Genomic DNA, 57,671 nt, shown 5'->3' with positions numbered 1-57,671 from the left:
CCGGCTGGGGCTGGTAGGCAAACGTACCGCGCACGGGCGTGTCGGTGTACTCGGGCTTGTGTAGCAGGCGGGCCAGCTGCACCTGCTGGTTGCGCAACTGGTTCTGCAGGTCGATGCGGGTGTTTTCGGCCTGCGTGATGCGCACCTGCGTGGTTGTCACGTCGAAGCGGGTACTTACGCCGCCTTCCACGCGCTTCTCCATCTCGCGCTGGTGCTGCCGGAGCGAGGCAATCTGCGCGTCCTGCACCTTGATGCTTTCGCGCACGAACAGGATGTTGTAATAAGCCTGCACGGCCGAATACGCCAGGTCGCGGCGCGTCACGTTGATCTGGTCGGCGGCCGTCAGGCGGCGGCTTTCGGCCAGGTTGTAGCTGGCTTCCTTCTTGCCGAAGTCGAGCAGACCGTACTGCAGCGTAATGTGGGCGTCGTAGTTGTTGTTGGGCGCCAGCTGAAATACCGGCGCGTCGGGGCTCAGCTGCAGCTTCACCACCGGGTCGATGCGGGTGTAAGTAGCCTGGCCGCTCACCTGCGGCAGAAAGCCGCCGCGGCTTTGCTGCACGCGGCTGGTGGCGGCATTTACTTCTTCTTCCAGCGAGGTAAGCGCGGGGTTGGCATCAAGCACGGCCTGCACGGTGCCCACGAGCGTGAGCGAGTCGCCGGGCAGGGTTACGGTTTGCGCCTGCGCCGCGTGGCCCAGCAGCAATCCTAAGCTGGCCAGGGCCGACACGGTGAAAAATGGTCGAGAAATCATAGCGGGTGACAACGTATGGTCGCCCCGCTAATACCCAAGCTTGTGCCAAGGGGTTTTCCAGATTAAAAAATTCTTCCAAAACCGACTTCAGCAACTCAAAAAGGCAGATTATTTTTTAATCTCACCTTTATTTGCACCTGGTTACACAGTTCTATTTTCCTGATATTTCAGAATTTCCCAATTTTTGTTCCTGACATATCAGGAAGAATCATGCCCGATCAAGACGAGTCGCTGCTGCTGTACCTCAATGAAACCATTGCCACCACCCGCAACAAAGACGAGCTGTTTCGCATCGTGACGGAGAAGCTGCGGCTGATTTTTCCCTTCGACGCCATTACCATCCTCACCTTCGACGCCGAGCAGCAGTACCGCCGCGTGTTCCTGCGCGACTACCTCGGCGAGTTGCTGCCGCCGCTGCCGGGGCGTAAGCCCAGCAAGTTGTCCATTGAAAACTCGCCCATCGAGCAGTTCATCAAAGCGCCGCACCTGCAGCAGTACGATTTGGTGGAGGTGGCGGCCCAGTACCCCACCTTCGAGCCGTTTGCTCTGATGGTGGAGCGCGGCATGCGCTACCTCACCGTTGTGCCCTTGCGCACCGGCGGGCAGCTCATTGGCATGCTGTCGTTGCTGGCCCGCCGCGCCTCCGACTTCTCCCCTGCCGATGTGAGCCTGCTCGAGAAAATCGGCAGCCTGGTGGCTGTAGCCGTCAATAACACGCTGGCTTTCGACGAAATAGCCCGCCGCGAACGGCAGAAAACCACCCAGCTGGCCGTCAATAACGCCTTGCTCACCATCAAGGACCGCGAAACGCTGTTCCGCACTATTGCCACCGAAATCGACCGCGTGGTCCCCTGCGACTATTTTGGGGTGCGTGTGCGCATGCCGGGCACCGAAGTGCGGGCCTTCGCCGAATTTGCCAAACAGCCCGATGGACAGTTCGAGGCCCTGGGGGAAAACCGCTACGACGGCATTCCCGACCCCGAGGCCAGCAAGCAGGCCGTAGCGGCGTTGTTTTCGAGCCCCGGCGTGTACGTAGGCGCCGATTTTGAGGACTTGGCCCAGCGCTACGCCCTAATGCGTTACATCCGCGAGCAGCGCGGCACGCAGTCATTGCTGTGCGCGCCGCTGTGGGTGGGCGACGAACAGGCCGCCGCGCTCATCATGGCCAGTCGCCTGCCCAACGCTTTCAGCGACGAGACGCTGGAACTGATTCTGAGCCTGGTGCCGCAGGTGACGCTGGCCATCCAGAACGTGTTTGCCTTCGAGCAGATTGATGCGCTGCGGGCCCAGCTGGAGCGGGAGCGAACCTACCTCATCGACGAAATCAACGACGCGGCCGCGGCCCGGTTCGGCGACTTCGTGGGCACCAGCGCCGTGATGCAGCAGGTGTTTACGCGCATCTCGCAAGTGGCGCCCACCGACAGCACCGTGCTCATTACGGGCGAAACCGGAACCGGCAAAGAGCTGATTGCGCGGGCATTGCACAACCTCTCGCCGCGCAAGGAACGGGCGCTCATCAAAATCAACTGCGCCGCCCTGCCCGCGCAGCTCATCGAAAGCGAGCTGTTCGGCCACGAGAAAGGCGCGTTTACGGGCGCCGTCGAACGGCGCATCGGCAAGTTTGAGCTAGCCGACGGCGGCACCGTGTTCCTTGACGAAATCGGGGAGTTGCCGCTCGATTTGCAGGCCAAGCTGCTGCGCGTGCTGCAGGAAAAGGAGTTTGAGCGCATCGGCGGACGGCGCGTCATTCGCTCCGATGCCCGCGTGATTGCCGCCACCAACCGCGTGCTGGAGGAAGAGGTAGCCGCCGGCCGTTTCCGCGCCGATTTATATTACCGCCTCGACGTGTTTCCGATTCACTTGCCCGCCCTGCGCGAACGGGCCGAGGACATTGAGCCGCTGATCCGGCACTTTCTGGAGCGCTACACCAAGAAGCTGGGCAGGCCCGTGCGCGGCCTGCGGGCCCGCGACCTGCGGGCCCTGCAGCAGTACCCGTGGCCGGGCAACATCCGGGAGTTGGAGCACGTGATTGAGCGCGCCGTTATTGCCTCGCAGGGGCCGTTTTTGGAGTTTGCGGGCTTTTCGTCGGGCGCTACGCAGGCGGCGGTTTCGGCGGGTGCTGGCTCATCGGCGCCGCTGAAAACCCTGCAGGAGCAGGAGCGCGACCATATTCTAGAGGCCCTGCGGCGCACCGGTGGGCGCGTGAGCGGGGCCAACGGCGCAGCGGTGCTGCTCGATATCAACGCCAAAACGCTGGAGGCCCGCATGAAAAAGCTGGGCATTCGGCGCGAGCATCGGGCCACATAAGGGCTGACCATAACGGGCTGATCTGCGTACACTAAGACATGGTTTCACCTCATAACTGATTTCAGCCATGCCCGCCACGAACGTTCCCAAGACCCCGCAACACGACGACCCGGCCCGCAAAAAGCAGGAAGACCAGCGGCCGAACACCAACCAAGCCACCAACAAGGGCAAAACCATTACGCCCGACAAAGCCCACGACAAGCAACGCTAACTCCTTGCTGTAACCCTTCGACGCCCGTTGTTCAGCCCTGAGCAACGGGCTTTTGTTTTTGCCCTGCCCAGCCCGATAAAGCGAACTACCGCGCTGCTGTTGGCGTTTTGCCTGTACCTTACCGTCGCATGCCCTCCGCTCCCGCCTCGCCCCCCGATTCGTCCTTGCTCACCCGCGAGCATGTGCTGCGCGCCCTGCGCCAGATCGACCGCGAAGCCCGCGAGCTGACGCCAAGCACGGTGTACGATTTGCTGTTTCGAGGCCGGCGCTACCCGCCCCGGCCGGTGGCCGAGCTGGCCTTCCGGCTGGCTACCGGCGAAACGGAGGCCGCATGGCCCCTGCCCGCCGGTGCGCCTACCAACCAGGTGCTCGAAAAGCTGAGCTTTACGGTAACGACCAAGCGGCCGGTGCTGGCCAACTCGCCCCACGACGGCGACGTGGCCGCGCAGGAAGCCATGCAGGGCCTGTACACCGGCTTGGCGGCCGACGAAATTCCGCAGCCGTCCGCGCCGCGCAAATCGGCTGCGCCGGCGGCCGAGGCCCAGCTACAAGTTCAGGAACCCGAAACCGCCTACGGTGCCGCGCCAGCCGAACCATACAACCGTGCCGCGGCGCTGGCCGAGCTGTTTATTTCCGGCGACAAGCTCGACGACGCGCTGGCCGGGCTGGAACGCAAGCGCAACCTGATTCTGCAGGGTCCGCCGGGCACGGGCAAAACGTTTCTGGCCCGCCGCCTGGCGTGGCTGCTGCTCGGCGCCACCGACGAAACCCGCGTGGAGTTGGTGCAGTTTCACCCCAGCTACAGCTACGAGGACTTCGTGCAGGGTTTCCGGCCCGACGGCCACGGCGGTTTCCACCTCGCCGATGGCGTGCTGCCCGACGTGTGCCGCCGCGCCGCGCAGGACCCGCAACGGCCGTTTATCCTGCTCATCGACGAAATCAACCGCGGCCACCTGAACCGCATTTTCGGCGAGCTGCTGGTGCTGCTGGAGCCCGACAAACGCGGTGCGCGCCACGCTGTGCGCCTACCCTACTCGCCGGCTACTGCCCCACGCTTTTTCGTGCCCGACAACCTGTACCTCATCGGCACGATGAACACGGCCGACCGCTCTCTGGCCCCGCTGGATTACGCCCTGCGCCGCCGCTTCGCTTTCGTGAACATGGAGCCGGAGTTTGGCCAGCCGCTGCGGCAGTTGCTACTGAAGCAAGGCGTTTCCGCCGCCGTGACCGAGCGGCTGCTGAGCCGCATGATCGAGCTCAACCAAGCCATTGCCGCCGACCCCGAACTGGGCCCCGATTTTCAGATCGGCCACAGTTACTTCTGCCTGCCACCCGCGCGCCCCGCTGAGGCGCCCACGTGGCTGCACTTGATTTTGGAGCAGGAAATAGCGCCGCTGCTCGACGAGTATTGGTTCGATCAGCCCGCACAAGCTGAGGCACACAAGCAGCGGTTGCTTAGAACTTAGGAAGTACTGCGTCACCTGCATGGGGTTGCGCTGAGTCGTCCACAAAATCCGATTAATCCGAAAATAATCCGCGAGAATCCGTGGTCCCGATCCAGAATCTGTACTACCTGCTCTGCTATGCCTGGAACCGCCTGCCCGAGCACGGCGAGTGGCAGCGCGTGGACACAAGCACGTTCCACCGGCCGCTGGAATTGCTCACCCACATGCTGCTCATTGGCACGCGGCGGCTGGTGCAGCAGGGTTTGCCGCTGGGCTACGCCGAGCGTGAGGCGGAGCTGCCCGAGCTGCGCGGCCGCATCCTGCTCACGCCCACCATTTCCCGCGACTTGCTGCGTCAGGGCCGCGCCGTGTGCGCTTTCGACGAGTTGGGCCCAAACACGCCGTTCAACCAGCTGCTGGCCGGCACGCTTGAGGTGCTGAGCCGCACGCGCCACCTGCCCGCCAGCCTGCGCCAAGAAGTGCGCCGGGTGCGGGCCCGCTTGCCCGAGGAGCTGCAGGCGGCCCCGTTTACCCGCCACCAGCTGCGCACCGTGCGCCGCCTACGCTTGCCCGGCGCCGAGGGCTTCCTGCTTAACATCTGCGACCTGATTTACCGCACGGCTCTGCCCGAGCCCGACACCGAAGGCCGCACCCGATTCCACGATTTCCGGCGCGACGAAACCTTGATGGCGCAGCTGTTTGAGCGGTTCGTGCGCAACTTCTACCGGCTGGAGCAGCGGCGCTACCGCGTGCTAAGCGAAACCATCAGCTGGCAGGCCCAGGCCGAGCAAGCCGCCGACCTGGAGCTGCTGCCAAGCATGATTACCGACACCACCCTTGAGTCGCCGGCGCGCAAAATCATTCTCGATACCAAGTACTACACGGCCGCCTTCAAGCCGCACTACGACCGGCAGCGGCTGATTTCACCGCACCTCTACCAGCTCTACACCTATCTGCAAAACCAACCCGCGCCGGCCGGGCAGCAGCTCGAAGGCGTGTTGCTCTACCCCGCCGCTACCCACACCGCCGACTTGCGCTATACTCTTGGTGGCTTTCCGGTGCGCGTCGTCACCATCGACCTGAACCAGCCCTGGCCCGGCATTGCGGCCGATTTGCTGACCCTCGTGGCGTAGCTTCAGCGGGGTCCACGTTGCAAAGCCGCCCGACGTTTCGGGCGGCTTTTGCTTTTTTGATAGGATTAGCGGTTCTTTTCTGCGGTTTCCGCTGGTTTTGCGTGCATCCACGGCGGCAGCGCGTCGTCATTGCCTCCGAAACGAGCCCATTCCCCTCGTTGTCCTCTTCTATCACCAAACCATTACGCTTTTGAAACGACGTGATTTTGTGGGCTTAACCGGCCTTGCCGCCGGTGCCCTGTTTCTGCCGAGCTTCCCCGGCTTCGGCGGCACGCTGGTCGACCCGGCCCGCTTGCTGGAACCGGTGATGGACGCGGGCGTAAACAAACGCCTGGCCGACGCGGCCCTGAACGCGGCCAAGTCGGCTGGCGCCACTTACGCCGACGTGCGCATCGGGCGCTACTTGAACCAAAGTGTGTTCACCCGCGAAAAGCAGGTGCAGAACATTGCCAGCACCGAAAGCTTCGGAGCCGGCGTGCGGGTATTGGCGAATGGCACCTGGGGCTTTGCGGCCACGAATACCGTGACTGAAGCCGGTATGGCGAAGGCCGCGCAACTGGCCGTGCAGATTGCCAAGGCCAACGCGAAGGTGCAGAAGGAGCCCGTGAAGCTCGCGCCCCAGAAAGGCTACGGCGAAGTGAGCTGGAAGACGCCCATTCAGCAGAACGCTTTCGAGGTGCCCATCGCGCAGAAGGTGGAGCTGCTGCTGGCCGCCAACGCGAAAGCCCTCGACAACGGCGCCAACTACGTCAATTCGGCCTTGTTCCAGGTGAACGAGCAGAAGTATTTTGCCTCGACCGACGGCTCTTACATCGACCAGGACGTGCACCGCATCTGGCCCACGTTCGGCGTCACGGCCATCGACAAGCAGTCGGGCAAGTTCCGTAGCCGGGAGGCACTTAGCTCGCCCATGGGCATGGGCTACGAGTACATGGTGCCGAAAGCGGCCGACAAGATTGCCGGGCCGGCCGGCACGGGCCTTATCGGCTACAAAAACAGCTACGACATCTTGGAAGATGCCGCGCTGGCGGCTAAACAGGCCAAGGAAAAGCTCACGGCCAAGTCGGTGACGCCGGGCAAGTACGACCTCGTGCTCGACCCTAACCACCTGGGCCTGACCATCCACGAGTCGGTAGGTCACGCCACCGAGCTGGACCGCGTACTGGGCTACGAGGCCAACTACGCGGGCACTTCGTTTGCCACGCTGGAGTGGAAAAAGCAGGGCAAGCCCTACGGTTCGAAAGTAGTCAACATCGTGGCCGACAAGCTGCAGCCCAATACCCTGGGCGCGGTGGGCTACGACGATGAAGGCGTGAAAACCAAGCAGTGGGACATCATTCGGGAGGGCATGCTGGTGGACTACCAGAAAACCCGCGACCAAGCGCACATCGTGGGCCAAAACGAGTCAGATGGCTGCTGCTATGCCCAGTCGTGGCAGGACGTGCAGTTCCAGCGCATGGCCAACGTCAGCCTCAAGCCCGGTACGCAGAAGCTGAGCGTGGACGACATGATTAAGGGCGTCGACAAGGGCATTTACATTGCCGGGCGCGGCTCGTTCTCAATCGACCAGCAGCGCTACAACTTCCAGTTCGGCGGCACGGTGTTCTACGCCATCGAGAAAGGCAAGATTGCCGGCATGCTCGAAGACGTGGCCTACCAGGCCAACACCCAGGAATTCTGGAACTCCTGCGCTGCCACCTGCGACGAATCCGATTACCGCCTGATGGGTTCGTTCTTCGACGGCAAGGGCCAGCCCAGCCAGGTGTCGGCCGTGAGCCACGGCAGCAGCACCACGCGCTTCAACGGCGTCAACGTCATCAACACCGCCCGCAAAGTCGGGTAAGAAGGTGCTCATGCGGTAAAGCACATCAGCACATTTCCCACATCAGCACATTAGCCCCATGGCAATTCTTTCCAAAGACGACGCGAATACCATTCTCAAGAAGGTACTCAGCTTCAGCAAGGCCGACGAGTGCGAAGTGACGCTCAACGGCAGCAGCGGTGGCAACATCCGCACGGCCCGCAACATGGTGAGTACCAGCGGCGCGGTCGACAACGTATCGGTGGTGGTGGAGTCCCGCTTCGGCAAACGCTCGGGCATAGCCACCTGCAACGAGTTCGACGACAACACCTTGCGGCGCTGCGTGCAGCGGGCCGAGGAAATTGCGCGCCTCGCCCCGGAAAGCCCCGAGTACATGCCCATGCTTGGGCCGCAGACGTACCTGCAGCCCAACGCATTTGCCCAAAACACGGCCGGCATTACGCCCGACTACCGCGCCAAACAGGCCGGGGCCAGCATTGCGCTCTGCGACCAGAAAAAACTGTCGTCGGCGGCTTTTCTGGAAGACACGGCCGGCTTTGTGGCCAAGCGCAACTCGAAGGGCCTTGAAGCCTACCAGCAGTACACCAACCTCGATTTTTCGGTGACGGTGCGCACGCCCGACGGTACCGGCTCAGGCTACGCCATGGCCGACTACACCGACATCGGCAAGTTCGACGCCGGCCGGCTGACGCAGATTGCCGCCGACAAAGCCGCCGGTTCGGTGGGCGCCAAGGCCATTGAACCGGGCAAGTACACCGTCATTCTGGAGCCCGCCGCGCTGGTGTCCAACTCCGACGCCTCTTTGCTGGGCGCGTTGATGAACGCCTTCGACGCCCGCTCGGCCGACGAAGGCCGCTCGTTCCTGAGCAAAAAGGGCGGCGGCAACAAGAAGGGCGAGAAGCTCTTCGACCCGCGCGTAACCATTTACTCAGACCCCACGCACCCCGAAATTCCCGACTTGGCCTTTGCCGGCGACGGCCGCCCGCGCCAGAAAACCACCTGGATTGAGAAGGGCGTGGTGAAGAACATGTTCTCGTCGCGCTTCTGGGCCCAGAAATCGGGCATCGACGCCACGCCGCCGCCCGGCGCGTTCATCATGGAAGGCGGCACGCAGTCGACGCAGGACCTGATCAAGAGCACCGCCAAGGGCATCCTGGTGACGCGCCTCTGGTACATCCGCCCCGTCGATCCGCAAACGCTGCTTTACACTGGCCTGACGCGCGACGGCACGTTCTACATCGAGAACGGCAAGATCAAGCACCCGATCAAGAACTTCCGCTTCAACGAGTCGCCCATCATCATGCTGAATAACCTGGAAGCCATCGGCCGGCCGCAGCGCCTGGCGGGCAACCTGATTCCGCCGCTCAAAATCCGAGACTTCACCTTCACCAGCCTCTCCGACGCGGTGTAAATCGACGCATTGCAAACCCGCCCGGCGTTTTCGGGTGGGTTTGTTTTTGCTTTGCCAAGCCGCTGCATGATACTTCATCGGCGACTGATGCGGCCCCACTCTTCTCTCAACGCCAAAACCTATTCCCTTGAAACGACGCGACTTTCTTGAGCTGTCCAGCCTTGCTGCGGCCGGCGCTCTGCTGCTTCCCAGTTTCCCTAGTTTCGGCGGCTCCGTGGTCGACCCGGCCCGCTTGCTGGAACCGGTGATGGACGCCACGGTAAACAAACGCCTAGCCGACGCGGCGCTGAACGCCGCGAAATCGGCTGGCGCTTCTTACGCCGACGTGCGCATCGGGCGCTACCTGAACCAGAGCCTGTTCACCCGCGAAAAGCAGGTGCAAAACATCGTGAGCACCGAAAGCTTCGGGGCCGGCGTGCGCGTTATTGCCAACGGCACTTGGGGCTTTGCGGCCACCAACACGGTGACGGAGGCGGGCATTGCCAAAGCCGCCCAGCTAGCCGTGCAGATTGCCAAGGCCAACGCGAAGGTGCAGAAGGAGCCCGTGAGGCTAGCCCCCCAGAAAGGCTACGGCGAAGTTTCGTGGAAAGCTCCAATTCAGCAGAACGCCTTTGAGGTACCCATCGCGCAGAAAGTCGACGTGCTGCTGGCCGCCAACGCCAAGGCGTTGGAAAACGGGGCGAGCTACGTCAATTCGGCCTTGTTCCAGGTGAACGAGCAGAAGTACTTTGCCTCGACCGACGGCTCCTACATCGACCAGGACATTCACCGCATCTGGCCCACGTTCGGGGTGACGGTGGTCGACAAGCAGTCGGGCAAGTTCCGCAGCCGGCAGGCCCTGAGCGTACCGATGGGCCTGGGCTACGAGTACCTCACGCCCAAGGCAGCCGACAAAGTAATGGGCCCGGCCGGCTCCGATGTGGTGGGCTACAAAAACAGCTACGACATGCTGGAAGACGCCGGCCGCGCCGCCAAGCAAGCCAAGGAAAAGCTCACGGCCAAGTCGGTGACGCCGGGCAAGTACGACCTCGTGCTCGACCCGCACCATTTGGGTCTCACCATCCACGAATCGGTGGGGCACCCGCTGGAGCTGGACCGCGTGCTGGGCTACGAGGCCAACTTTGCCGGCACGAGCTTCGCCACTTTGGAGTGGAAAAAGCAGGGCAAGCCCTACGGCTCGAAGGTCGTCAACATCATGGCCGACAAGCTCCAGCCCGGCTCACTAGGCGCCGTGGGCTACGACGACGAGGGCGTGAAAACCAAGCAGTGGCCGCTGATTAAGGACGGCATTCTGGTTGATTACGAGAAGATTCGCGACCAGGCGCACATTGTGGGGCAGAACGAATCGGACGGTTGCTGCTACGCGCAGTCGTGGCAGGACGTGCAGTTCCAGCGCATGCCCAACGTGAGCCTGCAGCCGGGCAAAACCAAGCTCTCGGTGGATGAGTTGGTGAGCGGCGTCGACAAGGGCATCTACATTGCCGGCAACGGCTCGTTCTCTATCGACCAGCAGCGCTACAACTTCCAGTTCGGTGGGCAGGTGTTCTACGCCATCGAGAAGGGCAAAATCACTGGCATGCTCGAGGATGTGGCCTACCAGGCCAACACCCAGGAGTTCTGGAATTCCTGCGCTGCCACCTGCGACGAATCCGACTACCGTTTCGCCGGCTTCTTCAACGACGGCAAGGGCCAACCCTCGCAAAGCTCGGCTGTGAGCCACGGCAGCAGCACCACGCGCTTCAACGGCGTCAACGTCATCAACACCGCCCGCAAAGTCGGCTAACTGCTTCTTCCCCTATGGCACTTTTATCCCGCGACGAAGCGCAGGCCATTCTTAAGAAAGTTCTGAGCTTCAGCAAGGCCGACGAATGCGAGGCGGCGCTGAACGGGCGCACCCGCGGCAACGTGCGCTACGCCCGCAACGCCGTGAGCACCGCCGGCGGCTCCGACAACGTTTCCCTCGTGGTGCAGTCGCGCTTTGGCAAGCGCTCCGGCGTGGCCACCTGCAACCAGTTCGACGACGAAACGCTGCGCCGCTGCGTGCAGCGGGCCGAGGAAATTGCGCGCCTCGCCCCCGAAGACCCGGAGTACATGCCTTTGCTCGGCCCGCAGCAGTACCTCTCGCCGGCCACGTTTGCGCCGGCCACGGCCGCCATTTCGCCCGATTTGCGCGCCCGCATGGCTGCCGACAGCATTGCCCATTGTGAGGGGCGCAAGCTCACGGCTGCCGGCTACCTCGAAGACGGTACCCGCTTCACGGCCATGCGCAACTCGAAGGGCCTCGAAGCCTTTCAGCAATCCACCACCGTCGATTTTTCGGTGACGGTGCGCACGCCCGATGGGGCCGGCTCGGGCTACGCCGTGGCCGACTACACCGACGTGGCTCAGCTCGACGCCAAGGCGCTGACCAAGGTGGCGGCCGACAAAGCCGCCGGTTCGCTCGGCGCCAAGGCCATTGAGCCGGGCAAGTACACCGTCATTCTGGAGCCCGCCGCGCTGGTGTCCGACGAGGGCATGTTCAACCGCCTCATGTACGCCCTCGATGCCCGCGAAGCCGACGAGGGTCGCTCGTTCCTGAGCAAGAAAGGCGGCGGCAACCGCCTCGGCGAAAAGCTCTTCGACGAACGCGTAACCATCTACTCCGACCCGCTTAACACCCAGGCCCCCGGCGACGTGTTCGACGGCGACGGGCTGCCGGTGAAAAAGATGACCTGGATTGAGAAAGGCGTGGTGAAAAACGTGTACTACTCGCGTTTCTGGGCCGACAAAAACAAGCGCGCCCCCACGGCTTTCCCCAGCGGCTTCATCATGGAAGGCGGCACGCAGTCGGTGCAGGACATGATCAAGAGCACCAAAAAAGGTATTCTGGTGACGCGCCTGTGGTACATCCGCGACGTGGACCCGCAAAGCCTGCTGCTGACGGGCCTGACGCGCGACGGCACGTTCTACATCGAGAACGGCAAGATCAAGCACCCCATCAAAAACATGCGCTTCAACGAGTCGCCCATCATCATGCTCAACAACGTGGAGGCTATCGGCCGGCCGCAACGCCTCGGCGGCAACCTGATTCCGCCGCTCAAAATCCGCGACTTCACCTTCACCAGCCTCTCCGACGCGGTGTAATTTCCGTTCGAAACGCTGACTAATAAAGCCCAACGGCGAACCGTAGCTGCTACGGTTCGCCGTTGGGCTTTCTAGCTCAATTTACGCTGTTACCGCCCGCCGCCGAACTTAAGCGCGGCGTAGGCCTGAATCACGCGGTTTTTTAGCTGCGGGTCGTTGGCGCTGCGCACTTGGTCGAAGTCGCTGACGTCGCTCAGGCCCGCGTTGAAGCGGCCGCCCACGGCGAGGGTTTCGCCCAAATCCAGCTCCAGCCCCGCGCAGAGGCTGAAATCCTGCTTTTTGTATTGGTCGGTTACCTGCCGGTTCACGTTGCTGTACTGCGCCTGCCCGTTCACGGGGTTGTAGCCGGTGAGCAACGTGCCGGTTTCCTTGGCCGTGAGCAGCAGGCCAAACTGCGGCCCGGCTTGCAGGTGCACCGGGCCCACCTTTACATCGAGCAGCACCGGCAAATTGAGGTAGTGCAGCTTGGTTTCGAAGTCTTCCTGCGCCGATTTAAAGTCGCCGCCTTGCAGGGAGTACAGCAGTTCGGGCCGCACCGTGAGCGGCCCGATGATGTTGTAGTTGTAGAACACGCCCGCGTGGTAGCTGATGCGGTACTCGGTTTCGGTCGTGAGCTTGTCGCCGTCGAGCACGGCGGCGTTGGCCCCGCCTTTCAGGCCGAAATGCTGCGCATGAGAGGCCACAGGAATGGCCAGCGCCAGAACAAAGAGGAGCAACAAAAAGCGTTTCATCGGCAAGAGAGAAGAATTGCCCAAAGGTCGGCAAGCACGGGCCGGAGCACAATCACATCATTGGGGGTGCCGGCGGTTTCGCTTGCCTACTTGCCGCCTAGCTGAAACGCCAGATAGGCCTGAACGACGCGGTTTTTCAGGCGCGGGTCGTTGCCGGAACGGATGTCCTTGAAGTCGCTGATTTCGCTCAGGCCGGAGGTGAAGCGGCCGCCCACGCGCAGGCCGGCGGCTAGTTCCAGCTCGGCGCCGGCACACAAGCTGAAGTCGCTGCGCTTGTACTGGTCGGTTATCTGGTCGCTGACGGAGCCGTATTCTTCGGCCCCGTTCACGTCGTAGCCGGTGAGCTTGGTGCCGTCTTCCTCGGCCTGCACCAGCACGCCAAACTGCGGCCCGCCCTGCAGGTGCAGCCGGCTGATGCGCACATCGAGCAGCAGCGGAATGTTGACGTAGTGCAGCTTGGTGGTGAAATCCTGCTCGGCGTTCTTGAACTCGGAGCCCTGCAGCGAATACAGTACCTCGGGCCGCAGCGAAATGGGGCCGAATAGGTTGTAGGTGTAGAACACGCCGCCGTGGAAGGAATACTGGTAATCGGTGCGCAGGTCGATGCGCTGGGCGTCGAGCACGGCCGCGTTCAGGCCCGCTTTTACGCCGAATTGCGCCTGGGCGCGCTGCCCCAGCCCGAGGAGGCCCGTGAGCAGTAGAAGGCAAAAAACTCGTTTCATTGCGCGAAGGAAAGGCAGAATGGAGAAAGTAAAGCAAAGGATACTACGCGCCCGGCGGCGCCACGGCTGGACTGTTGGGGCGTTTCCGGTACCAGCCGAGCCTAGCAACGGTTTCTGGCTGGCCCGCGTCGCGTCGCCCTCGCCCAAACCTTATACGTCAGTGGCCGCGCCCGTATTGCGCTTGCCACCTTTGCCCGATTTGGTTGTCTCTTGCCCGTTATTTGCCTGCCGATGCCCTCCCCTTTCACCTTCGTGCGCCTCAGCTACCGGTCCGGCGACTGGGACGCCGTGGACGAACGCATGCCCGCCAACCTGCTTCATTCGCTCATCGAGTACACCACCGTGCGGGTGAATACCAAGGAAAAAGTGGTGGCCCTGGAGTCGCCCGAGCTGTTCAACTACCCGTTCTGCTACCTCTCCGGGCACCGGCTGGTGCAGTTTTCGGCCCAGGAAAAAAAGAACTTTACCCAGTACGTGCGCAACGGCGGCTTCGTGTTCGTCGACGACTGCAACCACGACATCGACGGCCTTTTTGCGCGCTCCTTCGAGGAGCAGATGCGCCAGTGCTTCGGCCCGAAAGCCTTGAAGAAGCTGCCCAACTCACACGCCATCTACACGCAGTTCTTTAAGTTCAAGGACGGCCCGCCCGCCACCGGCTTCGAACTCAACGGCTGGGGCGACGACCTGGTGCACGACTACCTGAAAGCCGTCGAAATCAACGGCCGCATTGGGGTGCTGTATTCCAATAAGGACTACGGCTGCGAGTGGGACTACGACTTCCGCAACAAGCGCTTTTTGGCCGAAGACAACACCAAGTTTGGGGTCAACATCCTGCTGTACGCCCTCACGGCCTGACGCGGCAACCTACAGTTCGGCCAGGGTTAGGGTGATGAGCAGCGCACCGGCCCCGGCTAGCACCGACGTAATGATGCCCATGCGCCTGGAGCGCAGCCAGCCGCTGAGGCCGATGCTAGCCATGAGGGCATAGATTCCCAGCATAAAGCACAGCAACCCCGTGGCCCGGGCGCCCAGCACGCCGCTCTTCGACACGTTGGCCGGTGCCTGCGGATGCAATACAACCACCAGCTTGGTCATGGCAATGACGGTGATGATGAAGCCCACTGATGCCACGGCCGCGCTGGCTACGGCCCAACTGACTACGCGACGCGGGGTGCTTTGCGTGAGCAGCGTACCCAGAAACGCAGCCGCGAAGCCGCCCAGAAACGCGCTGATAGCACTCATTTGCCGGGCTATTTCGGCCAGGTATTCGGGGGAAAGCTCTTGCATACTGCAATAGGAATTGGGCGGAAGGATGCGCCAATAAACACACTTCTCCAGTTGCGCCGTTGCACCGAGCGTCGCCAGTACGTTTCGGCGCGTAATGGCATGTTGCCGGCGGCCAAGCAACGGGCCGACGGCAGCACCGTCCTTGCCCAGTCCGTACCCAAAGCCGCTGGTTGCACCGCACGTAGTAGTTTGCGACACGACTGGCTGTTACTGCCTCCTGGCCGCCAGCTCGCTCAGCTCCATTCTCCCCCATGACCGAACCCGAACTCCACCGCCTGCTTTCCAAACTGCCCCTTCTCCGCCAGGAAATCGGCAAGGTCATCGTGGGCCAGGCCGAAGTGCTCGACGAAGTGCTGGTGGCCCTGCTCGCCGGCGGCCACGCCCTGCTCGAAGGCGTGCCCGGCCTGGCCAAAACCCTGCTCGTGCGCACCCTGGCCGCCGCCACCGACCTTTCGTTCCGCCGCATCCAGTTTACCCCCGACCTGATGCCCACCGACATTCTGGGCACCGAGGTGCTGGAAGAAGACCACGCCACCGGCAAGCGCAGCTTCGAGTTTGTGCGCGGCCCCATCTTCGCCAACCTCGTGCTGGCCGACGAAATCAACCGCACGCCGCCCAAAACCCAGGCTGCCCTGCTCGAAGTCATGCAGGAGTTTGAGGTGACCTACGCCGGCCAGACGCACCCGCTGCCCGACCCGTTCTTCCTGCTGGCCACCCAAAACCCCATCGAGCAGGCCGGCACCTACCCGCTGCCCGAAGCCCAGCTCGACCGGTTCCTGCTCTACGTGCGCATCGGCTACCCCTCCGAGGCCGAAGAACTGGCCATTCTGCAGAACACCACCGGCACCGCCCACGGCCAGCCCCAGCCCGTCATCGGGGCCGAAGAGCTGCGTGAGCTGCGCCAGCTGGTGCGCGAGGTCAACATCAGCCCCGAGCTGCTGGGCTACATCACCCGCTTGGTGCGCGCCACGCGGCCCCAGGGCAGCCCCGTGAAGTTTGTGCAGGACTACGGCCGCTGGGGTGCCGGCCCGCGCGCCGGGCAGGCCCTGGTGCTCTGCGCCAAAGCCCGCGCCCTGCTCCACGGCCGCTTCGCCGCCACCCTCGACGACGTGCGCACCCTCGCCGCCCCGGTATTGCGCCACCGCGTGCTGCTGAACTTCCAGGCCGAAGCCGACCAATTGACTACCGACGATGCGGTTCGGGCGCTGCTCCAGCATTTCCCTACTCCCTAAAGCCGCCTGCTGGCTTTCCAAAATCACAACAGTCAGCTCCTAATGCGGTTCAGCCGGTTCCTCATCGGTGGCAGCCGGTTCCTCATTAGATCCAGCCTGCAGCCAACCGACGTCGGCCCGTGCCGATTCCCCATTAGGCAGCTGGCGAATAGCTCCGCCACCGGCCGGCCCATGCCGCGCCACTTCACCGTTTCATTCCTTTCCCGTTGCTCTCCCCCGCCGACCTGCACGCGCTCAACGACCTTGCTCTAGTGGCCCGGCTCATTGCCGAGGGCGCGCAGGCGGGCCTGCACCCCAGCCGACGGCGCGGCGCAGGCCTGGAATTCAGTCAGTACCGTCCCTACCAGCCCGGCGACGACCTGCGCCGCCTCGACTGGCGCCTGGCTGCCCGCTCCGACCGCTACTACCTGCGCGAATCGGACGTGGACACGCGCCTCACCGTGCGCCTGCTGCTTGACGCCAGCGCCTCCATGAACCACCCCGACGCCGCCGGCCTTACCAAGCTTCAGTACGCCCGCCTGCTGCTGGCCAGCCTCGCCTACGTAGCCCACCGCCAGGGCGACGCCGTCGGCTTTTCGGCCCTGCATCAAGCGGGCCTGCAGTCGGTGCCACCCTCGGCCGATGCCAGCCAGCTGCCCCGCCTCTACCACGCCCTGCGGCAACTCTCGGCTACCGGCACCTTCCCGGCCGCAGGCACGGTAGCGCCCCTATTGGCCCGCCGCGGCGCCTCGGTTACGGTAGTAGTAGGCGACCTGTACGACCTGAGCACTGCCGACCAGCCCGTTACGCCCCTCACCCAGCTGCTGCGCCAGTTGCGGGCTGCCGGGGGCGAAGTGCTGGTGCTGCACCTGCTGGCCCGCAACGAATACGACCTCGATTACCCCACCACGGCCCAGCTCGAAGACCTCGAAACCGGCCAACGCCTGCAGTTCGATGCCACCCAGCGCGCCGCCTACCAAGCGCAGCTGCAGAGCTGGCTGCGCCAAACCGAGCAAACCGTGCGCGGCTTCGGCCTTTACTACCACCGCCTCTTCACCGACGAGCCGCCGGCCCAGGCTTTGCGGACCGTATTGCGCGGCCCAGCACGCGCATCGGCGTAGTACCTTTCCTGGCAGAGGCAGCCCCGGCCCCGGCGGCGCGTCTGTTCCCCGTTCGATTTCTACTGTTCCACCCATTGCTCGCCTTCGCCAACCCTGCCGCTTTGTGGGCCCTGCTGGGCTTGCTGGTGCCCGTGGCCATTCACCTCTGGAACCGGCGGCCCGGCCAGGTGGTGCCCGTCGGTGCGCTCCGCTGGCTGACGCCGGGCACGCAGCAACGGGTCAGTCGGCTGCAGCTGAGCCAGTTACCACTGCTACTCTTGCGCTTGGCCCTGCTGGCCCTGCTGGCGCTGGCTGTGGCGGGTCCGCACTGGCGCCAGCCGCCTCGGCCTGCCCGGCCGCAGGTGCTGCTGAGCCCCGAGGTGTTGCGCCCCGACCTGCTGCGCGCCCTCCAGCCCAGCCTCGATTCGCTACGCCGCGCCTCGGCCGAGTTTCGCTTGTTTCGCCCCGGCCTGCCCCTGCTGCCCGACTCCGCTTTTGCCAAGCCGGGGCCGACCCGCCTGCAACAAAGCTCCGGCGCCCACACGGCCTATTGGCCCCTTGCTATGCAGGCCGCTATGCAATTTCCGGCCAGCCCCTTGCGGATTATCAGCGACAACAGCCAGCAGCATTTTCGCGGCACCCGCCCCGCATTGCCTGCCCGGCTGCGCTGGCAACTGTTGCCCGCCGTGCCCGACTCGGCCGCGTGGCTGCACAGCGCCGTGCGCTCCACCGCCGATTCGCTGGTGCTGACGGTGGCGGCTATACGCGGCGGCAACACCGTGCTCCGGCGCTACCACCAACGCTGGCCCGCAGCCGACGCCGCTGCTAAGTCGGTACCCGGACTACCGTCCTTGCACTTGGTTACGGTCCCCAATGCCGGGTTTGCTGTACAGCTCGACTCTACTTCGACCAGTGCCCCCGATATGCCGCGTCTGGTGCCGGTGCAAGTACCGCTGCAAGTGCTGGTGTATTACGACGCCCGCAGCCGCGCCGCCGACGCCCGGTACGCGGCAGCGGCATTGCGCGCAGCGTCGGCGGCAGCGCCGGTACCCTTCCGAGTTCGGCTGGCTACGGCTCCTCCCGCTGCTGCCGACTCGCTGGATTGGTTGTTTTGGCTGGCCGATGGGTCGCCCTCCCCGGCTTGGAACGGCCGTCTTCGCCAGGGCTTACGCCTGTTAACGGATGCTCGTGGCCCCGGTACCCCCACCGAAACCAGCGCCCGCACCGAAACCGGATTCACGTTTCAGTTGCGACGCTCGGTGCCTGTGCCTACCGGCTTGGTACGCTGGGCTACGGGGACTGGCACGGCAGTCCTTAGTTATCAGCCGGTGGGCCAGGGCGGAAGGTACCGACTGGGCACCCGGTTTCACCCCGCCTGGAGCAGCCTTGCCACCGACGGGCAACTGCCTGCCGCCCTTCTCCAGCTGCTCTCCCCAGATACCACCACCGGACCCGATTTGCGCGCCCTCGACCCTGGTCAGCTGAAAGGCTTGGTAGCCACCGACGAGCTACGCCCCGCAGGTCGTAGCTGGGAATTGGGTCCTTGGTTAGCCCTGCTGACGGGCCTGTTATTCTGTATTGAACGTCTCGTAGCTCGCCGTCCTACCACGGCAGTACATCCATGATAACTACCAGCTCACCTGCAACTACTACCGACACAGCCGCACACCAGCGGCTGATGGCGGCACTGCGCCGGTACCGTTGGCAACAGCTGGCATCGGTGCTGCTGGTGGTAGTGGGCACCGTGGCCTTGCTGCTGGCAGTGGTGCAGCGCGGCCCGTTTCTGTGGAGCGCGGCCGGGCTGTTGGCGGCCGTGGCCTTGGTGGGCTTGGCGTGGTGGCTGCGGCAGCTTCGCCGGTTTGGGCCCGCCGCCGCCGCCCAACGCTTCGACCGGTACTTCCCGGCGCTGGAAGACAGCACGGGGCTGTTGCTAACGGCCACCCCGGGCCTGCTACCGGAGCTACAGCGGCAGCGCGTGGCCGAACGCCTGCTGACGTTGCCGGTCGAAGAAGCCTTGTCCGTGCCGTGGAAGCCGCGGATGCTGGCGGCGGCACTGCTGCTGGCTGCGGCCGTAGCAGTAGCGTACTGGCCCACTGCTCCCCAAAGGCGGCAAAACGCGCCCTTGGTGGCGCTGCGCTTTCCGGATGCCCCCAGCAACCCAGCGCCTGCCGCTCCCCGCATCGTCGAGACAACCGTACAAATTGTGCCGCCGGCCTATACCCGGTTGGCCGCCTATGCCGCCGCGTCGCCTTCGTTCCGGTGTCCGCAGGGGTCGGTGGTGCGCTGGCGGGTACGCACGAGCCGTTCGGCTAAAAAGGTGCCGGAGCTGCTGCTCGCCGGCGGACAGCGGCTGGCGTTTCGCCCGGTGCCGAACGTCCCGCTGGAGTATGCCGTGCAATACCGCTTTACGACTTCGGCCTTGTATAACATCCGCTTCGCCGGGCTGCTTTCCGACGACTATGCCGTGGAAGTAATGCCCGACCGCAGCCCCGAGCTTCGCCTGCTGGCGCCGGCGCCGTACACGCTTATCGGCGTCCGGCGGGTGCCCGAAGTGGCGGTGCGCCTGCAGTTGCGCGACGATTACGGCCTGGCCCGCGCCCGGCTGGTACTCACTACCGCGCAGGGCTCGGGCGAAGCCGTGAAGTTTGGCGAAACCACTACCGACCTGAGCGCCTTCGTGCGGCAGCGGCCTCGCACGGCCACCGCCACGGCTACCCTCCGCCTGCCCGCTCTCGGCCTCACCTTCGGCGACGAGCTGTATGTGTATGCCGAAGCCTGGGACAATGCTGGCCACCGCACCCGCACCGACGCGCACCTGGTGCAGTGGGAGGACACTGCTGCCACCGGTGACTTGGCCAGCATGGCCTTGGGTGTCAATCCGGTACCGGTGTATTTCCGCAGTCAGCGCCAGATTATCATCGATACCGAAAAGCTGCTGAAAGAGCGCGGCAAGCTTCCGGCCCTCGAGTTTCAGCAGCGGGCCAACAGCATTGGCGAAGACCAGAAAGTGCTACGCCTGCGCTACGGCAAGTTTTTGGGTGAGGAGTACGAACAGGGCGAAACGGCCCCTCGCCCGCCCGTGGCAGAAGAGGCTGATGAACACGGAGCCGACGACCACGACCACGGCGCCGAGCCGGCTACCGAAGCCGGGCTGCCCACGGCCGAATCGTTGACCGAGCCCTACATTCACCGCCACGACGACGAAGAAACGGCCGATTTCCTGGAACCCCAGGTAAAAGCCAAGCTGCGCGCCGTCCTCAGCCAGATGTGGGATGCTGAGTTGCAGCTGCGCTTGGCCGAGCCGCGCTTGGCGTTGCCGTATGAGTACCGCGCCCTGCGCCTCCTTAAAGAAGTGCAGCAGCAAACCCGCGCCTACGTGCGCAAGTCGGGCGTGGATCTGCCGCCGTTGCCCGAAGCCGAAAAGCGCCTGACCGGCGACGTAACCGCAGCAGCCCTTACCCCGCATCAAGCCCAACGCGCGCTGCCCACCACGCACACCGAATTGCGCGCTGCCCTGACCGCGCTGCGCCAACTTCCGGCCGGAACGCCGGCTGGGCCGCGTGAAACCGCAATGCTGCAAGCGGCGGGTTTAGCGCTGGGAGAAGCGGCCGTGCGCCAACCCGGCACCATGCTGCCGGCCTTGCGGGCGTGGCGCCAACTCATGCAGCGGGTACGCCTTCATCAGCCGCCTACCGCAGCACAAGTGTCGGCCGTGGAGCAAGGCCTGCATCGGCTGCTGCCTGTACCCCCGGCAGCACCTACTCGCCCGGCCCCAAACCCGCTGGCCCGCCGCTACTTTACCGAGCTACGCCGTTGAGTCCGTTTTTCACCTTTCTGGAGCAGTCCCCGCTATTCTTCGCCACAGGTTTGGTGTGCGGGCTGCTGGGCATTCTGCTCGTGGCGCAAGCCCTGCGCCGCCCCGATGGCCGCCGACGAATTGTGCGCGTGCTGGTATCCGTGCTACTGCCAGTTGCTCTGTGGCTAAGCGTGTTTCCGCCATCTGTCCCAACATCCGAACAGGAAACCCAAGCAGCAATTCTGGTTACCGATGGCACGCCAGCCGATTCCCTGCGCTTCTGGCAGCGCCGCCTGGGTGCCGCCGTACCGGTGCTGCGCTACACGCCCGGGCATGTTAGCGCCGACTCCACCCGCCTAACCGGCCTCTACGCGCTGCGCACACAGCACCCGCAAATCCGGCAACTGCATGTGTTGGGGCACGGTTTGCCGGCTGCCGATGTGGGGTTGGCACCGCCGGAAATAAAGCTAATTGCGCATCCGCAGTGGCCCGCACGCGGCTTTCGCCACGCCAGTTGGGCGCCCACTTTGCCCCTCGGCGACGTGCTGCGGGTGGAAGGCCGCTTTGTGTCTGCCAATGCCAACCCCACTTTGCTCTACCTGCGGTCCGCCGGCGTAGTGCAGGACTCCCTACGCCTTCCTGCTGGCAACGCATCCTTCACACTGCAGGCGCGCCTCCGGGCCACGGGCCCGCAAGTGCTGCAACTGGAAGCGCGCCAAAACCGCCAACTGATAGCCCACGAGCCGGTACCAACGGTGGTAGAAGCCGTTCGGCACCTGCGTGTGCTGCTGCTGGCCGGCGGGCCTTCCTTCGAATTGAACCTGCTTAAAAACCGGCTGGCAGCCAACGGCCACGCGGTTGCGCAACGCCTCACGCTTGCGCGCAGCTTGCAGCAAACCGATTTTCTAAACCTCCCGGCTCAGTCGCTCCGCCCGCTCACGCCCCCCCTCCTCTCGCGTTACGACGCGGTTGTAGCTGATGAAAGTGTTTGGGCAACTCTCGGCGCGGCCGAAACCCGTGCCCTTTCCCAAAGCGTAGACCAAGGCCTGGGCATGGTGTTGCTGGCCAGCGGCAGCGCCTTGCCCAAAGGATTTCCACAACGGGCAGTTTTCGGGGTACGGGCCCGGCCAGCCCTTGCCACCGAAACAGTGGAGCCGATAAGATGGTCAACCATCAAGGCCCAAGCAGCCGTACCGGCTACGCTCACTGGATCATTGCTGGTACCGCTTGCCCAAAGTGCCCGCAACGAGTGGGTTGCGGCTTCGTACCGCGCCACCTGGGGCACCACTGTAGTTGCCACGCCCAGCAACACCTATCAATGGCTGCTGGCGGGCAACACCGCCACCTACGATGACTACTGGCGCCTGCTGCTGAAAGCGGCGGCACGGCCACTCGGTACCCAAAGCTCGTGGCAGTTCAGCGCGTGGCCGCATCCGCATTTCCTACTACAGCTGCATTTTAGCGGCAACGGTCTTCCCAGTTCGTTGGCCAGAATTGAAGGTCCGTTCGGTACGCACACGAGCCTAGGGCTGCGGCAATTCTCTTCTGCGTTGCCGGTTTTCAGCGCTGCCTTCTGGCCCAAACAGCCGGGCTGGCACAAAGCAATAACGCCGGGCGCAGAGCCTGCTTCGTTCTACGTATTCGCGGCCGCCGAATGGATTGGCCCAACCGTTAGCGAGCAAGCCGCTGCTGTCGAGCAACGTGCATATTATCCAACTTCCACCACATCCACCCCTGGCCGAACTGGGGATAAGCCCCTGGCTGGCGTTTGGTTCTTCACTATTTTCCTGCTGGGCGCCGCGTTTTTGTGGCTGGAGGAAAAATTTTAAATCTGCTTGGTACTAATAGCGGATATCGGGGTGGCCATTCAACAGCGTATCGGGCTGTTCTCCCACCGTGTAGCTTCCAATCTGCAGGCCTTTGTCCAGCGCTTTGGCTGAAATTTGGCCTGCCGACACCAGCGAGGAGGCTTCTGTAGCCAATAAATCCGCCGAAGAAGGGGCGGCACTGTCCGTGATTAGATCAGAATTCGACACGTAGTGGAGCGGCGGCATATGGGTGGGGCAACAAAGTACAGGATTTTTTCAGTATTTTATAATACGATACGAAATACCCTGGGAGTTGCCTCGTGGTAAAAACAAAAACCACCCGAACGGCTGCCGTGGCAACCACTCGGGTGGCGAAGAGCGAAACAGCTGGCGCTGGGCCAGCCGTCCACACTATTCTTCTTTCATTTTCTCGGTCTCGGTCGTCGTCGTGGTCGTCGTGGTAGCAGCAGCGGCCGTCGTGTCGGTCGAAACAACAGCAGCCGTGTCGCCAGCTACGGGAGCGGTGGTTTCTACGGTCGAGGTTTCGGTCGAGGTAGCCTCGGTGGTTTCAGCGGGCTTCGACTCGCAGGCGCTCAGGCTAACAACGGCGAACAGGGCGGCAACCTTCAGGAGGTTCTTCATTTCGGTAGTAAGTTTGAAAAAGTTGGTCTGAAAAACGCCCTTCATACCAGCATTTGGCAGAGGTAACCCGACCGGAGAAAAAAAACTTTTGACGGGTTACTTGGCCATCGGGTCAGTATTAAGCAACGAGTAACTGCATACATGGGCAAAGGACTGCCTTCCTTTTCCGACGACGAGCTGGTGGCGGGTATCCGCCGCGGCGACGAGCGGGCATTGGCGCACCTCTACCGCCTGCATTTGCCGATGGTTACGCACTTGGTCACGCAAAACAGCGGAACCGAGGACGAGGCCAAAGACATTTACCAGGAGGGCGTGATGGTGTTTTACGAGAAGGTGCGGGACGGTTCGCTCGAGTTGAGCTGCCAGATCAAAACCTACCTCTACGCCGTGTGCCGTCGGTTGTGGCTCAAGCGGTTGGCCGAGAAGGGTCGCTACGGCGGCCGCCTCGACGACTATAAGCCGTACCTCGAAACCGGAGCCGAGGCCGACCTGGCCGAAGCCGAGGAGCGTGACCGGCGCTTCGCCCTCATGAGCGAAGCCTTGCTACACCTCGGGGAGCCTTGCCGGTCGTTGTTGGAGGGGTTTTACCTGCTCGACAAAAGCATGCAGCAGCTCACGGCGGAACACGGCTACACCAATGCCGACAACGCCAAGAATCAGAAATACAAATGTTTGGTGCGTCTGAAGAAGCTTTTTTTCGCTCAGTACAAGGAAGAACCGCTGCCCTAACGACGCCCCGATCCAGCCTGGCGGGACCAATACCCGCCCTACCGCTATGATGACCGAAGCTGATTACTACGCACTGTTTGAGGACTACGAAGCCGGCCGGCTCGATGCGCCCGTGCGCGCCGACCTGGAGCGCCGCCTCGCGGCCGACCCGGTGCTGGCCAGCCGTTTTGCCGAGTACCACGACGTAACCGGCACCTTGCACGCCTACGGCCAGCGCCTACGGGTGAGCGAACAGCTGCGCGCCTTCCAGGCCGAAATAGATGCCGAACAGGAAACAACTGTGGAAACCGGCCGCCCCACCATGCCGGTGATGCACATTTCGCGCACCGAAAAGTGGCTGCGTGAGTTCTGGCACGGGCACCGCGCCACCATGGCCGTAGCGGCTTCGGTAGCGGTGCTGGCGGTGTTCGGCACCTTGCTGGGCCTGGAGTGGTGGAAAGCCCACCAACAACCTTCGGCCTACGGGTACACGGTGCTACGCCGCGACGTGGACCGCATCAAGCGCGACCAGAAAGCGTTGACCCGCAGCATCAAGCAGATTGACGGCAAGGCCTTGCCGGCGGCGCCCATCAACAACGGCAAGTTCAGCGGCACTGGCTTTGCCCTCACCGCCGACGGCTACGTGGTAACGAGCTACCACGTAATTCAAGGGGCCGACTCGCTGCTGATTGAAAGCCGCGACCGGCAGCGCTACCGCGCCGAGCCGGTGTTTACCGACGTGGCGCACGATTTGGCTATTCTCCGCGTCAACCAGAAGGGCTTTGCGGGCTTTGGCCGCCTCCCCTACACGGTGAAGCGCCGCGAAGCCGATTTGGGCGAACGGGTGTATACGCTGGGCTACCCGCGCGAAGACCTGGTATTCAACGACGGCTCGTTGAGCGCCCGTTCGGGCTTCGAGGGCGACACGGGCTTCTACCAGATTTCCATTCCCGTGAACCCCGGCAACTCGGGCGGTCCGGTGCTCGACGACCGCGGCAACCTTATCGGGGTTATCAGCGGCCGGCAGATGGATGTGCAGAGTGCCGCGTTTGCCACCAAGTCGTCGTACCTGATGCGTCTGGTCGATTCCTTATCGGCGGCCGGTTCGGCCCCGGGCTACAACGTGCCGCGCACCAATTTGCTGGCCGGCCAGTCGCGCCCGCAACAGTTGCGCAAGCTGCAGGACTTCGTGTTTGTGGTGAAGGTCTACGAATAGGCCCGGCAGCCAACCTATAAAAGAAGGCCCTGCAGTAGCGGGGCTTTTTTTATGCGCTGGAAACAGCTTCTGCTGCAGGCATTGGCGCTACAGCAAAACGGCCCAGGCAGATAATGCCTGGGCCGTTTTGCGTGAGTCGTTTCGCTTGGTGGAGCAAGCATCCCCGCTCACAAATGGCTGCTGAATACTCCGGTGATTGACGAAACTAGCGCAGCTGAATGGTGCGGGTACGGCCGTTGACCGTGAGGGTAGCAATGTTGTCGCAAGCCTGGGTGCCGGCGGGGTCGTAGTTCAACTGCAGGTTTTTCTCTTTCGAGGTGGCAATATCGATGATGCCCGAAACGAAGTGCCGGGCACAGCCCGCCTGAAATTTCTTCACCAGCGGCTGCTGAATAGTGGCCGTAAACGAAACGCCCTTCCGGTTGACGCCCGCCGCCGTGCCCGTTACGCTGTACACGTCGTCTTGAATAGTGCGGGTGCCGAGGCCGGCGGTTTGGGCCACGGTGCGCTGGGCACTCCAGGTGGCGATACCGTTGGCGGTGGTCACGCTGGCATTTTGCACGTTCACAGTGTGCACGCCTTGGCCGATCCAGGTGATGGTGCGCGTGCCGGTGCGCGGGTTGCCGTTGACAGAGTAGCCTACCAAGCTAATGGTCACGCTGGACCCCACTTGCCGGTGCTGGCCCGTGAATACGGCCACTACCTGGCCTTTGCGCAATTTTCCGTCGCGGCCTACGCAGCCGGCCGGGCCGAAGTCGATGGTGAGGGTGCGGGTGGCGGCATCATAGATGTGCGAAGCGCAGCCGAACAGAATACGCTGGTCGTCGGCATTGATGGCCGTGATGCCGCCGCGGCTGATGTCTTCGGGCGCGCCGGCATCCACGTACTCGTAGGAGGCCGCGTCGTCGGCTTCGGCATCGGCGTTGTCTTCGGCAGACAGGGCGGCGTTGGGGCCGAACTCTTCTTTGTCTTTGTTGCAGCTGCTCAAACCAAGCGTAAGGCTGGCGCACAGGGCTGACCACAACAGGGGGCGGAGGGCAAGGTTTTTCATGGTAGCGGTGAAGTGGGAATGGGAAAAGGAAGAAGTACGCCGGCGGTGAATTCATTTGCTTGGAGAGGCGTGCCCGGCCGGAGTTTAAGCAGGCAAATATTTTTTTTCAGAAGCCGGAACTAATTGGTTACAAACCGATGCGCTGCTCGCCCGTATAGACTTAGCCGGCTCTTTTTCCGGCCCCAAGCTGTATGTTCTTCCGTTTCTCTCTTTCTGCCCGCGTGCTGTTGCTGCCGTGGCTGCTGGCCGCCCTTGCCGGGTGCGGCTCCGGCGACCGGGACCCCGTGGCCGATGCTAAGTTTGAGAACGAGAAGCGCATTGGCGACGCCGACATTACCAAGCGGCAGGAGCGCGACGCCGAGTTTATGGTGAATGCCGCCACCAACAGCTTGCTTGCCGTGGAGCTCGGCAAACTGGCCCAGCAAAAAACCGCTCGGCCCGAGGTGCGCACCTTCGCCCAGAATCTGCTACGCGACCACGCGGCCCTGAATACAGCGTTGGCCGGTGTGGCCACGCAAAAGGGTTTGGCCGTGCCCAAAAGCCTCGGCGACGAGCAACAGGATACCTACCAAGAATTGGCTGGCCTGACGGGCGCTGACTTCGACCGCCGTTTTCTGCAGGTATCGGCCGAGCACTACGACGAATCGGCCGATGACTTCGAGGATATGAGCGACGATGCTTACGACGGCGACATCCGCGCTTTGGCGGCCAAGTACGCCCCTGCTCTTTCCCAATACCGCGACCAAGCCAAGCAGCTGGAAGATGCGCTGCCACAGTAATTTCTGCTTCACACCCCATTTCTTTTTTCCATGAGACGTTCCTTTTTCCTGCTCGCCGCGCTGGCTGCCAGCCTTTCGCTCGGCGCCTGCAACGACGCCGACAAACGCACCGACGGCACCGCGGGCGAAGCCGTGAGTGACATGAACCAAGCTGCCGATGAAGGCGGCGTAGAATCCGAGGCCGTGGTTATTGACAACGACGCGGGCCCCACCGTAACGGCCAACGCCGATTCGGCTAACGCGGCCCCGGCCGACACCACGCGCCCGTAGCCTCCAGCCTCATTCTTACTGCCGCTCGCTTACCACACCAATCCAACCATACACCTCATTTCCCCTCCATGAAAAAGGTATTTCTGCCGGCTGTGTTAGCCGCCGCCCTGCTCGTTGGTACCACCTCTTGCACCGATAACAAGGGCGACAAGCCTGATGTGACGGCCACCGAAGGCAACAACGCCGACGACAACTACATGGGCAACGCCACCAACGGCGAAACCAATGCCATGAACGACGGCGACAGCACCGGCGCCGCGGCCGGTGCCGACATGGCCGCCAAAGCCGACCCCAACGCTACGGCTCCGCACAAAGACGACCCCGAGTTCATGATGTCGGCGGCCCACAGCGACCAGAACGAAATCCAGCTCAGCAAAATGGCGCTGGACAAAGGCGTGAGTGGCACGGCCAAAGAGCACGCCAACATGATGATCAAGGACCACACCAAGTCCACCGCCGATCTGAAAGCCATTGCGGCTAAGAAAAACGTGACGCTGCCCACCGACATGGACGCCGAGCACAAGGCCATTGCCGAGCAGATGAAAGCCTTGTCGGGTAAAGAGTTTGAGCAGCGCTACTTGCAGCAAATGGTGATGGACCACCAGAAAACGCTGAACACGCTCAACGCCCACAACTCCATGACCCAAGACCCCGACGTGAAGGGTTTCATTGGTAAGGTTACGCCCGTCGTGCAGGGCCACCTGGACATGTCGAAGAAGCACGCCGACATGAAGATGTAGCCTCAGCGGCGACCTGAACAGCAACGCGCGGTCTTGGCTTTGCCAGGGCCGCGCGTTGTTTTTGGGCGTTGGTCGCCCCTATCTTTAAGCGGCCCGGGCAAGCACTTCCGGCCGCTTCTATGTATGAGTAACGCGCACGACCCGCTGCCCCTGGAACACCACAACCGCGAAGAGTTTCAGCTGGAACGGATGATTCTGTTTACCGACGCGGTGTTTGCCATTGCCATTACGCTGCTCATCATCGAGATAAAAGTGCCCGAGCTGCACCACCCCTCCGATCAGCAGCTGGTGCAGGCGCTATTGCAGCTCACGCCCAAATTCGTGGGCTTTTTCATTGGCTTTCTGGTCATTGCCATCTATTGGGTGGCGCACCACCGCATCTTCCGCTTCGTGCGGCACTACACCGGCAAGCTCATCTGGCTCAACATTCTGTTTTTGGTGAGCATCGTGCTCATGCCGTTCACCTCGGCCTTCTACAGCGAATACACGGCTAGCCTGAACGTGCCTTTTGTGCTGTACTGCCTGAGCGTGGCCGCCACCGGCCTGCTGCAAGTAGTGCTGCAACGCTACCTGCGCAACCCCGCCAACGGCATCATCCATCCTGCCGACGCCGACCATCCCGAACTAGACCTGGTGCGGCCCATGGTGGCACCGTTTGCGTTCCTGATTGGCATTGGGTTGTGCTTCACGCTGCCTTGGTGGATCAGCCGCATGACGCCCATGCTCATTGGCCCGCTGATGGCGTTGTACGGCCGCCGCTACCGCCGCTTGCAGCGCGAATACACAGCCAAGCACCACGCAATAGCAGCTTAAGAGGTCCTATTTAGCCGCAGTAGCAGGCACGGCCGTCCACTGCAGCTTGTAGGTGTCGCAGCCCAGGTTGTTGATGGCCATGCGGTAGGTGCCCTTGGCGGCAGTCTTCGCAACCGTGCCCTCGAACTCGTAATGCCAGGCCGTGGAGCCGCCGCCCGGCGGGTCGACCACCACGCCGCTGGCTTTGCCACCCACGATGGAAAATGTCTTGGTGGGGCCAGCCGTCATCTGCTCCAGCTTGCCGCTGCACCGCCAGTAGCCCTGGAACGTCACGTTCGACAGCGTTTTACCGTCGGCCGATACGTCGAAGCTGATTTTGTCGCCTTTCATGCCGTTGCTTACCGTGCCCTCCCAGTGCGTGGATTTCGGCGGAACAGGAGGAGCGGCAACCACGGCAACGGTGAGCAGAACGGGAAAGAGCAGGAGTTTGAACATGGGAACGGTGGCAGGGAGCAGAAACGAGGGGCTTAAAATAGTGCTACCGTCTTCGAAACACAACAAAACGGGCCGCCCCACGCAGAATTTCTACGTTGAGCGGCCCTTTTTATTGTGCCGACGGATGCTCTGAGTTACGCCGCTTCTTCCTTCGCGGCGTCCTGCTCGTCGGCGTACTTGCTGATTTTCAGCTCCTCGGCCAGGAACCGGGCCGTGTGGCCCTTCTTCACCTTGGCCACTTGCTCGGGCGTACCCTGCGCCACAATGGTGCCGCCGCCCGCGCCGCCTTCGGGCCCAAGGTCGATGATGTGGTCGGCGACTTTGATCAGGTCGAGGTTGTGCTCGATGATGAGGACCGTGTTGCCCTTGTCGGCCAGCTTCTGCAACACATCGGCCAGGTGACGGATGTCCTCAAAGTGCAGGCCGGTGGTGGGCTCGTCGAGAATGTAGAAGGTTTTGCCGGTGTCCTTCTTGCTTAGCTCGGTGGCCAGTTTCACGCGCTGCGCCTCGCCGCCCGATAGCGTGGTGGCTTGCTGCCCCAGCGTGATGTAGCCCAACCCTACTTCGCTCAGCGTCTTGATTTTGCGCAGGATGCGCGGCTGAAACTCAAAGAAATCGACGGCCTTCTCGATGGTCATGTCGAGCACGTCGGTGATGGACTTGCCCTTGAAGCGCACCTCCAGCGTTTCGCGGTTGTAGCGGCGGCCCTTGCAGGTTTCGCACTGCACGTGCACGTCGGGCAGGAAGTTCATTTCGATGGTGCGGATGCCGGCACCCTCGCAGGTTTCGCAGCGGCCGCCCTTCACGTTGAAGGAAAAACGGCCGGGGCCGTAGCCGCGGATTTTGGCCTCGGGCAGGTTGGCGTAGAGCTGGCGGATTTCGGTGAACACGCCGGTATAGGTGGCCGGGTTCGAGCGTGGCGTGCGCCCAATCGGCGACTGGTCCACTTCGATAACCTTGTCAATCAGCTCCAAGCCTTCAATGCTGCCGTAGGCCAGCGGCTCGCGCTTGGCGTTGAAGAAGTACTTGTTCAGGATCGGGTAGAGCGTGTCGTGAATGAGCGACGACTTGCCCGAGCCCGATACGCCCGTAACGGCTACCAGCTTGCCCAGCGGCACCTTTAGCGTCACGTTCTTGAGGTTGTGGCCTTTAGCACCTTTCAGCACCAGTTCGGTGCCTTCGCCGGTGCGCTTTTTCTTGCGCAGCTCAATGTGCTTGTCGCCGTTGAGGTACTGGGCCGTGAGCGAGCCGCTGCGCTGGAACTCCTCGGGCGTGCCTTCGGCCACCACGTGCCCGCCGTGAATGCCGGCGCCGGGGCCGATGTCGAGCACGTGGTCGGCGTGCTGAATCATGTCTTTGTCGTGCTCCACCACAATGATGGAGTTGCCCAGGTCGCGCAAGTGCTTGAGGGCGTTGATGAGCCGCTCGTTGTCGCGCTGGTGCAGGCCAATACTGGGCTCGTCCATGATGTAGAGCACGCCCACGAGCTGGGTACCAATTTGGGTGGCCAGACGAATGCGCTGCGACTCGCCACCGGAGAGCGTGCGCACCGAGCGGTGCAGGTTCAGGTATTCCAGGCCTACTTCGAGCAGGAAGCCGATACGCTTGCGGATTTCCTTGAGCAGCTCGCGGGCAATCAGGTTCTGCCGGTCGCTCAGGCGGTCTTCCAAGCCCTCAAACCAGCGGGCCAGCTCGCCGATGTCCATCACCGACAGCTCACCGATGTGCTTGTCGGCCATGCGGAAGTGCAGGCTCTCTTTCTTGAGGCGGTAGCCGTGGCACTCGGGGCATTCGGTGGCCTGCGTGTACTGCTGAATCCACTCCCGGATGTTCTCCGAATCGGACTCCATCTGGCGGCGCAGGAAGGGAATGATGCCCTCGAACGGCTCGGAGTAGGTGGCTTTTTTCTTGTCGTCGGCGTCTTCGTCGGCTTCGATTCCGTGCAGCAGGCGCTGCACCAGCTCGGCAGGCAGCTTCTCGATGGGCGTGGAGAGCGTAGCTTTGTGCTTCTTGAGAATCAGCCCGATCTGCTGGAAAATCCAGATGTCGCGGTACTCACCCAGCGGCGCAATGCCGCCGCGGCTGATGCTCAGCTTGGGGTCGGGCATCACCGATTCCTCGGTAATCTGCTGGATTTCGCCCAGGCCGTTGCAGGTGGGGCAGGCGCCGTAGGGTGAGTTGAACGAGAAGGTGTTGGGCGCCGGGTCGTCGTAGGCAATGCCGGTGGTCGGGTCCATTAGAAAGCGCGAGAAAAACTGCGTCTTCTTGGAATCGGGGTCGAGCACCAGGGCCGTGCCTTTGCCGTGGGTCAGCGCGTTCTGCACCGAGCCGGACAGGCGGAACCGGTCTTCTTCCTTCACCACCAGCCGGTCGATGACGATTTCGATGTCGTGGATTTTGTAGCGGTCCACCTGCATCTTGGCCGTAATGTCGAGCAGCTCGCCATCGACGCGCACCTTGGTGAAGCCGAGCTTGGCAATCTGCTGGAACAGCTCGCGGTAGTGGCCTTTGCGGCCTTTCACCACGGGCGCCAGCACCACCAGCTTTTTGTCGGCGAAGTGCTTGAGGATGTAGTTAATGATCTGGTCGTCCGACTGCCGGATCATCTTCTTACCCGTGGCGTAGCTGAAAGCCTCGGCGGTACGGGCGTAGAGCAGACGCAGGAAGTCGTATATCTCGGTGATGGTGCCCACCGTGGAGCGCGGGTTGCGCGAGGTGGTCTTCTGCTCGATGCTGATAACCGGCGAGAGGCCCTCAATCTTGTCGACATCGGGGCGCTCCAGGCCACCCATGAACGAGCGGGCGTAGGCCGAAAACGTCTCCATGTAGCGGCGCTGGCCCTCGGCGTAAATCGTGTCGAAGGCCAACGACGACTTGCCCGAGCCCGAAATGCCGGTAAACACCACCAGCTTGCCGCGCGGAATCTTGATGGATACGTTCTTCAGGTTGTGCTCCCGCGCGCCATACACTTCAATAAACGGCGCCTCAATGGTAGCCGCCGACGAGTGGACAGCCGCCGCAGCAGGCGCCACCAGAACGAGCGGCTCCGGCTGGGCGTGGCCGTTGCGGCCGGGCTTGGCAGCCGCTGGCGCTGAACTGGCTTTTTTGGAAGTTGACTTGGGAGCAGCTGGAGCCGCCGTGGTGGCCGCAGCCGCTGTTTTTTTCTTAGCCATGCAATGCGTAGCTGATAAGCCCGCGAAAGTACGTAAACCGTGGCCCGTTAGCTAGCCGGAATAGCATTGCGAACCAACCGCGTTGGAATATACTCGGTCCCTGGTCAGGCATACGCGAGGGGCCGGGGACAGTTGGTTGCAACACCCAAGCCGGGTAAAAGGTGCGGTTGTTTGGCGCGTTGTTGCCCTACGCCCTAGCTTTAGGCTGCCGTTACTTTACTCCACCCCGGTTTCGCATGGTTTTCAGCAGTACGCTCTTTCTGTTCTATTTCCTACCGGGCTTCTTCCTGCTGTATTTCATTACATCTATATAACTAAAGTATAATCAGTTGACTAATTTAATCATTGAAATGTCTTTTCCTGTATTGTCGCAATACCAGGGCCTGGGGCAGCGTACCGCAAATTGGCCGTTTGAGCGTTCATTCACTTCTGTTTTTGCAGCATGAACGTCACCACACAAGTTACCCTAAAGCGCGTGTGCTTAGCTTTTATGCTGAGCCTGTTTATGCTGCCAGCGCTGCAAGCCAAATTCAACTGGGTGAAAGAAGGTGCCCTAGGTGGCTACACAGGTACCCAGCCAGCCACAGAACCAGCCTTGGTTTTGGATAGCCTCACCGCCAATACCTACCAGCCAGCCTTGGAACGGTACCTCGAAGACCATATTGGTTTTCGGACTTGGCTAATACGATTTCGCAATCAGCTTCAATACAGCTTGCTGAACGTAGCCAAAGCCAACGATACTGTGGTGGGGGAGGATAATCTGCTGTTGTCCATTGGCGGCATCAAGGATTACCTGGGGGAAGGGTTCGTGGGCGACCGGGAAGTTCAGCACCATGTGCAGCGTTTCAAAGCCGTGCAGGATTCGTTGCGGCACCGCGGCAAGCTCCTGGTATTCGTTATTGCTCCCGCCAAGACGACTTTCTATGCTGAAGCGCACCCGGCTTATTACCGTCGGCAGCCGCGTGGCCGTTCCAATTACATGGCCTACGCCGCCGCTATGCAGCAGGCGGGCGTCAACTTACTAGACCTCAGTCGCGCGTTTCGGGTGTGGAAGGATACGGCTTCTTACCCGCTGTTTCCGCGCGGCGGATTCCATTGGAGCGGCTATGGTACCGAGCGGGCTGTGGACACCTTGGTGCACTACATCGAGCACCGCACCCAACTAGACCTGCCCGATTATGCCGTGACTCAGCTGGATATTACCGACGAGCCCCGCAACCCGGACGACGACATTGCCAAAGCCATGAACCTGCTGTGGCCTCCCACGGCCTTCACCATGGCTTATCCGCTGGTGCAATTCAAGCCTTTGCAAGGCCACCAGAAACGTCCGGACGTGATGCTATACGGCGACAGTTTTGGCTATAATCTACTGTATCCATATATAAGTGAGTTATTTAGCCCGGAATCCACTTTCTGGTACTACGGACAACAAGTTGCGTACGGCCCAACAACTAAAGGGGACCAAACGTGGCAGCTCAACCACCGGGAGGAATACCTGAAGCGTGATGTCATCATCATCCTGTACAACGAATTCAACCTCCGGAATTTCGACGGCGGCTTCAGCAAGGACCTGTACCGGCTGCTAACTCCCTTTACCGCTGCTGACAACGCCCGCATCGATTCCATTGCCGAAAAGATCCGGCAAGCACCCGGGGCATCGGACCGCCTCTGGGCGAAGGCAAGCCAGAGGAATATGAGCCAGCAGGAAGTAAGCCGCGAGGAGGCAGTGGAGCAGTACGAACGGCTGCACTAACAAGACCTTACCTCAACAGCGCCGTTTCCTTTCACAGCTTCGGAGGCATTCTAACTCCACTAATTGTCGGCCAAAAGAGGCTGCACAGCGAGTGGAATTTTTGCTGACCCACTGAGCATAACGCTTTTTGCCCCGCCACTATCCAAGAGTAAAGCCCGTTCCCGCTTTGGGGTCGTTTGCATTACGCCGGTATCTTTGAATTTCCTCACCTGCAGCTTTTAAGTAACGTAAATGGTTTTCAGCAGTACGCTCTTTCTATTCTATTTCCTACCGGGCTTCTTCCTGCTATACTTCTTGGTGCCCACGCGACTCAAGAACCTGGTGGCCTTGGTGGGCAGCCTGGGCTTCTACGCCTGGGGCGGGCTCAACTTCCTGGCCCTGTTCCTGGCTTCGGTGGTAGTCAACTTCGTGCTCATCCGCTTTATGGACCGGGCCGAGGGTTGGCAAAAACGCATTTACCTGATTATGAGCATCGTTATCAACGTAGCGATGCTCTTCTATTTCAAGTACGCCAACTTCTTTCTGGAAAACGCCAGCGCCGTGCGCCAAGCCGTGGGCGGTACGCCGCTCACGTGGGAACAAGTGGTGCTGCCCATCGGGATTTCGTTCTTCACCTTCGAGAAGCTCACCTACACCATCGACGTGTACCGCGGGGTAAACCGACCGCTCAAGTCGTTCTGGGACTTCATGCTCTATATCATGCTGTTTCCCAAGATGATTGCGGGCCCCATCGTGCGCTTCCACGAAATTGCCGGCCAGCTCACCGACCGCCGCGCGTTCGATACCGTCGACCACAAGATTGCCGGCTTGTTCCGCTTTGCGGTAGGGCTTGCCAAGAAAGTGCTCATTGCCAATGTGCTGGGCCAGCAAGCCGACGCCATCTTCGCCATGGTGGGGGGCCAGGCGCCCGACCACATCTTCGGCACAACGCCGGCCCAGGTTTCGCCCGCGCTGGCCTGGCTGGGGGCGCTGGCCTACACTTTCCAGATTTACTTCGACTTCTCGGGCTACTCCGATATGGCCATCGGGCTGGGGCGCATGATGGGCTTCCAGTTTCCCGAAAACTTCAACAACCCCTACGTCTCGCGCTCCATCACCGAGTTCTGGCAGCGCTGGCACATCACGCTGGGCCGCTGGATGCGCGACTACCTCTACATCCCGCTGGGCGGCAACCGCGTGAAAACCGCGCGCCTCTACGCCAACCTCTGGACCGTATTCATCCTCTCAGGCTTCTGGCACGGAGCTGCCTGGAACTTCATTGCCTGGGGTGCTTTTCACGGGTTGTTCCTGATCCTGGACCGGCTGTTTTTGCTGCGTATCTACCAGCGTATTGGGGCACTGAGCATCATTCCTACGTTCCTCATTACCGTGGTGGGCTGGGTGCTGTTTCGCGCCCCCACGCTCACGTTTGCGCTGGACTACCTGAAACGGATGTTCGCCTTTTCAACCGTTGCCGGCGAGTCGCTCCCCTACTTCACCAACGAATTCTGGGCGGCGCTGGCGCTGGCAGCCGTTTTCTCCTTCATGGCGGCTCTGCCCCGCGTCGAGCGGCTGGAGCTGACGCTGCTGGCCGATACCCACCTGCGCCTGCGCCGGGCAGCGGTACTGAGCTTTACCACGGCCGTCTTGCTGTTGCTGAGCGTGTCGAACATTATCGGTAGTTCCTTCAATCCGTTCATTTACTTCCGCTTCTAGCTACTTACCGCTCATGACACCCGCAAGCGTGAAAGTATATGCCAAGCGGCTGATGGCAGCCGCGCTGCTGTTACTGCTGATGTTGCCGGCTGCGCAAGCCAAGTTTGAGTGGTTTCCATCCGATTCGCTGGAAGGCTACTACGAGGGCCCCGCCCCGCACCCCGAACTGAGCTGGGAAGCCTTGACAAGCAACACCTACCAGCCCGCGCTGGAACGCTACCTGGAAGACCGCCTCGGGTTTCGGGTCTGGTTTATCAAGTGGCGGGGACAGGTGCCTTATAGCCTGTTCCACGAAACCAAAGACCCCAACATATTCGTCGGCCGCAACGGGGTTTTGTTCGACTCGCGCCCCCTCTACGCTTACATAGGCAAGGACCCGGTGGAGGAAGCGGCGCTGCAACGGCATATCCGGCATCTGCGCGTGGTGCAGGACACACTGGCCCGGCGCGGGAAGCTGTTCCTGTTTGTGACGGCGGCCAGCAAGGCCTCGTTTGCCCCCGAAGACATGCCTACCTACTTCCGCAAGTATCCCCGGCAGGCTTCTAATTACGAGCGTTATACGGCGGCCATGCGAAAAGCCGGCATCAACCTCTTCGACCTGAGCCACATCGTGCGCCAATGGAAGGACACAGCCTCGTACCCGCTGTTCCCGCCTTACGGTACCCACTGGAGCAACTACACCGCCACCCTGGCCGGTGATACGCTCGTGCGCTATCTGGAAGGTCGATTGGGCCAGGACTTACGCGACTACCGCCTATTGCCCGGCGAAATCAGCGACCAAGCCCGTGACCAAGACGAAGACCTGCTTAAGCCCCTGAACCTTCCGATACCGCCGCCGCCACGCACCATGAAGTACCCGCAGGTGGAGTACCTGCCCCTTAAACCCGGGCAGCGCCGCCCAACGGCCCTGCTCATCGGCGACAGTTTTGTTTTTACCATCCTCTACAACCACCTTCAGCACGTCTTCGACGACAAAGCCTCCCGGTTCTGGTTCTATAACGTAATCAACCAGAGCATTGTATGGCCGGGTGAATTGCCCGAGGGCAACAACATGAAGGTGTTGGACCGCCGGGCACAGTACCTTGCCCGCGACATCGTGCTGGTCATGTTTACCGAGTACAACATGGACCAGCACCTCGATTACGGCTTCAGCGACGATGCCTACAAGCTCTTCGTTCCGTATTCGCACACAGACAGCCTCAAGGTAAGCGCACTAGCAAAGCAAATTGCACAGCGGCCGGTACCAAAGGACTATTGGTGGGCCAAGGGCGTCGAAACAGGCATGAGCATGGACCAGTTGGTGCGTCAGGCGGCTGAAGCCAAATACGATTCACTGCGCTGACATGTAGCGGCCTATGCGCTAGCGTTGCACTTGACTGGCTGCTCCAGAAGCTTACCTGCCCTTCTTCGTTACGGACAAACCGCATTATCATTCGTGTCGTCACGGATGTTCGCAACGCGTGCAACTGGTTGGCAGCCAACCGGAGGGCCACAACAAACTTGGCCTCGTTCTTGCCTGATTCCTAGCCTCACCGTTCCTTCTCCACTCGTCATGCGCAAGTTTTCGTTGTTTCTCTTCTTGCTCGTAGCCGCGTGCGGCTCGGCCCAGGTTGCCCAAGCCCAGGTTACCATCAACATCGCGCAGCCCAGTTGGGGTCCCGCGGTACCGGCAGGTGCTCAGTATTACTACGTGCCCGAGTACGGCGGCTACTACGACCTGCGCGCCCAGCGCTACATCGTGCAGCGCGACGGCAAATGGCAGCGCTTGGTGGCCCTCGACGGCTACAATCCCAGCTCGTTTCACCCGGTGGTTATCGACTATATCGGTGCTTCGCCTTGGGTGCGCATCAGCGAGCATAAAACCAAATACGGCCACCCCCACGGCATGCCTCCCGGCCAGGCCAAAAAGATGCGCGGTACCTATGTGGCCCCCGCATCCGGCGTCATCGTGGTCGACGACCGCGGCGGCAAAGCCAAAGGCCACGGAAACGGCAACGGGAATGGCAAAGGCCATGGCAAGGGCAAGCATTAACCCACTTGCTTTTCGCGGGCTTGTTTAAACGTGCGCCCTCGTCAGTTGTCCTACTGACGAGGGCGCTTGGCTTTTCCGCCGCTCGCGTTTTCAGCCAGTCGCGCACTGGCCCACACCCACTCAGCCGCCGAGAACCGGCCTTGTACACCAAGGTCATATGGCGCTGTTTTTGTGTTGGTTAGCTGTACTTCAGCTGATGTGCTTTTCTCTTCTTTTCTCCCCATGAAATCCTTGCTCAACCCTTCTCTGCTGGTGCTGGCCGTGGCCCTTTCGGTGTTCAGCCAAACGGCCAAGGCTCAAGTGCAGGTTCAAGTCAACATTGGTGCGCCAGCTTGGGGCCCGCCGGTTGGCCGCGGCGTGCAGTACTACTACATCCCCGAAATCGACGGCTACTACGACCTCTACGCCCGCTCGTACGTGTTTTTCGACCCGTATTACAACGACTGGGTAAGCTCGCCAACACTGCCGGCCTACTACGCCGGCTACGACCCCTACTATTTCCACCCGGTGGTGGTGCAGTACGTCGGCCATCAGCCTTGGGGGCTCATCTACGACCACCGCGCCTACTGCAACACGCGCGGCTGGCGCCCCGGCTACTACCGTTCGGCCCCCGGTCCGCGCTGGCAGGGCGGCGGCTATGCCAACGGTTACCGGCAGCCCGACCGGTACGATAACCGCGGCTACGCCCGCAACGACGACTACCGCGCCAACAGCGGCAACCAGCCCGGCCGCTACCAGAGCCAGCGCAACGACCACGGTCCCGGACGCCCCGACTACAACCAGCCGGGCCCCGGCCGCAGCCAGAACGGCCCGTCGAACGGCAATGGCCACGCGGGCGGTGGCCGCAACCGCCGCTAAGTAGCACGCTCCCGCAACAAAAAGGCCCTTCCGGTGGAAGGGCCTTTTTGTTTTCGGTTTTTCAGCAACGCACTTAACTGGCTGTTGCTGCATTCGACTGCTGCGGAAGCGTTAGTTGTGCATAACTCGCAGCACCTGCGCCTGGTTGCCGCTCGTCAAACTCAGCAGATACACGCCAGCAGCCAGCGAGGCAGGCAGCGAAAGACTATGCTCGGCAGTGGCCACGAAAGTGCGACGGTAGCGCACGCGCCCCAAGGCATCGGTCAATACGGCCTCTACAGCTTGCCCAGGCCGCGGCGCGGCAAAGCGCAGGATTAGGTGGTCGTCGAACGGGTTGGGCGCTACGCTGGCCAACGCAAGGGTTTGGGCGCCGCGCACGGCCGCGGGGGTACTGAACGTGAACTGAATATTGGGCCGGTTGGCAGCGTAACGCACCGTGGTCAGCCCGGAAATGGCGCTGTTTACCTGAGTAGCATGCAGCCCCGACGATGCCGTGCCCGCCGTGTATTGCCAGGTGATGTCGGCGGTGGGGGCGCTGTTGCGGAACCAGTCCACGAATACCTCCAGGTTGTCGGTGCCGTTCCAGGCAAAGGGGGCCGACAGCGTAAAATCCTTCCAGCCGGTGCCGGTAGGCAGGCTGAGCGTGGAGTTGGTATACACCGGCGTGGCGCCCGTCACTTCCGTGGCCCACGTCACCGGGTCGCCCGGCAGCGCGCCGGCCGTTACGCGCTTGACGTAGATGGTCATCTGGGCGTCGTTGGTGGTGTATTCGCCGGTGCCCCCTTTATACCACCCGATTTTGGTGATGTTGCCGGCCCGGGCCCCGGCAGCCCGCAGTTCGGCTGCGGTGTAGATGGTGATGGTTCGTGAATATTTGTTGGTCGTCGTCGTTGTGCTCAGCAAGACGTTGGCGGCGCCGGCCGCAGTGCCCGTACCAATGGCAACAACCGATTGGGCGTGTGTTGCCGTACTGGCAAGAGCGCCCACCGCCAGAATACCGGCGGTAAACCAGGAGCGTATTTGTGCAATCATAGGGTGGGGTATTTTGAGTGGTTGAAGCTGTAAATTAAGCACTTACTTCCTCTTATTAGCCAACCTCTATTTTCCCGTTTCCATGACCACCTACCGTCCCATCAGCTGCAGCTTTTACGACGAACTGGAAGCCCGCGCCACTACCGGCCAAGCTTGCACCCTCACCTACCGCACCGAGCCCGACACGCCGCCCAGCACCTATCACGGCGTCATCCAGGACCTCTACATCCGCGACAAGGTGGAGTACCTGCGCCTGGCCGACGGCTTCGAGCTGCGGCTGGATTGGCTGGTGTCGGTGGACGGGCGGGAGCTGGCAGGGTATTGCTAGCTTGTATTCTGGTTCTACTTGCCCATGACTCTGCATACCTCTTCCGCCAGCCGACACTACGTGCTTACGGGCTATCTGCTTACGCTCAGCGGCAGCTTGCTTTTTCTAATCCTGGCTGTTAGTCAGGGCCGGCGTGCCTATCACCTGTCAACGGAGGGCCTCCGCACAACTGGCTTGGTTAGGAGTGTGGTAGCCGACCACATAGCCGAAGATGAGTTTTTCCGCTATACCATCGAGTTTGTCGACCAGGCCCAACAGCGCCAAGTCATTCTGTACCAGGGCGAGGTTGACGCGCACGAATATTTCCTGAACCAGCCCATACCCGTCGTGTACCTGCCGACCCGCGCTGATGAAGGCTTAATTGATAACTGGATGAACTTATACGGCTCCGCTTTACTGAATCTGCTAGGGCTGCTTACCACTCTGGGTATGGCCTGGTACTTTCGTAGCTGGGAGAAAAACCAGCAGCCACCCAAGGCTGACTGGGCTACATAAAAAAAGCGGCCTCACCAGGAGGCCGCTTTTTCATTCAGAATCGTTCACGAACCGAAGGTTGGCGTAGCCAAATCCGTATAATCCGCAAGAACCCGTGGTCTAAAACTCCGCGCTGCGCGGGAAGCGCGGGAAGGGAATCACGTCGCGGATGTTGGCCATGCCGGTCACGAACAGGACCAGTCGCTCGAATCCCAGGCCAAAGCCGGCGTGCGGGGCCGAGCCGAAGCGGCGCAAATCGAGGTACCACCACAGGTCTTCTTCGGGCACGTGCATTTCCTGCATGCGCTGCTGCAGTTTCTCCAGGTTTTCCTCGCGCTGCGAGCCGCCGATGATTTCGCCGATGCCGGGGAAGAGCACGTCCATGGCGCGCACGGTGCGGCCGTCCTCGTCGAGCTTCATGTAGAAGGCCTTGATGTCCTTCGGGTAATTGGTCAGGATAACCGGCTTCTTGAAGTGCTTCTCCACCAGGTACCGCTCGTGCTCCGATTGCAGATCGGTGCCCCAATCAACGGGAAACTCGAACTTCTGCTTGGCCGATTTCAGGATGTCCACCGCCTCGGTGTAGGTTAGGCGCTGGAAGTCGTTGTCGACCACGAACTGCAGGCGCGTGAGCAACTCCTTGTCGTAGTGCTCGGTGAGGAACTTGAGGTCGTCTTGGCATTTCTCCAGGGCGTAGCGCACGAGGTACTTGAGGAAGTCCTCGGCCAGGTCCATGTTGTCCTGCAGGTCGTAGAAGGCCATTTCCGGCTCGATCATCCAGAACTCGGCCAAGTGGCGGGCCGTGTTGGAGTTTTCGGCGCGGAATGTGGGGCCGAAGGTGTAGACCTTGCCCAGGGCCATGGCGGCAATTTCGCCCTCCAGCTGGCCCGACACCGTGAGGTTGGTGGCCTTGCCAAAGAAGTCCTGGCCATAATCGACCTGGCCGGCTTCGTTGAGCGGCGGGTTTTGCTCGGGCAACGTGGTTACGCGGAACATCTGGCCGGCACCTTCGGCATCGGAACCCGTGATGATGGGCGTGTGAACGTAGAAAAAGCCGTTGTCGTTGAAATACTGGTGCACCGCAAAGGCCAGCGCGTGGCGCAGGCGCAGCACCGCCCCGAAGGTGTTGGTGCGGGGGCGCAAGTGGGCAATTTCGCGCAGGAACTCCAGCGTGTGGCCCTTCTTCTGCAGCGGGTAGGTGGTGGTATCGGCCGCGCCGTACACCTCGATGTCGGTGGCCTGGATTTCCACCGTTTGGCCCTTGCCCTGCGAGGCTACCAGCGTGCCGCGAATGGCTACGGCGGCGCCGTTTTCCACGCCCTCGGCTTTCAGCTTCTCTTCCGGGAAGGTCTCGGCGTTGGCAACCACCTGAATGCTATGAATGGTCGAGCCGTCGTTTACGGCAATGAACTGCACGAACTTGTTGCCGCGGCGGGTGCGTACCCAGCCTTTTACCAGCACTTCGCGGTCCAGCTCCTGGCTGGCGAGCAGTGCGGCTACGCTTGATCTTCTGACGGACATTGGCTTACCGATGGGATTGAGCCAGCAAAAATAGTCGGCTGGCCGCGAGAAATTGCGCAGCCGGCCGTAGTTCGTGCGCTCTGCCGGCCGGCTGCCCCGCAATAGCACGCAACAAGGACCAACCTTTCGGCCCCGAACGAAGTACACAAACGGCTATCTTTGGCTGAAGCCACAACCGCTTTTCCGCCGCCGCCGCCCGCATTTTTCGCTATGCAACGACTTGACATGAAACAACTTCTCTCGCAGAAGTTGTCCCCCCAACAGATTCAGTTCATCAAGCTCCTCCAGATACCGACGGCGGAGCTGGAGATGCGCATCAAAGAGGAGCTGGAAATGAACCCGGCTCTGGAAGAAGGCGACGCCGAAGAGGCCGACATGGCCGATGACGACGCCGACGACGAGTTTGGCGACGATGCCGACGACAGCGCTGACGAGCCGGCCGAAGGCGAAGAGTACGACAACGAGGAAAACATCCTCGACGAGGACTTTGAAGAGCCCGCCGAGCCCGAAATAGAGCTACCCAAGGAGGAAACCACCGAGGAGGTCAAGGAGTCGGACGACCTTGACCTCGACGATTACCTCGACGACGACGAAATAGCCGGCTACAAAATGCAGGGCGACACCGGCGGCGACGAGGAAGAGCGCGACATGCCCCTGGCCGATACCAGCAGCACGCTCATCGACTCGCTGCTGGAGCAACTGCGCTTCCTCGACCTCGACGAGCGGCAGGAGGCCATTGGCGCCCAGCTCATCGGTTCCATCGACGCCGACGGCTACATCCGGCGCGACTTGTCGGCCATTGCCAACGACCTGGCCTTCTCGCAGAACATCGAAACCACCGAGGACGAAATTGCCCAGGTGCTGCGCCTGATTCAGACGTTTGATCCGGCCGGCATCGGCGCCCGCGACCTGCGCGAGTGCCTGCTGCTGCAGCTCGACCACCGCCCCCACGACGACGTGGTGGAGCACGCCCAGCGCATTCTGGAAGACACCTTCGAGGAGTTTACCAAGAAGCACTACACCCGCATTCAGCAGAAGCTGGACTTGGAAGACGACGAGCTGAAGAAGGCCATCGACCTGATTCTGAAGCTCAACCCCAAGCCCGGCGGCTCCGGCCCCACCGGCGGCGGCCGGGTGCAGTACATCATCCCCGACTTCATCCTGACCAACGACAACGGCGAGCTGAGCCTGACCCTGAACGCCCGCAATGCGCCCGATTTGCGCGTGAGCCGCGACTACCAGGAAATGTTTCAGGCTTACGACAAGGGCGCCAAGAAAGACAAGAAGCTCAAGGAGGCCGTGACCTTCGTGAAGCAGAAGCTCGACGCGGCCAAGTGGTTTATCGACGCCATCAAGCAGCGGCAGAACACCTTGTTGCGCACCATGGACTCGATTGTGCGCTACCAGCACGAGTTTTTCCTCGACGGCGACGAGAGCAAGCTGCGGCCGATGATTCTGAAGGACATTGCCACCGAAATCGGTATGGACATCAGCACCGTTTCGCGCGTGGCCAACTCCAAGGCCGTGCAGACCGAGTTCGGCATTTACCCGCTCAAGTACTTCTTCTCCGAAGGCATTGCCACCGACTCGGGCGAAGACGCGTCGAGCCGCGAGGTGAAGCACATTCTGAAAGAAATCATCGAGGCCGAGGACAAGCGCCGCCCGCTCTCCGACGACAAGCTGGAAAAGATGCTCAACACCCGCGGCTACAACATTGCCCGCCGCACTGTGGCCAAATACCGCGAGCAGCTGAATATCCCGGTGGCCCGCTTGCGCAAGGAGCTGTAGCCAGTACCGCCCCAGAAACCGAAAGCCCGAAACCGATTTGCATCGATTCCGGGCTTTCGGTTTCTGGGGCGGTTCTTATTGCGCGCTGCTATTTGTGCAGTACGCGCTTCGTGGCCGTTTCTTTGCCGGCCTGCACCTTCAGGATGTACACACCTGCTGCCAAGCCAGCCGGCGTAGCCACGGTAACCGAGCGGCCCGAAGCCGCAACCGCCGTGCTCATCACCTGCCGGCCGCTTACGTCCAGCAAGCTCACCTGCACCCGGCCCGATACCGGCCGTGCCAGCTCCATGGTTACCTGCTGGTCAAACGGGTTGGGGTAGGCGTTGCTGATGAGGTTGGACGCCCCAGCACTGGCTTTTTTGGCCGACAGCACCACATCGGTGGTGAACAGGCCACGGCCGTGGGTAGCCGCTACCACCATGCCATCGGGGCGCATGCGCAGCATGTCCACGCGCACGTTCACCGGGCCGTTGTTAGCGGGCGTCCAGCTGGTGCCGCTGCCGTCGAGCTGCTCAGTGGTGTACACGCCCATTTCGGTGGCCAGCATGGCCCGGCGGCGGTTGGAAGGGTCAATCAGAGCCCAGCGCACCGGCATATCGGGCAACGAACCTTCCACGTTCGTCCACGTGACGCCGGCATCAATGCTTTCGAACACGCTGGCGGTACCGTAGTTAGAGTACGTAGCCAGCAAGTGGGTTTCGTCGTTGGGGTCGACGGCAATGCATGACACCGACGTACCGCTCGACCCAATGCGCAGCGTGCTTACGATGGGCGACGTAGTGCTGGCGCTATCCACGCGCAGGATGCGGCCGGAGTTGGTGCCGATGTACACGCGGTTGCGCACCGTTTTCGACACCGTGAAGTGCGTAGGGGTGCCGGTACCAGTGCCCAAGCTGCGCGGCGTGGCGTTGGCCGTGCCAGAGGTGTGGGCGTTGAGCCATGCCAGGTACGTGCCGCTGCCGTAGGAAGCGTACAGGGTTTTCAACTTGCTGTCGTAGTCGCAGGAGTTGATGAACTGGCCGACGGTACTGCTGATGTTGATGGTAGCGAACGACGCGCCGCCGTTGCTGGAACGACGGTACTGGTTGTACACGTAGCTGGTGAACTGGTAGCTCGGGTTAAGCTGGTCGATGAAGCAGAAGCCGCCGTCGCCGCCCGTGGCCACCGTAGTAGTGCCCAGACCCGCAGTGGTGAATTTCTGGGTACCGTTGTCTTGCGCGCCGGCCAGGTAGTAGTTGGGGTTGGTGGGGTGCGCGGCCACGGCGTAGAACTGCGTTACGTTCAGGCCGCGGTTGAGCGAGGAGAAGGTGGGCGAGTTGCCCCCGTTGGTCTGCGAGGCGTCGCGCGAGAGAAACACCCCGCCGTCGTTGCCGAAGAAGGCAATGTCGTTGGTGGCGCCGAAGATGATGGCGTGGTTGTCGGCGTGCACGTAGTAAGGCGACGTGGTCGGCAGGCTCCAGCCCGTTTCTTTTTCCCAGGTAATGCTGGCCGCCAGCGTATCGGCGTTCTTGGTGCGGTAGATGTCGAGGCCACCCACGTAAAGCAGGTCGGGGTCGGTGGGGGCTACCGCCGAAATCAGGTTGTACCACGCTTGGCCGTTGGTGAAGTCAAACGTGGGGTTGGTGGCCGTGGCGCCGGGGCGGCTCGTTACCTCCCAAGTGGTGCCTTTGTCCATCGAGCGGTACACGTTAAGCAGCCCGTTCGAGGTGTTTTCGAAAACGGCGTACACGCGGTTGGCATCCGACGGCGCGCACGACAGCTCAATTCGCTCGTAGCCGGAAGTGGGCAGGCCCGAACCGGCCAGTGTGTTCAGCTTGGTCCAGCTGCCCAGGTCGCCGCGCGTCGAGCGGTAAATGCCATCGGCCGCCGACAGCCCGGCGCTGACAAACAAAGTGTTATCAGCCGCCAGTTCAATGTCGGTTACCCGGCTGCTGGCCAACACCAAGGTCCAGGAGCCGCCGCCGTTCTGGCTGCGGTAGAGGCCAGTGCGGGTAGCGGCGTACACGTCGTGCGTTACCGGGTGCACTGCCATCTTCTGGATATAGTAGAAGTTGGAGTTGTTGGTAGCCGCCAGTTGGCTCCAGGTTGCGCCGCCGTCCGTCGATTTCCACACGCCCGCCCCCTGAATGGCATCGGCGTTGAAGAATCCCTCGCCAGTGCCGCAATAGCGGGTGGCCGTGCCGGGGTCGGCCACAATAGCCGTTACGGCAAGGTTGCTCAGGAACCCGTTCACGTTCGTCCACGACGGCGTGGTAGACATGGCGTTGGTGCTTTTCCACAAGCCGCCGCCTACGGCGCCGGCCCACAAGGTATTGCCGGTGGCATCGGCAGGGTCGAGCAGCAAAGACCGGATACGGCCGCCTACGTTCGTAGGCCCGCGCTCAACCCAGGAAGCGGCGGAAAGCATGCCGCCGCTGAGGCGCGCCTGGGCCCGTTGGGCTTCGTTGTAGGCAAAGGCCGCCACAAGCCGTTCACGCGGCACCGTCAGGGTATTTGGGTCGCGGGTTAGCTCAGCGTCTTGCTCCAGGGCGAGGTCGGGCCGGTCGGCCTTGTCTTCCTCCTCTTCGTATTCTCCCTCTTCCCCTTCGCGCTCTTTCTCGCTCACTTGCACCAATTTGGCGCGGGCTTCGGGCGTCATGGTATCGGGCAGTGTGCTACTGCGGTGCAAGCCAAAATAGGCGGCGAATACCACTACCAGGCTGGCGAGCCAGAGCAGGGCTTTTTTCGGGGATGTAGAAAAATTCATAGAGCGGGAAAAAGCAGGAAATCAGCCAACAGCACTACAAGACGGATAGTTCGGGCAGAGGCTGCAAACAAGCGGGCTATAAATATACAATGCGTCCTACTTTTGGGAAGACTCTTCCTTGTTTATGTCCCAATTCCGGTGGCTGGCACGTGGGCTTTCGGTGGTGCTGCACCCGCTGCTGGTTCCTGCTTATTTGATTGCCGTGCTGCTCTTCGGCCTTTCCCCAGCGGTGGTGCCGCTGGCTTCTGCAGCGCGGCCGTGGGTGCTGAGTGTGGTGGCTCTGCTCACATTTGGCCTACCCGCTCTAGGCACGTGGCTGTTGTTGCGCGCCGGCCGAATCAGCTCGGTTGAACTGTACGAAAGACGCCAGCGCCCCTTGCCGCTGGCACTGGCGGGGTTGGGTTTCTTGGCCGCTACGCTCTTGGTGCGGTGGCATCCGGCGTTGTATGCCCCGGTGCTGGTGCAGGCGCTGGGCGGCATTACCGCGGCCCTGCTGCTCACGCTACTGGTCACGCTGTGGTGGAAGATAAGCGCCCACGGAGTGGGCATGGGCGGTGCGGTGGGAATGTTACTGTGGCTGCAGCTGCGGCCGGCCCTTGGGAATTCTGCCACTATCTATTGGCTGTTTGCCACGGCGACGCTAGCCATTGCCGTGGCCTGGGCGCGATTGTATTTGCGGGCCCATACGCCGGCACAAGTGGTGGCAGGCTTGCTGGCAGGCTGCGCCGTGGCACTGGCTAGCGGGGGGCTGCTCTAGCGCGGATGGGGAAACCGGCACCGCCAGAACGCCAAATGTCCGGCCGCTTTGGGAGCTGACCGGACGCTTGGGCTGACCAGAACAAGTTGGGTTATGCAGGCACCGCAACGGCCGGGTTAGCCGTCATTTCCTGTTGCAGCAGGTCCTGCACTTCCGGCCGGTCGTAGTCTTCGGGGCGCTGAATGTGCGGCATGATGCGCGCCATAATGGCATCCTGCCGCTGGCCGTTGGTCCAAGCTGCGTGGTAGGGCGTGTGCGAAAACGTGACCTGCGAATAGAGCGACAACCACTGGCCGGGGTATTGAGCCGTGATTTTGCTTTCAATCTGCTTCTGCAGCAAAAAACGCGGGTCGGCTACCCGGTCGCGCATTTCCACGAAGTTGTACACCGCCATTTCGGCAATGGCGTCGGCGTTGGGCTTGCGTTGCTCCTGAAAAGCCTCGAAAATGGTTTCCCAGTCGTCGCCGTGCTGGTCCATCAGCTGGTTGAGCACCGTGCAGTCTTCGAAACCGGCGTTCATGCCCTGCCCATAGAACGGTACGATGGCGTGGGCGGCGTCGCCGAGCAACAGCGCCTCGTCGCCGAAGGCCCAGGGAAAGCACTTAACCGTGACCAGCGAAGCGGTGGGATTGTGGAAGAAATCCTCGGTCAGCTCGGGCATCAGCGGCAAGGCATCGGGAAACACCCGCCCGAAAAAGGCTTCCACGTCGGCCGGCGTCGGCAGCGCGGCAAACGACTCTTCGCCTTCGAAGGGGAAAAACAGGGTGCAGGTGAACGAGCCGTCGAGGTTGGGCAGCGCAATCATCATGTAGCGCCCGCGCGGCCAGATGTGCAGCGCGTTCTTTTCCAGCACCCAGCCGCCATCGGCAGCCGGCGCAATAGTCAGCTCTTTGTAGGCGTACTCCAGGTACGACTGCGAGTAGTTGAAACGGTCGGTCTTCTGCAGCGCGCCGCGCACGGCCGAAAAAGCGCCGTCGGTACCAAACAGGCGGCGGAAGGCCACGTGCTGCTCGGCACCGGTTTCCGCATCGCGCAGGTGCAGCTCGCGCTGGCGCAGGTTCACGTCGAGGCATTGCTGCTGAAACTGCAGCGTTACGCCGGGCTCGGCTTCGGCCAACTCCAGCAAGCGGCGGTTCAGCCCGCCCCGCGACACCGAATAGATGGCTTGACCGGGCAGGCCGTAGGGCTGGTGCGTGAGCTGCCCTTTGACGTCGTGCATCACGCGGCGGTACATGGGAATGGCTACTTCGCGCACGGCTTCGGCCACGCCCACGCCTTCGAGGGCCCGCCAGCCCCGGTCCGACAACGCTAGGTTGATGGAACGGCCCACGTCGGCGCCGGCGCGGCGCGGGTCAGGTCGGCGCTCAAATACGTTTACGGTGTGGCCGCGGCGGGCCAGGTACAAGGAAAGCAATGAGCCCACCAAACCGGCACCCATCACGGTTAGGGGTTCGGCGGCAGCACGGGGGGGAAACGACATAGAGAAACGGCCAAACTAAAAACGAGTAGTAGACGACTAAGGTAGTGCCTTTGCGCGTGTGCGCTCAACGCTTCAATGGACTTGTTTGGCGAGGAGCACTATTGGTTGGTCTAAAAATACAATCCTGCGCAATTGTCACGCGTATTTTTGAACCAAAGCAATAAATAATAGCACCACGCGAATACATGCTAAACGTTTTGCTTTTACTGAGGCTCAATCCGTTACCTGTGCTTTTTATGTGTCGTTGCTCGCATCCCGCATTTTTAGCTTGTCCACTGCACCAGAAGAAACGGTTGCCAGTGCGGGCGCTGCCTTTGCCGCACCATCGTCAGGAGCCGGTGGCATCAGGCAAGGAACACATGTACATCGGCAACTATGCCGTGGGCGAAATCGACTGCCCGTACTTGTTTGGGGCACCGGGCATCCGTTACTGATTCAGCAAACCCGAATTTTATACAGCCACCCTGTGCTTGCCGGGCTAGCTCACTAATTACCAATATCTTAACATATGCCGGTTTAAATTGCATCTTTTAAATAAAGTAACGGATAATTTGTTACGCAAGCAGCATAAATTCGCATCTTGCAGGTCCATTGCTATTAAGCATCAGCGCTTTTACTTCCCCCACACCTTTTTATTTCCCCCATGCAAAAACCCTTACTCTACCCGCTTTTGGCGGGTGTATTGGCATGCAGTACGCCCGCCTGGGCGCAGCAATCGGCCGCTGGCATAGGAGGCGTGGTGCGCAACGAAGCCGGCGAACCTGTTCCCGGCGCTACGGTCTTCATCAAAGGCACCCTCATTGGCACCGGCACCAACCGCGAAGGGCAGTTCACGCTGCCGGCCGATTTTAGCCGCGGTCCGCTGGTTATTTCCATTTCGTTTCTGGGCTACGAGTCGCGGGAGCTGGAGCTGAGCAAGCCCACCCCCGACATTGTGGTGACGCTCAACGAAGCCGTGACACTGAACGAAGTGGTAGTGGCCGCTTCCCGCGTGGAAGAATCCTTGCAGGAAGCACCGGTAACCATCGAGAAAGTGGGCGCGCAGCAAATCATGCGCACGCCGCCGCCCGATGTACTGGCCGGCCTCAACCAGCTCAAGGGCATCGACGTGAACTCGACGAGCATGGTGATGAGCAGCCTGAGCACGCGCGGCTTCAACTCGCCCAAGTCGGAGCGCGTGATTCAGCTGGTCGACTACTTCGATACCCAGTCGCCGAGCCTGAACATCAACTCGGGCAACCTCACGGGCATTCCCGAACTCGACATTGCTTCCATCGAAGTGATTCACGGCCCGGCCTCGGCCCTGTACGGTGCCAACGCCTTCAACGGCGTGGTGCTGCTGAACTCCAAGGACCCGTTCGTGACCGAGGGCTTCTCGGCCCGCGTGCGCGGCGGCGAACGGTCGTACTTCGACGGGCAGTTCCGCTACGCGCAGAAGCTGGGCAACAAATTTGCCTTTAAGATTACGGGCAGCTACCTGACGGCTACCGACTGGCTGCCGGAAAACTACGACGCCACCAGCACGCGCCTGGTACCCACCAACAACGCCGTGGGCTCGGTGCAGGGCTACGACGCCGTGAACCGCTACGGCGACGTGGCTAACACCTTCAAGGCCAACCAACCGTTCCCCGGCGGCGTTAGCGGCGAGTTGGTCGACAAAACGGTGTTCATGCCGGGTTTCACCGAGAAAACCCTGGTTGGCAACGACGACAAGGCGCAGGCTTTTAAAGTGGTACCCACCATTTCGTACCTGCTGACGGATAAAATCAAGGCCACCGTGGCGGCCAGCATCAACCGGGGCACGGGCAGCTACCAAAGCTCCAGCCGCTACCGCCTGCGCGACTTCGGCACCAACCAGTACCGCGGCGAGTTGAAAGGCGAACGGTGGTTTTTGCGCGGCTCCTCTACCCAAGACTTCGGCAACGACTCCTACGACCTGGGCTTTCTGGGCGGCTTCATCCAAAACTCGCCGGTAGCCGAAGGCACTACCACGACCTACGCCACTCAGTACTTTGCCACCTACAACGGCACCTACAAGAAAGCCCGCGCGCCGATATCGGCAGGTGGGTTTGGCCAAACGCCGGAGCAGGCTCTCGTAACGGCCAAACAAGCCGCCGACGCTACGCAGCTTGACCCCGCCAGCGCCCGGTTTGGGGACCTGCGCACGAGCATCATCAACGACACCCGGCCGGGTTTGGGCGCCCGCCTGAACCCCAGCTCGTTGCTGAACGAAGGCAACGCGCAGTACAACTTCCGCCTCGGCGAGAAGTCGGACCTTATTGTGGGTGGGGCCTACCGCAAGTTCCGGTTGGGCTCCAACGGGCAGTTTTTCTCCGACGACAACGAGCGGATTCAGAACCACGAGCTGGGCGCCTACGGCCAGCTGACGCACCAGATGCTGGACGACCGCCTGAAGCTGGCCCTGGCCGCCCGCATCGACGAGTTTAAGAACTTCGACCCGGCCGTGTCGCCCCGCGCGTCAGTGGTATACTCGGCCGGCGACAACAAGCAGCACAGCTTCCGGGCCAGCTTCGGCCGCGCCTTCCGCTCCCCCACCCAACTCGACCAGTACGTTCGCCTCGATGTGGGCCAGGTGCTGTTGCTGGGCAACGTGGGCAACGGCTTCCAGGGCTACACCCTGCCGACCAGCACCTCGCCTTCGGCCGCCATTGACCTGGCGCCGCTGGACCTGGAACGCGTGAACACCTACGAAGTGGGCTACCGCGGCAATCTGGCCAACAAGCTGTACGTGGACGTGAACTACTTCCGCAGCTACTACAACGACTTCATTGGGGCCCGCCGCTTCATCGGCAACACCGACGGTTCGCGTCCATCGGATGCGCAACTGCAGGCCGCCGGCCCGCTGTACCAAAACAAGGCACTGCCCACGCGGGTGCTGCAGGTGTGGTACAACCAGCAGCAGGAAGTACGCACCCAGGGTACGGCCCTGGGCCTGAGCTACAACATTGCGAAACCGCTGACCCTAACCGGCAACTACAGCCTGAACGTGCTCGACCGGTCCAACATAAAGGACGCCGGTTTTCAGACCTTCTTCAACACGCCCAAGCACAAGTACAACGTGGGCGCCAACGGCACCACCGGCAACCTGAGCTACTCGGCTAACTACCGCTGGGCCCAGGGCCACCTCTACGAAACCCCATTTGCCGTGGGGCAACTGGATGACTACAGCTCCCTCGACTTGTTTGTGGGCTACACACTCACCAAGCTGGCAACCACGGTACAAGCCGGTGCCTCCAACGTGCTCGACAACAACAACGTGCAGATCTATGGCGGCCCGCAGATTGGCCGTCTGGCCTACGTAGGCCTGTTGGTCGACATCAAGTAAGACGAGCAACCCGCTCCAATGCAAAACGCCCGGTTCGCAAGAGCTGGGCGTTTTGCATTGGGGGCATTTCTAGGAAATGACGTGCCGGAACGTGAGGTTGAGGCGCGGGCCAACGGCTTGCGCCGTTTTGGGCACGGCATGCTGCCAGTTGCGCTGCGTAAGGCCGCGCATGATTAGCAGACTACCACCGGGCAATTCCAGCGTGAGCGGCGGGTGGGCTGGCCCTACGCCGGGCCGGGGCCGCAACCGAAACCGCCGCGCACTACCTATGCTGACCGAGGCAATGACGGGTTCAGGCCCCAGCTCAGGTTCGTCGTCGGCGTGCCAGCCCATGCTATCCTGCCCCGAGCGGTAGAGGTTCAGCAGCACGCTGTTGAAGCTGGTACCAGCTGCCTGCTCCACGCGCTGGCGCAGGGCTTGCAGCGCGGGCGTCCACGGGGCAGGGCTCAGCCGCAGGCCGGAGTATTGGTAGGCCGCACCTTCGTCGCCGTGCCAGGCGGTGAGGCGGGGCTGCAGCACCTCTTTCCCAAACAGGCGAATGGGCTCCTGCCGCCACGCAATGGCGGCGTTCAGGTCAGTCAAGTAGTGTGCGGCGTCAGCTGGGGCCAGAAAATCGGGGTTGAGCAGAACCTCCGCGGCGGGAAGCGGCAGCAGCGTGAGCGGCATGGCAAGTGGGACGAAAGACCGGGCTTAGCGCTTCATCAGCCGCTCTATTTCGGCGCGTACTTCTTTGGGTTGCTGCTCGATGAGGTAGGGCATGAGCTTCTGCATACCCCAGATAACGGCAAAGCATACCACCACCGGAATCAGCAGGCTGCGGGTGCGGTACGCAGGCGTGGTAATGTAGCGCGGCCAGAACCACAGCAGGTAAGCCAGCACAGCCGGAATATTGAACAGCAACGAGCCCAGATACGGGTTAAAACCTTGCTGTACAATGGCCCAGGTGAGCAGCTGCGACCCGATCAGCAAGTAGCCCACCACAAACACCACCAGCCCCAGCAGGGCCCGCAGGCGCCGTAGCCGGAACAGGTTGATTCCCAACAACACCCCGCCGCCAATCATGGTCGACATGGGCAGGATGGAGAACATGGCAATGGCGAGCGGCGAATACAGAGCCGGGGCGGTTTCCGGAGCTGCAGCTGAGGCTGTTTCTGGCGCCTCGGGCCGTGCAGCGTCCTCTTGCGCTGCTTGGGACTTGGCGGCCGCTTCCAGTTCGGGCCGGAGGCGGGCGTCGTCGGGGTGGGCCTGACCACGGCGGGCCAACTCGTTGAGGGCAGCCAACACGGCTACTTCGCGGTACTCGGCGCGGTGCGTCAGGTATCGGAGCAGTTCGGCGTCGGGTTTGCCGGCCATTTTGGCCGCGTAATCTTCCATGATTTTTCGTTCGGCTCCGCCACTTCCGCTATTGCCGGTCGGCAGGGCCATACTCGCTGTTATACGGGAAGTTGGCCCCATTCGGCTACGGCCTGCCCAATGCGCCACACATCTTCAAACGAATTGTAGAGCGGCACCGGCGAAAGGCGGATGACGTTGGGTTCGCGCCAGTCGGCCATAATGCCGCGCGCGGCAAAGTGCTCGAACAAGGCCCGGCCGCGGCGGCGCAGCAGCAGTGAGAGTTGGCAGCCGCGCTGGGCGGGGTCGGCGGGCGTGATGATTTCCAGCTCGTCGGCAGGCAGGTTCAGTTCGCGCAGCAGCCACTCGAGGTAGCCGGTGAGTTGCTCGCTTTTCTGGCGTAGCGCGGGCATGCCGCCGGCTTCGTCGAAAATGGCCAGCGACGCTTTGTGAATGGCCATCGGGAACACCTGGGCGTTGGAGAGCTGCCAGCCGGCCGCGCCGGGCATGGGCCGAAACTCTTTTTTCATCTGGAAGCGGTCCGACGGGTCGTGGCCCCACCAGCCGGCGAGGCGCGGCAGGTCGGGACGGTTGGCAAACCGCTCGTGCACAAACACGCCGGAGGTACCGCCGGGTCCCGAGTTCAGATACTTATAGGTGCACCAGCAGGCAAAATCCACGTCCCAGTCGTGCAGGTGCAGCAGCAGGTTACCGGCGGCGTGGGCCAGGTCGAAGCCCACGGTGGCGCCCACGGCGTGGCCGGCCCGCGTTACGGCTGCCATGTCGAAAGCCTGGCCGGTGTAGTAGTTCACGCCACCGAGCATGACCAGCGCCAGCGAGTCGCCCAACTCCTGGATTTTGGCTTCGATGTCTTCGGTGCGGAGGGTATGCTCGCCGGGACGCGGCACCAGCTCCACTACGGCCTCGTCGGGGTTCAGGCCGTGCAGCTTGGCCTGCGAGGCGGCCGCGTATTGATCGGACGGAAACGCGCCGCCTTCCATCAGCAGCTTGTAGCGCGTGGCGGTGGGGCGGTAAAACGAGATGAGCAGCAGGTGCAGATTCACGCTCAGGCTGTTCATCACCACCACTTCCACGGGCTTGGCGCCCACCAGCCGGGCCGTGGCCTCGGTAAGGGTATCGTGGTAGTGCATCCAGGCCGTGCCGCGGAAGTGGCCTTCCACCCCGTGCTCTTCCCAGGCCGCAAACTCGGCTTCGACGGCGGCGCGGGCCGATGTGGGCTGCAGGCCCAGCGAATTGCCACACACGTAGGTGCAGGGTTGGCCGTCGGGGCCTTTCGGAATCAGAAACTGGCTGCGAAAGGCGCGCAGCGGGTCTTGCGCGTCGAGTTGGCGGGCGAAATCGAGGGAATTCTGGTAGGGCATGGAAGGCATACGCAAAAGTCGGCCGCCGGCAGCGGCCCGGCACGAAGGTAGCGCGGCGGGGCTAGACGCGGGCTTTCACGAACTGCTCGACACCGATGCCCAGCCAGTCGAAGGCGTTCTGACCGAGCATGCGGGCCTTCAGGTCGTCGCTGTAGCTCATGGATCGGATGAGCTGGCCGGGCTCTAGCTCACCGAGCGGAAAAGGGTAGTCGGTGCCGAGCGTGATTTTGTCGGCCCCGAGGGTTTTCACCAGGTAATCAAGCATCAGCGGGTCGTGCACCAGCGAATCGACCCAGAACCGGCCCAGGTACTCGCGCGGGTTCACCGGGTTGTCGACGGCGCAGAGGTCGGGGCGCACCTGAAAGCCGTGCTCGATGCGGCCGATGGTGGAGGCAAACGTGCCGCCGCCGTGGGCCACGGCCACGCGCAGCCGCGGCAGGCGCTCCAGCACGCCCCCGAAAATGAGCGAGCAAAGCGCCAGGGTGCTTTCGGCGGGCATGCCCACCAGCCACGGCAGCCAGTATTTAGGCATTTTCTGCTGGGCCATCATGTCCCAAGGGTGCACAAACACGCAGGCGCCCAGCTCCTCGGCCGCCGCAAACACCTCGAACAGCTCGGGTGCGTCGAGGTTCCAGTCGTTCACGTGGGAACCGATCTGAATGCCAGCCAGCCCCAGCTCCTTCACGCAGCGTTCCAACTCGCGCACGGCCAGATCGGGGGCTTGCAGGGGCACGGTGCCCAGGCCGATGAAACGGTCGGGATAGTCGGCTACCACACCGGCAATGTGGTCGTTGAGCAGCTTGCTCAGGTCGAGGGCATCGAGCGGCTTGGCCCAGTAGCTGAACATAACGGGCACGGTGCTCAGCACCTGCACATCGACGCCGAAATGGCCGCACTCCCGCAGGCGCACGGCCGGGTCCCAGCAGTTGTCCTGTATTTCGCGGAAGAACTTGTCGTCCTGCATCATGCGGGCGCAGCAGGGCTTGTGGTGCTCCAGCCGGATAAAGCCGCCGTAACCGTACCGCTCGCGCAAGTCGGGCCACTGCTTGGGCAGGATGTGGGTGTGGATGTCGACGGTGGGCACGGCCAGCCGCAGGCCGCCCGGGGGCGGCGCGGCAACAGGGGAAAAGGACGAGGGAATGGAAGACATGGCAGGGTGGGGTCCGCTAAAATTACGGATTCGGCCACTCCAAATCGAAGAAATACTTCTTGTAGTTCTCCCAGTTCTCCTCGCAGCAGTTAATCAGGCCGAGGTAGTACTGGTGGGTTTGCTTGAGGTTGTGCAGCGCCAGTACCAGCAGCAGCAGGCCCAGTATCCAGCGCAACCCGCTCACGCCCACCACGCGCTGGAAGCAGCTGGCCAGCGCCAAACTTAGCAGCGGGTAGAGGCTGATGAGCGGCCGGGCGCTGAAGCTGCCGCCGTAGCCCCAGTCCCACCAACAGAAGGTGACGTACACTACCAACGGCACCACTACCAGCAGCGGCAGCAGCGCCGGGCGCACGTACCGACGCACAAAGAAGATACCCAGCAGCGCCAGCGCCATGATAGGCGTGTAGAACAGCCAGCCCTTGCGGATGCTGAACAGTCCGTCGAGCAGGTGCGAGTCTTTGAAGTTGAAGTTTTCGCCGGGGTACGTATCGAGCACCCAGTAGCCGCCCACAATGCGCCAGAACAGCAGCTGGATGCTGCCTACCAAGCCCATGCATAGGCCCACGAGCAATACCTGGCCCAAATGACGCGCCAGCCATTGGCCCCGTTCGCGCACGGCCGCCCAACTGGTGAGGCCCCACAGCGCGGGCACCAGCACCATCATCATTTCCGAAGGCCGGACCAAGGCCATCATTCCCAGCGTCATGCCCAGGGCTGCGCTGTTGCGCCACGAGCCGTTGGCGTACCAGCGGCGGGTGCAGATGAGCAGCAGCACGTTGAGCAGGAACAGGCAGCCGTGCGTCATCGGCGACTCGTAGGTGGCGTAGCAGAAGAAGTTGGTTGCCAGCCCAATGCCCAGCAGCGCAAGCCCGGCCGTGGTATCGGGGAAGTAGCGGCGCAACTCCCGCCCCAATAGCCACAACCCCAGCATGGCGTAGACAAAGCACCCCAACTGCAGCATTTTCTGGTAGTTGGCGCTTAGCCCCAGCGCATCCTGGTTTTTCGCCAACTCGTAGCCGTGCGCAATGGCAAACCACGGCGAATACAGGATGGCCATGCCAATGGGGTAGCGGAAAACGATGCGGCCGTTGGGCAGGTGCAGCTGGCCGTACGTTTTTTCGCGGTCGGGGCGGGTTTGGCCGTGCAGCTCGGCCAGGTACTGTGGGTCGCCGAGGTCGTGGGTGATGAACGCCGAGGGCAGGTAGTCGTAGTAGCCGGCCACGTCGTCGATGATAACGTCGCGCTTGGTCCAGTCGGCGGCGTAGAAAATGGCCACCACCCCAATCAGCGAAACGCACAGCCACACCGCCGT

Annotated in this window: 48 protein-coding genes (2 of these 48 cut by a window edge); 30 read left to right on the top strand and 18 right to left on the bottom strand. The window is 62.0% G+C overall.

The features are described 5' to 3' along the window. Positions 1 to 751, bottom strand: the 5' portion of a protein-coding gene (locus tag F0P96_RS14225) for a TolC family protein (protein ID WP_151079576.1). 578 nt of this gene lie to the left of the window's left edge; 751 of the gene's 1,329 nt are visible here — the first part of the coding sequence; the start codon lies at positions 749 to 751; its stop codon lies off the left edge, out of view. A 210-nt stretch (positions 752 to 961) separates the two neighbouring features. On the opposite strand from F0P96_RS14225, the gene F0P96_RS14220 reads away from it, so the two are divergent. From F0P96_RS14220 to F0P96_RS14190, 8 genes are all read left to right on the top strand, one after another. Then, entirely contained in the window at positions 962 to 3,058 is a 2,097-nt protein-coding gene (locus tag F0P96_RS14220) for a sigma 54-interacting transcriptional regulator (protein WP_151079575.1), read from the top strand. Positions 3,059 to 3,125: 67 nt separating this feature from the next. Then, positions 3,126 to 3,269 (top strand): hypothetical protein, encoded by a 144-nt coding sequence (locus tag F0P96_RS21035; RefSeq protein WP_160620312.1) that lies wholly within the window; start codon positions 3,126 to 3,128, stop codon positions 3,267 to 3,269. Positions 3,270 to 3,397: 128 nt separating this feature from the next. Then, positions 3,398 to 4,735 carry an AAA family ATPase gene (locus F0P96_RS14215; protein ID WP_151079574.1) on the top strand — a complete coding sequence of 446 codons (1,338 nt, stop codon included), beginning with the start codon at positions 3,398 to 3,400 and terminating at the stop codon, positions 4,733 to 4,735. Between the two features lie 80 nt (positions 4,736 to 4,815). Continuing rightward, a complete protein-coding gene (locus F0P96_RS14210) occupies positions 4,816 to 5,847 on the top strand; it encodes a 5-methylcytosine restriction system specificity protein McrC (protein ID WP_151079573.1) in 1,032 nt (343 codons plus the stop codon). Between the two features lie 190 nt (positions 5,848 to 6,037). Continuing rightward, a complete protein-coding gene (locus F0P96_RS14205) occupies positions 6,038 to 7,690 on the top strand; it encodes a TldD/PmbA family protein (RefSeq protein ID WP_151079572.1) in 1,653 nt (550 codons plus the stop codon). 58 nt (positions 7,691 to 7,748) lie between these two features. Then, positions 7,749 to 9,080, top strand: a complete 1,332-nt coding sequence (locus F0P96_RS14200) for a TldD/PmbA family protein (protein ID WP_151079571.1) — start codon at positions 7,749 to 7,751, stop codon at positions 9,078 to 9,080. Between the two features lie 127 nt (positions 9,081 to 9,207). Beyond that, positions 9,208 to 10,863 carry a TldD/PmbA family protein gene (locus F0P96_RS14195; protein ID WP_151079570.1) on the top strand — a complete coding sequence of 552 codons (1,656 nt, stop codon included), beginning with the start codon at positions 9,208 to 9,210 and terminating at the stop codon, positions 10,861 to 10,863. 14 nt (positions 10,864 to 10,877) lie between these two features. Then, on the top strand, positions 10,878 to 12,203 hold the full coding sequence (locus tag F0P96_RS14190) for a TldD/PmbA family protein (protein WP_151079569.1): 1,326 nt from the start codon (positions 10,878 to 10,880) through the stop codon (positions 12,201 to 12,203). Between the two features lie 89 nt (positions 12,204 to 12,292). On the opposite strand, the gene F0P96_RS14185 is transcribed toward F0P96_RS14190, so the two are convergent. Together F0P96_RS14185 and F0P96_RS14180 are read right to left on the bottom strand one after the other, a co-directional pair. Next, positions 12,293 to 12,934 carry a porin family protein gene (locus F0P96_RS14185; protein WP_151079568.1) on the bottom strand — a complete coding sequence of 214 codons (642 nt, stop codon included), beginning with the start codon at positions 12,932 to 12,934 and terminating at the stop codon, positions 12,293 to 12,295. Between the two features lie 86 nt (positions 12,935 to 13,020). Beyond that, positions 13,021 to 13,656, bottom strand: a complete 636-nt coding sequence (locus F0P96_RS14180; protein ID WP_151079567.1) for a porin family protein — start codon at positions 13,654 to 13,656, stop codon at positions 13,021 to 13,023. Positions 13,657 to 13,887: 231 nt separating this feature from the next. Between F0P96_RS14180 and F0P96_RS14175 the strand changes: the two genes are divergently transcribed. Next, the gene (locus F0P96_RS14175; protein WP_151079566.1) at positions 13,888 to 14,511 is read left to right on the top strand and encodes a DUF4159 domain-containing protein; all 624 of its coding nucleotides are present in this window, start codon (positions 13,888 to 13,890) and stop codon (positions 14,509 to 14,511) included. A 9-nt stretch (positions 14,512 to 14,520) separates the two neighbouring features. On the opposite strand, the gene F0P96_RS14170 is transcribed toward F0P96_RS14175, so the two are convergent. After that, complete coding sequence (locus F0P96_RS14170; protein ID WP_151079565.1) at positions 14,521 to 14,943, bottom strand: hypothetical protein; 423 nt, start codon at positions 14,941 to 14,943, stop codon at positions 14,521 to 14,523. Between the two features lie 251 nt (positions 14,944 to 15,194). On the opposite strand from F0P96_RS14170, the gene F0P96_RS14165 reads away from it, so the two are divergent. The 5 genes from F0P96_RS14165 to F0P96_RS14145 all read left to right on the top strand — a co-directional run bounded on the left by F0P96_RS14165 (position 15,195) and on the right by F0P96_RS14145 (position 22,879). After that, on the top strand, positions 15,195 to 16,175 hold the full coding sequence (locus tag F0P96_RS14165; protein WP_151079564.1) for an AAA family ATPase: 981 nt from the start codon (positions 15,195 to 15,197) through the stop codon (positions 16,173 to 16,175). 206 nt (positions 16,176 to 16,381) lie between these two features. Further along, the gene (locus tag F0P96_RS14160) at positions 16,382 to 17,275 is read left to right on the top strand and encodes a DUF58 domain-containing protein (RefSeq protein WP_235917476.1); all 894 of its coding nucleotides are present in this window, start codon (positions 16,382 to 16,384) and stop codon (positions 17,273 to 17,275) included. Between the two features lie 74 nt (positions 17,276 to 17,349). Continuing rightward, on the top strand, positions 17,350 to 18,879 hold the full coding sequence (locus F0P96_RS14155; RefSeq protein ID WP_160620310.1) for a BatA domain-containing protein: 1,530 nt from the start codon (positions 17,350 to 17,352) through the stop codon (positions 18,877 to 18,879). Then, complete coding sequence (locus F0P96_RS14150; protein ID WP_151079561.1) at positions 18,876 to 21,071, top strand: hypothetical protein; 2,196 nt, start codon at positions 18,876 to 18,878, stop codon at positions 21,069 to 21,071. Before F0P96_RS14155 ends, F0P96_RS14150 begins: the two co-directional genes overlap by 4 nt. Next, positions 21,068 to 22,879 (top strand): hypothetical protein, encoded by a 1,812-nt coding sequence (locus F0P96_RS14145; protein ID WP_151079560.1) that lies wholly within the window; start codon positions 21,068 to 21,070, stop codon positions 22,877 to 22,879. The genes F0P96_RS14150 and F0P96_RS14145 overlap by 4 nt, the downstream gene beginning before the upstream one ends. A 12-nt stretch (positions 22,880 to 22,891) precedes the next feature. Here F0P96_RS14145 and F0P96_RS14140 read toward each other — a convergent pair whose 3' ends face one another. Further along, positions 22,892 to 23,104, bottom strand: coding sequence for a hypothetical protein (locus F0P96_RS14140; protein ID WP_151079559.1), 213 nt, complete (start codon positions 23,102 to 23,104; stop codon positions 22,892 to 22,894). Between the two features lie 165 nt (positions 23,105 to 23,269). Then, complete coding sequence (locus F0P96_RS14135; protein ID WP_151079558.1) at positions 23,270 to 23,500, bottom strand: hypothetical protein; 231 nt, start codon at positions 23,498 to 23,500, stop codon at positions 23,270 to 23,272. A gap of 141 nt (positions 23,501 to 23,641) precedes the next feature. Here F0P96_RS14135 and F0P96_RS14130 point away from each other — a divergent pair, with 141 nt between their 5' ends. Both F0P96_RS14130 and F0P96_RS14125 read left to right on the top strand, forming a co-directional pair. Next, on the top strand, positions 23,642 to 24,229 hold the full coding sequence (locus tag F0P96_RS14130; RefSeq protein WP_151079557.1) for an RNA polymerase sigma factor: 588 nt from the start codon (positions 23,642 to 23,644) through the stop codon (positions 24,227 to 24,229). 46 nt (positions 24,230 to 24,275) lie between these two features. Beyond that, on the top strand, positions 24,276 to 25,424 hold the full coding sequence (locus tag F0P96_RS14125) for a S1 family peptidase (protein WP_151079556.1): 1,149 nt from the start codon (positions 24,276 to 24,278) through the stop codon (positions 25,422 to 25,424). 205 nt (positions 25,425 to 25,629) lie between these two features. Here the strand turns inward: F0P96_RS14125 and F0P96_RS14120 are convergent, their stop codons facing one another. Beyond that, positions 25,630 to 26,475, bottom strand: coding sequence for a hypothetical protein (locus F0P96_RS14120; protein ID WP_151079555.1), 846 nt, complete (start codon positions 26,473 to 26,475; stop codon positions 25,630 to 25,632). A 191-nt stretch (positions 26,476 to 26,666) separates the two neighbouring features. On the opposite strand from F0P96_RS14120, the gene F0P96_RS14115 reads away from it, so the two are divergent. From F0P96_RS14115 to F0P96_RS14100, 4 genes are all read left to right on the top strand, one after another. After that, entirely contained in the window at positions 26,667 to 27,254 is a 588-nt protein-coding gene (locus F0P96_RS14115) for a DUF4142 domain-containing protein (RefSeq protein ID WP_151079554.1), read from the top strand. Between the two features lie 30 nt (positions 27,255 to 27,284). Then, complete coding sequence (locus F0P96_RS14110) at positions 27,285 to 27,524, top strand: hypothetical protein (protein WP_151079553.1); 240 nt, start codon at positions 27,285 to 27,287, stop codon at positions 27,522 to 27,524. 68 nt (positions 27,525 to 27,592) lie between these two features. Continuing rightward, a complete protein-coding gene (locus F0P96_RS14105) occupies positions 27,593 to 28,264 on the top strand; it encodes a DUF4142 domain-containing protein (RefSeq protein ID WP_151079552.1) in 672 nt (223 codons plus the stop codon). A 123-nt stretch (positions 28,265 to 28,387) separates the two neighbouring features. Continuing rightward, on the top strand, positions 28,388 to 29,077 hold the full coding sequence (locus F0P96_RS14100; protein WP_151079551.1) for a TMEM175 family protein: 690 nt from the start codon (positions 28,388 to 28,390) through the stop codon (positions 29,075 to 29,077). Positions 29,078 to 29,083: 6 nt separating this feature from the next. Here the strand turns inward: F0P96_RS14100 and F0P96_RS14095 are convergent, their stop codons facing one another. Continuing rightward, a complete protein-coding gene (locus tag F0P96_RS14095) occupies positions 29,084 to 29,512 on the bottom strand; it encodes a hypothetical protein (protein ID WP_151079550.1) in 429 nt (142 codons plus the stop codon). Between the two features lie 134 nt (positions 29,513 to 29,646). After that, a complete protein-coding gene (gene uvrA / locus F0P96_RS14090) occupies positions 29,647 to 32,685 on the bottom strand; it encodes an excinuclease ABC subunit UvrA (RefSeq protein WP_235917475.1) in 3,039 nt (1,012 codons plus the stop codon). A gap of 442 nt (positions 32,686 to 33,127) precedes the next feature. On the opposite strand from uvrA, the gene F0P96_RS14085 reads away from it, so the two are divergent. From F0P96_RS14085 to F0P96_RS14065, 5 genes are all read left to right on the top strand, one after another. Then, positions 33,128 to 34,438: an alginate O-acetyltransferase AlgX-related protein gene (locus F0P96_RS14085; RefSeq protein ID WP_151079549.1), complete on the top strand. Its 1,311-nt coding sequence runs from the start codon at positions 33,128 to 33,130 to the stop codon at positions 34,436 to 34,438. A gap of 297 nt (positions 34,439 to 34,735) precedes the next feature. Next, a complete protein-coding gene (locus F0P96_RS14080; RefSeq protein ID WP_201743850.1) occupies positions 34,736 to 36,133 on the top strand; it encodes an MBOAT family O-acyltransferase in 1,398 nt (465 codons plus the stop codon). Between the two features lie 13 nt (positions 36,134 to 36,146). Then, positions 36,147 to 37,475, top strand: coding sequence for an alginate O-acetyltransferase AlgX-related protein (locus F0P96_RS14075; RefSeq protein WP_151079547.1), 1,329 nt, complete (start codon positions 36,147 to 36,149; stop codon positions 37,473 to 37,475). A 210-nt stretch (positions 37,476 to 37,685) separates the two neighbouring features. Further along, entirely contained in the window at positions 37,686 to 38,165 is a 480-nt protein-coding gene (locus tag F0P96_RS14070) for a hypothetical protein (RefSeq protein WP_151079546.1), read from the top strand. Between the two features lie 222 nt (positions 38,166 to 38,387). After that, positions 38,388 to 39,023, top strand: coding sequence for a hypothetical protein (locus F0P96_RS14065; RefSeq protein ID WP_151079545.1), 636 nt, complete (start codon positions 38,388 to 38,390; stop codon positions 39,021 to 39,023). A gap of 111 nt (positions 39,024 to 39,134) precedes the next feature. On the opposite strand, the gene F0P96_RS14060 is transcribed toward F0P96_RS14065, so the two are convergent. After that, the gene (locus F0P96_RS14060; protein WP_151079544.1) at positions 39,135 to 40,055 is read right to left on the bottom strand and encodes a T9SS type A sorting domain-containing protein; all 921 of its coding nucleotides are present in this window, start codon (positions 40,053 to 40,055) and stop codon (positions 39,135 to 39,137) included. A gap of 82 nt (positions 40,056 to 40,137) precedes the next feature. Between F0P96_RS14060 and F0P96_RS14055 the strand changes: the two genes are divergently transcribed. Together F0P96_RS14055 and F0P96_RS14050 are read left to right on the top strand one after the other, a co-directional pair. Next, positions 40,138 to 40,383, top strand: a complete 246-nt coding sequence (locus F0P96_RS14055) for a hypothetical protein (RefSeq protein WP_151079543.1) — start codon at positions 40,138 to 40,140, stop codon at positions 40,381 to 40,383. 24 nt (positions 40,384 to 40,407) lie between these two features. Further along, positions 40,408 to 40,878 carry a DUF3592 domain-containing protein gene (locus F0P96_RS14050; protein WP_151079542.1) on the top strand — a complete coding sequence of 157 codons (471 nt, stop codon included), beginning with the start codon at positions 40,408 to 40,410 and terminating at the stop codon, positions 40,876 to 40,878. A gap of 99 nt (positions 40,879 to 40,977) precedes the next feature. On the opposite strand, the gene asnS is transcribed toward F0P96_RS14050, so the two are convergent. Next, positions 40,978 to 42,378, bottom strand: a complete 1,401-nt coding sequence (gene asnS / locus F0P96_RS14045; RefSeq protein WP_151079541.1) for an asparagine--tRNA ligase — start codon at positions 42,376 to 42,378, stop codon at positions 40,978 to 40,980. Positions 42,379 to 42,588: 210 nt separating this feature from the next. Here asnS and rpoN point away from each other — a divergent pair, with 210 nt between their 5' ends. Continuing rightward, complete coding sequence (gene rpoN / locus F0P96_RS14040; protein ID WP_151079540.1) at positions 42,589 to 44,166, top strand: RNA polymerase factor sigma-54; 1,578 nt, start codon at positions 42,589 to 42,591, stop codon at positions 44,164 to 44,166. Between the two features lie 88 nt (positions 44,167 to 44,254). On the opposite strand, the gene F0P96_RS14035 is transcribed toward rpoN, so the two are convergent. Further along, positions 44,255 to 46,912, bottom strand: coding sequence for a T9SS type A sorting domain-containing protein (locus F0P96_RS14035; RefSeq protein ID WP_151079539.1), 2,658 nt, complete (start codon positions 46,910 to 46,912; stop codon positions 44,255 to 44,257). 124 nt (positions 46,913 to 47,036) lie between these two features. On the opposite strand from F0P96_RS14035, the gene F0P96_RS14030 reads away from it, so the two are divergent. Then, positions 47,037 to 47,669: a phosphatase PAP2 family protein gene (locus F0P96_RS14030; protein ID WP_151079538.1), complete on the top strand. Its 633-nt coding sequence runs from the start codon at positions 47,037 to 47,039 to the stop codon at positions 47,667 to 47,669. A gap of 91 nt (positions 47,670 to 47,760) precedes the next feature. On the opposite strand, the gene F0P96_RS14025 is transcribed toward F0P96_RS14030, so the two are convergent. Next, positions 47,761 to 49,149 carry an FAD-dependent oxidoreductase gene (locus F0P96_RS14025; RefSeq protein ID WP_151079537.1) on the bottom strand — a complete coding sequence of 463 codons (1,389 nt, stop codon included), beginning with the start codon at positions 49,147 to 49,149 and terminating at the stop codon, positions 47,761 to 47,763. A gap of 643 nt (positions 49,150 to 49,792) precedes the next feature. On the opposite strand from F0P96_RS14025, the gene F0P96_RS14020 reads away from it, so the two are divergent. After that, the gene (locus F0P96_RS14020; RefSeq protein ID WP_151079536.1) at positions 49,793 to 52,495 is read left to right on the top strand and encodes a TonB-dependent receptor; all 2,703 of its coding nucleotides are present in this window, start codon (positions 49,793 to 49,795) and stop codon (positions 52,493 to 52,495) included. Between the two features lie 69 nt (positions 52,496 to 52,564). Here F0P96_RS14020 and F0P96_RS14015 read toward each other — a convergent pair whose 3' ends face one another. The 5 genes from F0P96_RS14015 to F0P96_RS13995 all read right to left on the bottom strand — a co-directional run. Next, entirely contained in the window at positions 52,565 to 53,161 is a 597-nt protein-coding gene (locus F0P96_RS14015) for an alpha-ketoglutarate-dependent dioxygenase AlkB family protein (protein ID WP_151079535.1), read from the bottom strand. A 24-nt stretch (positions 53,162 to 53,185) separates the two neighbouring features. Then, positions 53,186 to 53,920 carry a hypothetical protein gene (locus tag F0P96_RS14010; protein ID WP_151079534.1) on the bottom strand — a complete coding sequence of 245 codons (735 nt, stop codon included), beginning with the start codon at positions 53,918 to 53,920 and terminating at the stop codon, positions 53,186 to 53,188. 8 nt (positions 53,921 to 53,928) lie between these two features. Next, positions 53,929 to 55,209, bottom strand: coding sequence for a kynureninase (gene kynU, locus F0P96_RS14005; protein WP_151079869.1), 1,281 nt, complete (start codon positions 55,207 to 55,209; stop codon positions 53,929 to 53,931). Between the two features lie 61 nt (positions 55,210 to 55,270). Further along, positions 55,271 to 56,359, bottom strand: a complete 1,089-nt coding sequence (locus F0P96_RS14000; protein WP_151079533.1) for an amidohydrolase family protein — start codon at positions 56,357 to 56,359, stop codon at positions 55,271 to 55,273. A 22-nt stretch (positions 56,360 to 56,381) separates the two neighbouring features. After that, positions 56,382 to 57,671, bottom strand: the 3' portion of a protein-coding gene (locus F0P96_RS13995) for a hypothetical protein (protein ID WP_151079532.1). The gene runs 81 nt beyond the window's last position; the window shows 1,290 of its 1,371 coding nt (coding positions 82-1,371); its start codon lies off the right edge, out of view — the gene reads right to left on this strand; the stop codon is at positions 56,382 to 56,384.

The organism is Hymenobacter busanensis, assembly GCF_008727865.1.
GTDB lineage: Bacteria > Bacteroidota > Bacteroidia > Cytophagales > Hymenobacteraceae > Solirubrum > Solirubrum busanense.
Note: the sequence above shows the minus strand (reverse complement) of the source record. Positions and strands in the feature narration are given on the sequence as shown.

Excerpts from the sequence above, each read along its gene's own strand:
- F0P96_RS14220 (WP_151079575.1), top strand. The coding sequence starts at position 962 with ATGCCCGATCAAGACGAGTCGCTGCTGCTGTACCTCAATGAAACCATT.
- F0P96_RS21035 (WP_160620312.1), top strand. The coding sequence starts at position 3,126 with ATGCCCGCCACGAACGTTCCCAAGACCCCGCAACACGACGACCCGGCC.
- F0P96_RS14215 (WP_151079574.1), top strand. The coding sequence starts at position 3,398 with ATGCCCTCCGCTCCCGCCTCGCCCCCCGATTCGTCCTTGCTCACCCGC.
- F0P96_RS14200 (WP_151079571.1), top strand. The coding sequence starts at position 7,749 with ATGGCAATTCTTTCCAAAGACGACGCGAATACCATTCTCAAGAAGGTA.
- F0P96_RS14190 (WP_151079569.1), top strand. The coding sequence starts at position 10,878 with ATGGCACTTTTATCCCGCGACGAAGCGCAGGCCATTCTTAAGAAAGTT.
- F0P96_RS14185 (WP_151079568.1), bottom strand. The coding sequence starts at position 12,934 with ATGAAACGCTTTTTGTTGCTCCTCTTTGTTCTGGCGCTGGCCATTCCT.
- F0P96_RS14180 (WP_151079567.1), bottom strand. The coding sequence starts at position 13,656 with ATGAAACGAGTTTTTTGCCTTCTACTGCTCACGGGCCTCCTCGGGCTG.
- F0P96_RS14175 (WP_151079566.1), top strand. The coding sequence starts at position 13,888 with ATGCCCTCCCCTTTCACCTTCGTGCGCCTCAGCTACCGGTCCGGCGAC.
- F0P96_RS14170 (WP_151079565.1), bottom strand. The coding sequence starts at position 14,943 with ATGCAAGAGCTTTCCCCCGAATACCTGGCCGAAATAGCCCGGCAAATG.
- F0P96_RS14165 (WP_151079564.1), top strand. The coding sequence starts at position 15,195 with ATGACCGAACCCGAACTCCACCGCCTGCTTTCCAAACTGCCCCTTCTC.
- F0P96_RS14150 (WP_151079561.1), top strand. The coding sequence starts at position 18,876 with ATGATAACTACCAGCTCACCTGCAACTACTACCGACACAGCCGCACAC.
- F0P96_RS14140 (WP_151079559.1), bottom strand. The coding sequence starts at position 23,104 with ATGCCGCCGCTCCACTACGTGTCGAATTCTGATCTAATCACGGACAGT.
- F0P96_RS14135 (WP_151079558.1), bottom strand. The coding sequence starts at position 23,500 with ATGAAGAACCTCCTGAAGGTTGCCGCCCTGTTCGCCGTTGTTAGCCTG.
- F0P96_RS14130 (WP_151079557.1), top strand. The coding sequence starts at position 23,642 with ATGGGCAAAGGACTGCCTTCCTTTTCCGACGACGAGCTGGTGGCGGGT.
- F0P96_RS14125 (WP_151079556.1), top strand. The coding sequence starts at position 24,276 with ATGATGACCGAAGCTGATTACTACGCACTGTTTGAGGACTACGAAGCC.
- F0P96_RS14120 (WP_151079555.1), bottom strand. The coding sequence starts at position 26,475 with ATGAAAAACCTTGCCCTCCGCCCCCTGTTGTGGTCAGCCCTGTGCGCC.
- F0P96_RS14115 (WP_151079554.1), top strand. The coding sequence starts at position 26,667 with ATGTTCTTCCGTTTCTCTCTTTCTGCCCGCGTGCTGTTGCTGCCGTGG.
- F0P96_RS14110 (WP_151079553.1), top strand. The coding sequence starts at position 27,285 with ATGAGACGTTCCTTTTTCCTGCTCGCCGCGCTGGCTGCCAGCCTTTCG.
- F0P96_RS14105 (WP_151079552.1), top strand. The coding sequence starts at position 27,593 with ATGAAAAAGGTATTTCTGCCGGCTGTGTTAGCCGCCGCCCTGCTCGTT.
- F0P96_RS14100 (WP_151079551.1), top strand. The coding sequence starts at position 28,388 with ATGAGTAACGCGCACGACCCGCTGCCCCTGGAACACCACAACCGCGAA.
- F0P96_RS14095 (WP_151079550.1), bottom strand. The coding sequence starts at position 29,512 with ATGTTCAAACTCCTGCTCTTTCCCGTTCTGCTCACCGTTGCCGTGGTT.
- uvrA (WP_235917475.1), bottom strand. The coding sequence starts at position 32,685 with ATGGCTAAGAAAAAAACAGCGGCTGCGGCCACCACGGCGGCTCCAGCT.
- F0P96_RS14085 (WP_151079549.1), top strand. The coding sequence starts at position 33,128 with ATGAACGTCACCACACAAGTTACCCTAAAGCGCGTGTGCTTAGCTTTT.
- F0P96_RS14075 (WP_151079547.1), top strand. The coding sequence starts at position 36,147 with ATGACACCCGCAAGCGTGAAAGTATATGCCAAGCGGCTGATGGCAGCC.
- F0P96_RS14070 (WP_151079546.1), top strand. The coding sequence starts at position 37,686 with ATGCGCAAGTTTTCGTTGTTTCTCTTCTTGCTCGTAGCCGCGTGCGGC.
- F0P96_RS14065 (WP_151079545.1), top strand. The coding sequence starts at position 38,388 with ATGAAATCCTTGCTCAACCCTTCTCTGCTGGTGCTGGCCGTGGCCCTT.
- F0P96_RS14060 (WP_151079544.1), bottom strand. The coding sequence starts at position 40,055 with ATGATTGCACAAATACGCTCCTGGTTTACCGCCGGTATTCTGGCGGTG.
- F0P96_RS14055 (WP_151079543.1), top strand. The coding sequence starts at position 40,138 with ATGACCACCTACCGTCCCATCAGCTGCAGCTTTTACGACGAACTGGAA.
- F0P96_RS14050 (WP_151079542.1), top strand. The coding sequence starts at position 40,408 with ATGACTCTGCATACCTCTTCCGCCAGCCGACACTACGTGCTTACGGGC.
- asnS (WP_151079541.1), bottom strand. The coding sequence starts at position 42,378 with ATGTCCGTCAGAAGATCAAGCGTAGCCGCACTGCTCGCCAGCCAGGAG.
- rpoN (WP_151079540.1), top strand. The coding sequence starts at position 42,589 with ATGCAACGACTTGACATGAAACAACTTCTCTCGCAGAAGTTGTCCCCC.
- F0P96_RS14035 (WP_151079539.1), bottom strand. The coding sequence starts at position 46,912 with ATGAATTTTTCTACATCCCCGAAAAAAGCCCTGCTCTGGCTCGCCAGC.
- F0P96_RS14030 (WP_151079538.1), top strand. The coding sequence starts at position 47,037 with ATGTCCCAATTCCGGTGGCTGGCACGTGGGCTTTCGGTGGTGCTGCAC.
- F0P96_RS14025 (WP_151079537.1), bottom strand. The coding sequence starts at position 49,149 with ATGTCGTTTCCCCCCCGTGCTGCCGCCGAACCCCTAACCGTGATGGGT.
- F0P96_RS14020 (WP_151079536.1), top strand. The coding sequence starts at position 49,793 with ATGCAAAAACCCTTACTCTACCCGCTTTTGGCGGGTGTATTGGCATGC.
- F0P96_RS14015 (WP_151079535.1), bottom strand. The coding sequence starts at position 53,161 with ATGCCGCTCACGCTGCTGCCGCTTCCCGCCGCGGAGGTTCTGCTCAAC.
- F0P96_RS14010 (WP_151079534.1), bottom strand. The coding sequence starts at position 53,920 with ATGGCCCTGCCGACCGGCAATAGCGGAAGTGGCGGAGCCGAACGAAAA.
- kynU (WP_151079869.1), bottom strand. The coding sequence starts at position 55,209 with ATGCCCTACCAGAATTCCCTCGATTTCGCCCGCCAACTCGACGCGCAA.
- F0P96_RS14000 (WP_151079533.1), bottom strand. The coding sequence starts at position 56,359 with ATGTCTTCCATTCCCTCGTCCTTTTCCCCTGTTGCCGCGCCGCCCCCG.